The sequence below is a fragment of the Ruegeria sp. CDSC042 genome, assembly GCF_059610745.1.
Map to the genome: position 1 here is coordinate 54212 of NZ_JBXWOF010000012.1, position 57671 is coordinate 111882.

The window sequence follows — 57671 nt, forward strand, 5'->3', positions numbered from 1 at the left end:
ATAAGATTACCGAAATCATCAACCACAGTATAGCGGTCTACCCATGTTTCGCCGGTACAAGGGTCAATCACGATTTCGGCAACATGTGCCCCGTTGGGATAGCTACGGTCGTCCAGCGTGATGCTTGCCTGATGCTGCAACAAATCAACGCGCCCGTCGGCACGGGCCATATCCGCGGCCTCGGTCAAAGTGGGCGTCAGGTTTGATCCCGGCGCGCGGAAGGTTTCAAAATCAAAGCGCACGTCGCTTTCCTCCACCCCCATCTTATCTGCGAGATAGGGCGTGAATGCGGCAACCATGACGTCGATCGTGGCAAGCGTCGCTGTACTTTGCACCGTAACTGATCGCGATCCCCCGGTTCCCCCACCATTCGGAAGCTGGTCGCTGTCACCTTGAACTACGATGATACAATCCAGGGGAACCCCGGTTTGGTCAGACAGGAACTGAGCATAGACCGTTTCGTGCCCCTGCCCGTTGGATTGGGTTCCGACAAAAAGTTTCAAGGTGCCATCCTCAACGAACTCGATCTTTGCGTTCTCGGAAGGGTCGCCCAAAATACTTTCGATATAGTAACAAATCCCCTGCCCCCGGAACAAACCGCGTTCAGCATCGGCGATCTTGCGGGCGGCAAATCCGCTGGACTGTATTTGGCTTTGGGACAGAACCATGTCGAAATCGCCGACATCATACGTTTCGCCGGTCGCGGTCTTGTAAGGAAATGCCTCAGGCCGGATGAAATTCTTGCGCCTCAACTCCCAGGGATCTACGCCCAGTTCTCGAGCGGCGCGGTCGATAGCGCGTTCAAGGACATATATGGCCTCGGGTCGCCCTGCGCCGCGATAGGCGTCAACCTGCGTTGTATTGGTAAAGAACCCCTCGACCCGCAGATAGGTGGTTTGTACATCATAGGCGCCCATCAACACTTTGCTGAAAAGATTGGTTTGTATCGCCTGGCCGAAATGGCTGTTATAGGCCCCGAGATTTACCTTGCTGTGCACCCGATAGGCGGTGATCCGGTGATCGCTGTCAAATGCCAGCTCGGCCAGCGAAGACAGGTCGCGGCCATGGTGATCGGACAACATTGCCTCGGAACGGTCAGACATCCAGTGAACAGGCTGGCCCAACTTCATCGCAGCTACGGCCACACAGAAATATTCGGGATAGGGCATGACCTTCATGCCGAACCCGCCACCGACATCCGGGGTCGTGACGCGGATATCTTCGGGGTTGAGTCGCAACTTTTGCGCCAGCTGACCACGCATGGCCCAAACCCCCTGCCCGCCATAGGAAAAGTGCAACCGCCCATCAACCCAATGCGCCTGACAGCCCCGCGGTTCAATCGACGTGATGATCACTCGATTGTCTTCCACATTCAGTGCAACGGTATGAGCCGCCTGCTGAAACGCAGCAATAGTTGCCGCCTCATCGCCCAGCGCCCAGTCAAATGCCCGATTATCCGGAGTTTCCGCGTGCAGCGTTTCTCCGCCCGCACACACGTCCAGTTTTACGGGCAAGTCTGAGGTTTCGACCCAGATCAGCTCGGCCGCATCGCGGGCCTGTAAGGCGGTGTCGGCAATGACTACAGCGACGGGTTCTCCGACAAACCGTATGCGATCCGCGGCCAGCATATGCCGGTCCGGCGCAACGGCTTTCGAACCGTCTCGGTTATTCAGGATGGCCGCATTCATACACGTGTCGATCCCGGCGGCCTTCAGGTCGTCCAGCGTCATGATGAGCCGCACCCCTTCGGCCGCGTGCGCGTCATCCAGATCCAGCGCCCCAATCACCCCATGTGCCACCTGGGATCGCACGAATACCGCATGCAAAGCCCCGTGCGGCAGGACATCGTCCATAAAATGCCCCTGCCCGGTCAGAAACCGCTGGTCCTCGGTCCGTTTGACGGGCTGGCTTTTGCCAAACTTTTCCACCGCGCGCTCCTGTCTCTGCCTCTAGGCGACATTAGGCTGCGATGCATCATTGTCCATAGCCCCGGCGCTTGGCCCTTTCCCTTTTGCTATCCTTTCGATATTGCAAGCGCTAACCCGAATTTGTTGACGCAGGACGCATCCAATGGCGATGGAAAAGACATTCAACGCGGCCGAGGCCGAGGCCCGCATTTACGAGGCCTGGGAACAGGCCGGAGCCTTCAAGGCGGGCGCGAACAGATCGCGCGATGAAAGCTTTACCATCATGATCCCGCCGCCCAACGTGACGGGGGCGCTGCATGTGGGACACGCGTTCAATAACACGCTGCAGGATATCCTGACCCGCTGGCACCGGATGCGCGGCTTCGACACGCTTTGGCAACCCGGTCAGGACCACGCAGGCATCGCCACGCAGATGCAGGTTGAAAAGATGCTGGCGGCGCAGGGCAACGAAGGGCGGCGTGAACTCGGGCGCGAGAAGTTCCTCGAGAAAGTCTGGGAATGGAAGGGTGAATACGGCGGCACGATCATTGAACAGCTCAAGCGTCTTGGCGCCAGCTGCGATTGGTCGCGCAACGCGTTTACCATGGCAGGTGCACCGGGTGACCCGCGCACAGGGCATGAGAATTCTGCAAATTTCCACGATGCCGTCATCAAGGTCTTCGTAGAAATGTACGAAAAGGGCCTGATCTATCGCGGCAAGCGTCTGGTCAACTGGGACCCGCATTTTGAGACCGCAATCTCGGATCTTGAGGTCGAGAATATCGAAGTCGCGGGCCATATGTGGCACTTCAAGTACCCGCTGGCGGGTGGTGAGACCTATACGTACGTCGAAAAGGATGAGGACGGGAATATCGTGCTTGAGGAACAGCGCGACTATATCTCAATCGCCACCACGCGGCCTGAAACCATGCTGGGCGATGGCGCGGTTGCGGTTCACCCATCAGATGAACGTTACGCGCCAATCATCGGCAAACTCTGCGAGATCCCGGTTGGGCCAAAGGAACATCGCCGTCAGATTCCGATCATTACTGATGACTATCCCGATCCCGATTTCGGCTCGGGCGCGGTGAAGATCACCGGCGCGCATGATTTCAACGACAACATGGTCGCCAAGCGTGGCGGTATTCCGATGTACCGTCTGATGGACACGCGTGGCGCAATGCGGGCCGATGGCGCGCCTTACGCCGAGGAAGCGGGCAAAGCGCAGGAATACGCACGCGGCAAAGCATTCACCGAGAATGAGATCGACGCAATCAACCTGATCCCCGATCACCTGCGGGGACTGGACCGGTTCGAGGCGCGCGCCAAGGTGGTCGAAGAGATCACCGCCGACGGGCTGGCCGTCATGACCCGCGCCGACAACCCTGTTCTGGGCACCAAGCTGGGTGAAGATGACGACCCGGCTGCACTCGTCCCGCTGGTCGAGAGCAAACCGATCATGCAGCCCTTTGGCGACCGCTCGAAGGTCGTGATCGAACCGATGTTCACTGACCAGTGGTTCGTGGATGCCGAAAAAGTCGTCGGCCCCGCGCTGGACGCGGTCAAGGACGGCACGGTCAAGATCATCCCGGAATCGGGCGAGAAGACCTATTACCACTGGCTGGAAAACATCGAGCCCTGGTGCATCTCGCGCCAGTTGTGGTGGGGGCATCAGATTCCGGTTTGGTATGGTCTCGACCTGTCGGCCGAAAACTTCAAAGATGACGAAAACGACGGCAACCTTGATCTGGTCGAATTGGGTCGTTTGCTGAACGAAGGTGGTATGTTGCATCGTGGCAATGTCATGGAATGCGCGTCGAGTCTGGAGGCAGTGACTGAAAAATTCCTGGACGATAATGCAAACATTCCCAGCCCGCTAAGCCACGCAACTGTAATCGAAGTTGCCGATAAGCAAGAAGCGATCCATCAATTCGCCGAAAGCCTTGCTCAGTATGCAGTTGAACAAGACCCGACGAAGCTGGTTTATCCGGTTTGGCGTGACCCCGACGTTCTCGACACCTGGTTTTCCTCCGGCCTCTGGCCCATCGGCACGCTGGGCTGGCCCGAGCAGACCGAGGAGCTGGAACGCTACTTCCCCACGGACGTTCTGATCACCGGCTTTGACATCCTGTTCTTCTGGGTCGCCCGGATGATGATGATGCAACTGGCGGTGGTCGATCAGATCCCGTTCCACACCGTCTACCTGCACCAGCTCGTCCGCGACGAGAAGGGCAAGAAGATGTCCAAGACCACCGGCAACGTCATCGACCCGCTGGAGATCGTGGACGAATTCGGCGCCGACGCGCTGCGCTTTACCAATGCCTCGATGGCGGCGATTGGCGGCGTGTTGAAACTGTCTCGCGAACGCATCACCGGCTATCGCAACTTTGGTACAAAACTTTGGAACGCTGTTCGCTTTTCCGAGATGAACGAGGTCTTCACCGACGCCGTACCGCAACTAGACGTCGCCGATCTGAAACCCAAGGCCGCCGTAAACCGTTGGATCATAGGCGAAACTGCCCGCGTACGGGCCGAGGTCGACGCCGCACTGGAAAGCTATCGTTTCAACGATGCGGCCAACGGGCTTTACGCCTTTGTCTGGGGTAAGGTCTGCGACTGGTACGTTGAACTCTCCAAACCGCTGCTGCAGGGTGACGATGCCGAAGCACAGGCCGAGACCCGCGCTACCATGCGCTGGGTTCTGGACCAGTGCATGGTCTTGCTGCACCCGATCATGCCCTTCGTTACCGAGGAACTGTGGGGCCTGACAGGCACGCGCGCCAAGATGGTCGTACACGCCGACTGGCCGACTTACGGCACCGAACTGGTCGACCCAGAGGCGGATCGCGAAATGAACTGGGTGATTTCCGTGATCGAGAACACCCGCTCGGCGCGTGCACAGATGCGGGTTCCGGCGGGCCTTTATGTACCGATGCTGGTGACAGAGATTGACGCGCATGGCCAAGCTGCGTGGGACCGTAACGAGGCGCTGATCAAGCGGCTGGCACGGATCGACAGCCTGACCAAAGTGGACGCATTTCCCAAGGGGACGATCTCGATTGCCGCGCCGGGTGCGACGTTCGGCTTGCCGCTGGCAGATATCATCGATATCGGCGCCGAAAAGGAACGACTTGAGAAGGCCAAGGGCAAACTTGCCAAGGAATTGGGTGGTTTGCGCGGTCGTCTGAACAATCCGAAATTTGTGGCCTCGGCCCCGGAAGAGGTTGTTGCCGAAGCCAAAGCCAACCTCGCCGCCCGTGAAGAGGAAGAGGTGAAACTGAACGAGGCGCTGGCACGTCTGGCCGAAATCGCCTGATCTTCGTCTGCTCCAAACCGTTCAAGATACCAGACCCCGCCACGCCCGCGTTGGCGGGGTTTTCGTTCCCCGGCCCGGATTTCGCCCTGTTCACCTCCGCTTACGATTGCTAGCAAGTGCGGGTTGATAACGCTGAGGGCAGGATGACACGCGCATTTCCACCAATGCAGACCATCTCAACCGGATTGGTTGTGGCCATCGTCGGCTTTTTCAGCTCATTCCCCATTGTATTGCAGGGGCTGGATGCGATGGGTGCGTCACCGGAGGAGGCCGCATCGGGCCTGATGACCGCCGCCATCGCCATGGGGCTGGCCGCCATCGTGCTGAGCTTGCGCTACAAGTTGCCGATCAGTGTCGCCTGGTCCACGCCGGGTGTCGCGCTGTTGGCTGTATCCGCTACACCTGTCGAGGGATTCTCAGGAGCTATCGGTGCGTTCCTGTGCGCTGGCGCTTTGACTGTTGTGGCTGGGTTGTGGAAGCCGCTGGGAAGGTTGGCAGCTGCAATCCCGACCACGTTAGCGCAGGCAATGCTTGCCGGGGTTCTGATGCCGCTATGTATCCTCCCGTTCAAAGCGGCCGTCGAGATTCCGTCGCAGGCGCTACCCGTAATCCTGACATGGTTCATCGCGGGGCGGTTCAACCGGCTGTTTGCGGTTCCCGCGGCAGTGATCGCAGCAGCCGTTGTTGTCATCCTGAACGCCGGGGATACAACGATCATGCCCAAGCGTCTGGTTGCGGCACCGATCTGGGCCATGCCTACATTCTCGCTGGCCTCGGCCATAGGGATCGGAATGCCGCTGTTCATCGTCACCATGGCGACACAGAACATCCCCGGCATCGCGGTGATGCGCAGCTTTGGCTTTTCGCCCGTGCCGGGCAAACTGTTCTCGGCCGTCGGAGGGGCCAGCCTGTTGTCCGCCCCGTTCGGAGCCCCCGCCACCTGCCTTGCCGCCATCACCGCCGCGATGTGCTCAAATCAGGACAGTCATCCCGATCCTGCGCTGCGCTATTGGTCGGCCATCATGGGTGGCGTATTCTATTGCCTGTTTGGTATTTTTGCCGTGGCCATCACCGGATTTGCCGCCCATGCCGATCCGTTGCTGATGGGGACGCTGGCCGGGGTCGCACTGATCGGTGTGCTGGCAAATGCGATCCACGCTGCGCTGGAGGTTGTGGCCGAGCGTGAGGCGGCGATCCTGACTTTTGCTATCACTGCGTCCGGTATCACAGTCTTCGGGCTGGGGGCCGCGGTCTGGGGTTTGCTGGCTGGTGGCGTTGCCTATCTGGTGACTAACCGGCTGCGATAGCCGCTTTGCCTTGAGGCCACAGCCAAAGTAAAACCGGCCTAAATTTGGATCATTGGGAACTCTGGCGGAACGCCGGATCAAGAAAGCACAGACCGAGGTCCATCCCAAAGAATTCGTTTCAAGTAACGCTGGAAAAGATGCGCAAAGCCTACACCCCACTGCCTGACACGCAGGTCCGCGATGCGCATCGGGATTCATGTGGTGACTACTTGAACTTCGGCTTACGACCCTGCATCTGCGCCATGACAACCTCCATCTGATCGGGTTTGCCGATCAGTTCCACCTGTTCGGCAGATTCGGCCAGCAGAACGTCGGTTCGCGAACGGGTTTCGGCCACGTCGATCAGGCGCTTGGCTGCACGGATGGCTGAAGGGCTTTGGCCTGCGATGTCTTCAGCCAGAGCCAGTGCCTCGATCAGAGGATCGTCCGAGAGTTTCGTGACCAGTCCCCAATCAGCCGCCTGCGGCGCGCCTATTGGACGTGCAGTATACGTCAGCAAGCGCAGCACGTCCGAGCGCACAAGCTCGGGCAGCAGAACCATGCCGCCCATGTCGGGAATGATACCCCATTTCATCTCCATCACCGCCAATTTCGCCTCGGGGTGGGCAATGCGGATATCCGCGCCTAGTGCGATTTGCAGTCCGCCACCATAGGCCACACCCTGAATGGCACAGATGACTGGAACGGGGACACGGCGCCAGATCAAGGCAAGCTCCTGCATTTCGTTGGCGTCGTCATGGCTGCGGTTCATCAGCCATTCGGTTGGGTCGTTGTGGGCCATGCTGGCGAAACTGGCCATGTCGAGACCGGCGCAGAAGCTTTTACCCTCACCCGACAGCACCACGGCGCGGGCGTCGGAGACCGCCACCTCTTGCCCGGCAGACAGGATCGCCTTGATCATGGCTTCGTCCAGCGCGTTCATCTTGTCGCCACGGGTTAGCGTGACATGGGCGATATGGTCTTTGTATTCGATGGAAACGCGAGACATTGGTCCCTCCGGAAATCAGTGTTGCGTCAACCATGCCAGCAAGATGAGGACAGTGCCACCACGACGTCAGGGCAAATCAGCGACGGGCATCCGGCCATACCACGGCGAATCCAGCGTCATGACATAGAACAGGTCACCAACGACCTGACCCGCCGTGGTGATGCCCAGCCGCCCGCCGGGGTCCTGCAAGGTTTGCAGGATTGTGCCATCCCCGTCGAATTGGACGATCATGCCGCGATGAATCGGCGCCGGTCGCACCAAGGGACCCAGCCGCCAGATCACCTTGCGCAAAAAGGGATAGGGCATCAAAGCTTCACTCGGCACCCGTGGGCTGGCGAAGGCCATCCAATAAGTGCCGTCGCCCTGCGCCGTGAGGTTATCGGGGTATCCCGGCAGGTTTTCCATCAACACCTCGCGCTGCCCAGCACTCGGCCCAGTTAGCCAGAGCTTGTGCACCCGCGCACGACCAGTTTCGGCGATCAGCAGAAAATCCGTCTGCGGGGAAAGCGCTACACCATTGGTATAGACAAAGCCCTCGGCCACCTTTTTTGTTGTGCCATCAGGGGAATAGCGGGCCACGTATCCCGTATCCGACTGCTCCCAGATGGTCAGGACCGAGGTGGCTTTGGTACCGCCCATGGTTTCGGGATCGAACCGATCAGACGAGTTCGAGAAATAGACCGTACCGTCCGGAGCCACGTCCAACTGATTGGCATAGACCACCGGAGACCCGCCAATCTCGGACACAAGGGATACCAGCGTGCCGGGCCCGGTCCAGCGCATCAGCCCCCGGTAGCTATCTGCGATATATAGCGCGCCGTCCGGCCCAGCTTGCAGACCCAAAGGGCGCCCACCCAGGTCGTCGATCTTGACCGGGCTGTCGCCGTTGATCCGATAAAGCGCGCCGGACATGGATGTCGTGTAGATCGTGCCATCCGGCATGATCGCGATGTCTTCCGGGCCTTCCTCGCCATCCGGCAAAGAGATCAGTTCGAGGCTGTCCAAAGCGTTGTTCTCGGCAAACGCGCCGGTAAAGCCCGGAGCTTCGGGCGGCTCCCAGGCCACTGGGTCCACGTCAACAGGCCAAAATATCAAATAGGCAAGCCCCACTAAAGCCAGACCAATCACGATGCGCATGTACACTCCTTTGTTTCTATTGGTGCCAGACTGTGGATACTGTGCAGGCAAAGCAAGGTTGCCTGTCGGATGACCTTGCGTTTATCTGTCTGCATGACCAATCCACGCTATACCCCGCTTGCCCAATCTCTTCCTGCTTCTGTGCCTTTTGTCGGCCCTGAAACACAGGAACGACAGCGCGGTGCACCATTTGTGGCCCGGCTGGGTGCGAATGAGAATGTCTTTGGCCCTTCGCCACGCGCTATCGAGGCCATGCGGAGGGCAACTGGCGATATCTGGATGTATGGCGATCCGGAAAACCACAACCTGCGCCACGCCCTGGCTGAATACCACGCCGTCTCACCCGAAAATATCGTGGTTGGCGAAGGCATTGATGGGTTGCTGGGCTATCTGGTGCGCTTGCTGGTTGGGCAAGGAGATACGGTTGTGACCTCGGACGGGGCCTATCCGACCTTCAACTATCACGTCGCCGGGTTTGGCGGGGTGATACACACGGTTCCCTATCGCGACGATCACGAAGACCCTCAAGCACTCTTTACCAAGGCCGCTGAGGTCGAGGCTAAGCTGGTCTATCTGGCCAATCCTGACAACCCTATGGGCAGCTGGCATTCGGGCACTGATATCGTGGCTGTATTGGATGCGCTGCCCGATGGCTGTCTGCTGGTTCTGGACGAGGCATATGTGGAATGCGCCCCCGACGGGACTGCAGCGCCGGTTGCCGCAGATGACCCGCGTGTGATCCGGATGCGCACGTTTTCCAAAGTATACGGAATGGCCGGCGCGCGTGTCGGCTATGCCATTGGGGCGCCAGACCTGATCGCGGCGTTCAACAAGGTGCGCAACCATTTCGGTATGAACAAGGCTGCACAAGCAGGCGCGTTGGCTGCGTTGCAGGATGAGGTTTGGCTGTTACAAATCCGTGCCCGCATCTCAGATGCGCGCGAGAGGATCAACGCGATAGCGTTGGAGAACGGGCTGCACCCTTTACCCTCAGCCACCAATTTCGTGGCCATTGATTGCGGTCAGGATGGGGTGTTTGCCAAGGCTGTTCTGGAGTCGCTGGTGGCGCAGGGGGTTTTCGTTCGGATGCCCTTTGCCGCGCCTCAGAACAGGTGCATTCGAGTGAGCTGCGGCGATGCCTCCAATCTAGGGGCTTTTGCCGCCTCTTTGCCAAAAGCGCTTGCTGACGCCCGGGCGCTGAACGTCTGAAGCTCTCGCTTATGGCCATCGGGACGGGGGGGCTGTCTGCCCCCATCGCGCCGTTTGCGCGATTCCCCCCGAAAGTATTTTGAGTCAGGTGAATATACAGATTAGCACTGAGATCGGGAGCTGGTCTCAGGTCACAAGCGCGGTGGCGGCGGCTTCTAACGCACCCGTGCCGCGCGGAATATCAAGGGCGGCCATGGCAGTTTCCACGCCGCCAAGCATCGCCATGACCATCTGTGCATTGATGTGACCCATATGGCCCAGGCGAAAACAGGCGTCCCAATCTTCCATCCCGAGGCCTATTCCCAAAGTCAGGCCCAGCGATTGTTCGGTATAGGACCGCAATGGGGTTCCGAGCCCTCCACTCAGGCGCAGCGCGGTGACCGCATGACTTCGGTCGGCGCGGTCGGCTACATTCAACGACAGCGCACCGCCCTGTGCCCAGATTTCGCAGGCGGTCCAGATTGCCTGAGCGAGGCGTTGATGGCGCGCCCAGACATTTTCGATCCCTTCCGCGTGGATCAGGTCGAGCGCGGCCCGCAGCCCATAGAGATGATGGGTCGGTGCGGTACCATCGAAGTATTGGTAGAATAGCTCGGGATTGGCTCGTGGCTGCCAGTCCCAATACCGGGAAACACGCGGCATTGCGGCCCGTTTTGCCTGCGCCTTGTCGTTGAAAAATACAAACCCCACGCCCGGTGGGGTCATCAGCCCTTTTTGACAGGCGGTAACAGTCACATCGATACCCCAGGCATCCATCTCGAATTGCTCACATCCCAGCGAGGCGATGCAGTCCGCCATCACCAGCGCCGGGTGATCCAGATCATCCAGCAACGCGCGCAGCGCCGGGAGGTTGTTGCGAATTGAGCTCGAGGTATCCACGTGAACTGCAAGTATAGCCTTGATATCATGCGATGAATCAGCACGTAGCACCTCGGCAATGTGATCGAAATCCCAGACCGAGCTGGTTCCGAAATCAATCACATCCACCTTGGCGCCGATCCCTTCGGCCATTTCGGCCCATCCATGGGTAAACCGCCCCGATGCGGGGGCAAGCACTGTCTCACCTGGCGCGATGGTGTTCGACAGTGCCGCCTCCCACGTGCCATGGCCGTTGGCAATGTAGATGGCCACGTTATGGGCCGTGCGGGCAACGCGACGCAGATCGCGGATCAGATCGGGCATCATCTCGATCAATTCGCCGTCGTAGATATTAGGTGACGGTCGGTGCATCGCCTGCAGCACTGCGTCAGGCATGACCGAGGGGCCTGGAATAGCCAGATACTCGCGCCCACGCGCGAGGGAGATTGGATGTGTCATGGGATCAACCTGTTTGAATTGGCCCTACCCTAACGTGGCCAATTTCGGCGTCAATCCATCAGCTTGGCGGCATCCCGGGCAAGCGTTTCGATCCCGGACCAGTTGCCTTCTGCGACCATCTGTTTGGGTGCAACCCAGCTGCCGCCCGCACAGATCACGTTGGACAGAGACAGGTAATCTCGGGCATTTGAAGGCGATACACCGCCCGTTGGACAGAAGGTGATTTGCGGCAAGGGCGCGCCGATAGCCTTGAGCGCAGGCGCCCCGCCCGAGGCCTCGGCCGGGAAGAATTTCAGCATGTCATAGCCTTTTTCCAGCAGGGCCATCGCCTCGGTGGCGGTTGCGGCGCCGGGCAGCAGAGGCAGGTCTTGGGCATCGCATGCGGCGATCAGGGCGTCAGTGGCACCGGGCGAGACGCCAAACTGCGCGCCAGCCTCTTTCGCGGCGCGCACGTCATCAGGCGTGATCAATGTACCCGCCCCGACGACGCCACCGGGAACCTGCGCCATCGCCCGGATCGCATCGAGCGCTGCCGGGGTGCGCAAGGTGACTTCGAGCGCAGGAAGACCGCCCGCGACCAGAGCTTCGGCCAGAGGTCGTGCGCTGGCGGCGTCGTCAATTACAAGAACCGGGACAATCGGGGCAAGGGCACAGATTTCACGGGTGCGTTGTGTCTTGGACATAGGTCTTACACTCCGAAGATGCTGGCGCCGGTATCCGCGGTGCCGACAGCGTTGCGAAACGCGCCGAACAGATCGCGCCCGACACCATGTTGGTTGGCAGAAAGGTCAGCCGTGGCCGGAGTGCGATCTAGCACACCTGGGGTGAGAATTTCGAGCGCGCCGTTTACGGCGTCCACGCGCAGAATGTCGCCATCCTGCAAATAGGCGATCGCGCCGCCATCCAGAGCCTCGGGGCAGATATGAATGGCAGCGGGAACCTTGCCGGATGCGCCGGACATACGGCCATCGGTCACCAGCGCCACCTTTTGCCCCCGGCCCTGAAGGATCGACAGCATCGGCGTCAATGAATGCAATTCGGGCATGCCATTCGCCTTGGGTCCCTGAAAGCGCACAACGACGATGACGTCATCCGTGAACTCTCCGGCTTTGAACGCCGCCTTGACCGCATCCTGAGTTTGGAACACCCGCACCGGGGCCTCGACCACCTGATGCTCGGGGGCAACCGCCGAAACCTTCATCACTCCGGTACCCAGATTGCCGCTGAGCCGCGAGAGACCTCCTGTAGGTTGGAACGGGTCTTTGGCGGGGCGCAATATCTTGTCATTCAGGCTTTGGCCTGCGCCGTCCTCCCAGGTCAGGTCGCCGTCTTTCAGCTTGGGTTCTTTGGTATAATTGTGCAACCCCTGCCCCGCGACGGTCAGCGTGTCGGGGTGCAGCAACCCGTCTTCGAGCAGCGTGCCAATGCAATAGCCCAGCCCGCCCGCGGCGTGGAAATGGTTCACATCGGCCAGTCCGTTGGGATAGACTCGCGCGACCAGTGGCACCACGGCGGAGATTTCGGAAAAATCCTGCCAATCCAGCACGATACCGCCCGCGCGCGCCATCGCGATCAGGTGGATCAGCAGGTTTGTCGACCCGCCAGTGGCCATCAGACCGACGATGCCGTTCACAAAGGCACGTTCGTCAAGTATCTGGCAGACCGGCGCATAGTTGTTGCCCAGCGCACTGAGCGACAGAGCACGGCGCGCACCTTCTTCAGTCAGCGCATCGCGCAGCGGTGTGTTTGGATTGACAAAGCTGGATCCCGGAAGGTGCAGGCCCATGAACTCCATCAGCATCTGGTTGGTATTAGCGGTGCCATAAAAGGTGCAGGTGCCGGGGCCATGATAGGCGGCCATCTCGGCGGCCATGAGCTCGGCGCGGTTAATCTCTCCGGCGGCGAATTTCTGGCGGATCTTGGCCTTTTCGTCATTTGGCAAACCGCTGGTCATCGGGCCTGCGGGCAGAAATACAGCTGGCAGATGGCCGAACGCCTGCGCGCCGATCACAAGGCCGGGCACGATCTTGTCGCAGACCCCCAGAAACACGGCAGCGTCATAAGTGTTGTGGCTCAGCGCCACCCCTGTGGCCAGCGCGATCACGTCACGTGAGAACAGCGACAGTTCCATCCCCGCCTCGCCCTGCGTGACGCCGTCACACATTGCCGGTACGCCACCTGCCACCTGTGCGGTTCCACCTGCGGCGCGGATCGCATCGCGGATCAGGCCGGGATAGCGCTCGAACGGCTGATGGGCCGACAGCATGTCGTTATAGGCAGTAACAATGCCCAAATTGCCCGCCGTGCCAGCGGCCATCGATTGTTGGTCATCGCCTGCGCCGGCATAGGCGTGGGCCTGACCGCTGCAGGACAGATGCGCCCGCGCCGGGCCTTTGGACCGGGCCTGTTCCATCCGCTCAAGATGCGGGCCGCGCAAATCGGCGCTGCGCGCTATAATCCGTTGCGTGACGTCGGTGATAACTGAATTAACCATGTCTAACCTCCGATCTGACGCCAGCGGCGCCCGTCGCGATGCATCAGCATCAGAGCTTCTTCGGGCCCGGAACTGCCCTGATCATATTTCGATGGCCGGTCGCCCCGGTTTTCCCAACCCTGAATAATAGGGTCAACCCAAGCCCAGGCGGCTTCGGCCTCGTCGCCACGCATGAACAGGGTCTGGTCGCCGCGGATCACATCCATCACCAGCCGTTCATAAGCGTCCTGAGCCCGCGCATCTGCGCCCAGCGCCTCGGCAAAACTCATATCCAGCGACACATCCGACAGCCGGAATCCGCCCGGACCGGGATCTTTGATGGTGGTGCGCAGGGTGATCCCTTCGTCCGGTTGCAGACGGATCACCAGCACATTTCCATGCAATGGCCCTACATTGGGGAAGATAGTGTGTGGAGGATCCCTGAAGTAGACGGCGATTTCCGACTCGCGCGCACGCAAACGTTTTCCGGTGCGCAGATAAAAAGGCACCCCAGCCCAACGCCAGTTACCCAAATGAACCTTTAGCGCAATATAGCTTTCTGTCCGGCTTGCAGGGTTGCCGACATGGTCCAGATACCCGTCACCGCCCTCGCCCGTGCGGTATTGACCGCGGGCGATATCCGCAGGCATCACCGGCTCAAGCGCCTCGATCACTTTGACCTTTTCATCGCGAACCGCGTTGGGAGAGAACTTGGACGGCGGCTCCATCGCTGTCAGGCACAGCAGCTGTACCAAGTGGTTCTGGATCATATCCCGCATTGCACCCGACTGATCGTAATAGGCCCCACGCCCCTCGACGCCGACGGTTTCAGCCACGGTGATCTGGACGTGGTCGACATGTGTTGCGTTCCACAACGGCTCGAACAGGGAATTGGCAAAGCGCAGGGCCATCAGGTTCTGCACGGTCTCTTTGCCCAAATAGTGGTCGATCCTATAGATCTGATGTTCTTCGAAACAGGCGCGCAGCCCTTCGTTCAGCGCCTTGGCCGAGGCCAGATCATGACCAAACGGCTTTTCCACAACGATACGACTGTCAGGCGTTGCAAGATCGTGATCGTTCAGCCGTTTCGCAATGCCCGAGAACAAGCTTGGGCCGACAGAAAGGTAAAACGCTCGCACAACGTCTGGGCGCAATGACTTGGCCAGATTGTCCCAGCCCGCATCACCCAAGGCATCAACCTGTACATATTCCACGCGTGACAGAAAGCGGTCCAGAACGTCTTTTTTGAATTCCGGCGCGAACTCTTTCATCGAGGCGCGTATCTGATCCCGAAACGCGTCGCTATCAATGGCGGATCGGGCAGACCCGATAATCCGGGCTTCGTCTGGCATCTGGCCGACTTCGAAACGATGACACAAACCCGGCAGGATTTTTCGCTGCGCCAGATCACCGGTCGCGCCAAACAGCACCAGATCGAACGGGTTAACGGGAATTACGCGTGAAACCATCGTCGGGCTCCTTCAATCCTCTGCTGAACCACAATAGCACTTAAAGCTGACAGCGCCGGTGAATTGGAAATGTTATCGCTAACATTCCCCATTTCCTTAGGCAAAGCGAGTAAAGAAAGCAAGGGTGGATTTGACGCACTACCCCTGGCTGCGTAACCATTCCATCACAGCTGGTCGCACGGATTGCTCTCCGCGATGACGAGCGTCCGATATGATCTTGCGCACTGCTTGCAGATCTGCCCGCAACAATACGCTTTTGACCGGCCCAATCGACGCCGGGCGCATCGACAACGTCCGGATTCCCATCGCGGCCAGACACAGCGCCTCGACCGGGCGTCCTGCGTCTTCACCGCAGAAGCTGAGCGGCGTATCCGAGATGTTGCAGCGTTCTACGATCCGTTCGATAAAAGTCAGGAAACTGACATTCAGCGAGTCATAGCGGCGGCGGACCAACTCGTTTTCACGGTCGGCAGCAAAGAAGAACTGTTTCAGATCATTGCCACCAATTGAAATGAAATCGACTTCGTCAAAAAACTTCTGCGGTGCAAAAGCGAGTGAGGGTGTTTCCAACATCGCTCCGACTTCAATACTTTCAGGCAGGGCATGGCCCAGACGTTTCTCGCGGTCGATGGTCTTATTCACTTCCCATCGCGCTTCATAATACTCTTCGGCTTGTGCCACGAATGGGAACATGACTGTCAACGGACGACCATTGGCGGCCCGGATCAGAGCCTGCAGCTGCATCCGCATCACGCCGCGCTTATCCAGGCCAACCCGAATTGCGCGCCAGCCTAAGGCCGGGTTCGGCTCCTCGATATGTTTCATGTAGGGCAGAACTTTGTCGGACCCGATATCCAGCGTGCGAAATACCACGCGCTTTTTATCGGCCGCATCCAGAACCCGCTGATATTGCGTCACAAGCTCGGAACGCTTGGGCATCTTATTCCGGATCAGGAACTGCAGCTCGGTACGAAACAGGCCCACGCCTTCGGCACCGGAATTGTTCAGCGAAGGCAGGTCCGCCATCAGACCCGCGTTCATCACCAGATTGATCCGCTCTCCATCCCGCGTCACCGTTGGCGTTTCGCGGATCGAGGCATAGCGTTCCTGCGCCTTGGCCTGCATCGCGACCTTATCACGGAACGCGCTGACCACGGTATCTTCTGGTCTGAGCTGCACAGTGCCCTGATCGCCATCAACCAGAATATGGTCTCCGTTCAGGGCCTCGGTCGTAATGCGCCCAACATGGACCACCAGTGGTATGGCCAAAGCACGGGCAACAATGGTGGCATGGCTTCCGACCGAGCCCTCTTCGAGCACGATGCCTTTCAAGGACCGGCCATATTCCAGCAGGTCACCTGGACCGATATTCCGGGCAACCAGGATTGGGTCCGGTGGCAGGTCGGCACTGTTTGTCTGCCCCTGCCCGGTCAAAATGCGCAGCAGACGGTTGCTGAGATCGTCCAAATCCGCCAATCGCTCGCGCAGATAGGGGTCGGAGACTTGGCTCATGCGCGCGCGCGCCTGGGATTGTTCCTTTTCCACCGCAGCTTCGGCGCTAAGCCCAAGTGCAATGTCCTCTTCCATCCGGCGCATCCAACCTTTGGAGTTGGCGAACATGCGATAGGCTTCCAGAACCTGTAGCTGTTCCTTGTCGCCGTTCTTGGATATCTCGAGCATCTTGTCGACACCGACGCGCAATTCTTCGACCGCCTCGGTCAGACGCTCCTGTTCGCGGTGCGGGTCATCGGCAATCGGGTTGGTAACAACAACGCGCGGTTCGTGCAGCCAGACATGGCCTTCGGCCGAGCCCTCTTGTGCAGGGCCGCCTGTAAACTGAACCGGTTGCTGGTGGCGTGGCGACAGGGCCGCGCCCTCGCCAACGAATGCTCCCAGTTCAGCCATTTCGGCCAGAACCATTGCAACCACTTCCAGCGCATAAACTTCATCCGCAGAATATTCGCGCGCGTTGCGGGACTGAACAACCAGAACGCCAAGCTTTTCACCCAGCCGCTGAATCGGCACACCCAGAAAAGACGAGAAACGCTCCTCGCCCGTTTCCGGCATATAGCGAAAGCCCTTGGCTGACGGCGCATCGGGCGTATTCACGATTTTGCCGGATTTCGCGACGCGCCCCACCAGTCCTTCGCCCATGCGCATACGGGTCTTATGAACGGCCTCGGGCGACAGGCCTTCGGTCGCACAAAGTTCCAGGGTTTCTTCGTCGCGGAACAGATAGATCGAGCAGACCTCGGCCCGGATACTGTCTGCGATCAGGTGAGTGATCCGGTCAAGACGTTCCTGACCGGCAGCTTCGCTCGCCATCTCTTCACGCAGCCGCACCAGCAGCTTACGGGATTCTGTTTCAGTGCCGTCTGCCATAGCCCAACCAGTCTAAGGTTTCAGGCGTGACCCTTGGCTGAATTGCTCAGGCCGCCTTGTCCAATTCAAAGGCATCATGCAGTGCCTGAACCGCAAGTTCCATGTATTTCCTGTCCACCAAGACGGAAATTTTTATCTCAGAGGTTGTAATGACCTTGATGTTGATACCCTCATCCGAGAGTATCTTGAACATTTTGGCCGCAACACCCGATTGCGAACGCATTCCAATCCCGACCACAGAAACCTTGCAGACATCATTATCTGCGACCAGGTCGGCATAGTTCAGCTCTCCTCGGTCTTTCACAGCCAACAGCGCCTTTTCGGCGCGCGTCACCTGATCCGTGGGGCAAGAAAAGGTCATATCCGTGCGCCCTTCGTCCGAGATGTTCTGAACGATCATATCCACATTCACGCCCGCGTCGCTAAGCGCCGTGAAGATGATCGAGGCGATACCGGGGCGGTCCGCCACGGAAACGACGGTCATCTTGGCCTCGTCACGAGAATAGGCCACACCGGCCACAACATTGGATTCCATGATATCCTCCTCGTCGCAGACCAGCGTACCGGCCTCGTCGGATTGTTCTTCAAAACTTGAGAGAACGCGCAATTTCACTTTATATCGCATCGCCAGCTCAACCGAGCGGGTTTGCAGCACCTTAGCCCCAAGCGAGGCCAGTTCCAGCATTTCTTCGAATGAGATCCGATCCAGCTTACGCGCTTTTTGGCAGATGCGCGGGTCGGTCGTGTAAACGCCGTCTACATCGGTATAGATGTCGCAGCGCTCGGCCCCGAATGCAGCAGCAAAGGCCACGGCAGTGGTATCCGACCCGCCACGGCCCAGTGTCGTGATACGGCCTTCGGGGCTGAGACCCTGGAAACCCGCGACAACGGCCACTTTCATACCCTCGCCGAATTTCTGGTTCAGGTTGTCGGTCGGGATATCCTCGATCCGGGCCTGGCTGTGGGCGCTGGTGGTCAGCAACGGCACCTGCCAGCCCTGCCAACTGCGGGCTGGTATGTCCATCTCTTGCAATGTCAGCGCCATAAGGCCGGCGGTGACGTTTTCCCCCGAAGACACCACGGCGTCATATTCGCGCGCATCAAACAGTGGCGAGGTTTCGTTGACCCAGCCCACCAGCTCGTTGGTCTTGCCCGACATGGCCGAGACGATGACGATCACGTCATAACCCTTGGCCACCTCAACGCCGATGCGCTTTGCAGCACGGCGGATACGGTCCAGATTTGCGACGGATGTGCCGCCGAATTTCATCACGAGTACGGGCATGGGGGCTGATGTCTCCGCGCCTTGGAATTCAGATCCCGTGCGTCTTATGCGAGGGGGGCCGCAAGAGCAAGAGTGCAATACCGCATCAGTCGGGGCCTAGCATCGCTTTACAACCGCGTATGACGGTGTAAGCCTGACGCATCAAATTCACTACGAGGTATTCAATGCACCGTCTTGCCCTTGTCCTTGCCCTATTTTCCACACCTGCGGCGGCGCAAGTCGCCTCGCTGACCGGCACCGACGGTCAAAACGCCTTGGGGAAGGTGCCCTGTGCGACCAGCCCAGGCGAGGCGATGCGCACTTGCAACGCCGAAATGCGGCGCCGTGACGACGGCAGCTCTACGCTTGCGGTTGCGATGGGAAATGGCGAAGTCCGCAACATCTATTTCACCGATGGCATCCCGGATTCAACAAATTCGGCAGCTAAGATCACCTATGAAAACCGAGGCGATGTTATGGTGATTTTCGTTGATCCCGGTGAGGTATATGAGATCCCTAAAGTCGCTCTTGCCCGTCAGTAAGGGTGCGACTGGCCTTCATAGGTTTCAAAGCACCCAGTACTTTCAAGTGACAGAGTATCGAAACGGTTGATCAGGCCCTGAACAGCCTTATCAACCGTGATATCAGCCCCGGTCCCACCCATATCCGTCTGAACCCAGCCGGGATGGTAAATGCCTACTGAAATGCCGTCGCCGCGCAGGCCCACAGCCAGATTGCGCCCCAGATTCAGAACAGCAGCCTTGGACGAGCGGTAGATATAGCTGCCACCAGGCGCCCGCGTGTGCGAGGCCATCTGCGAGGATAAAATCGCAATCTTGCCCTGTGCCGCGCGCAGATTGGGCAACAAGGCCTGAACTGTCAGAAAGACCCCGGTCACATTGGCAGCGAAACTCTGCGCCCACATTTCGGCGGGGTAGCCATCGATGGTTTGGGATTTATCCAGATATACACCGGCATTGCAGACCAGCAGATCAACAGGGCGCATTGCCAGCTTTTCCGCCATCGCTTGATGTTGTTTCGGGTCTGTTACATCCAGCGCCACCTCCGCGCTGCCATCCCGAGCCGTGCCCGTTACGTCGCATCCTTGCGCACGATACCTGTCCGCCAGAACCTTTCCGATCCCCCGCCCAGCACCGGTGATAACAACATGCATCGGCTAGTTCGTCTTGCGCGAAGGTACGAAAGGCAGCGGCGCAACAGGTACGCCGTCATCGATCAATGCCCTGGCTTCTTCTGGCTTGGCCTCGCCATAGATCGCACGTTCCGGCGCGTCGCCCAAATGAATCTTACGGGCCTCTTTGGCAAAATCCTTGCCAACGTAATCCGAGTTGTCCTCGACTTTGCGCCGCAGCTCGGAAAGGGCTTTCTCGACATCAACGCTTGGCGTTGCCATGTTGACGACCTCATCCCGAGATGCCGGGACCGTGGTACGAGATTCGACCGTACGTCCGGGGCGGACACGCGGGGTCATGATTGCTTTTTCAACTTGCGGATCACCGCACACAGCGCATGTCACCATGCCCGCGGCGGCAAGTTTGTCGTAAGCGGCGGCTGATTGAAACCAACTGTCAAAGCTGTGACCGCTATTACATTTCAACGCATATTGAATCATGTTCTGTCCAAATGTCGGATGCCAAATAGATACCAACCACTATTGCAATGGCAAGCCCCTGAGGGGGACATCAGTGATACAAATGCTCTACATTGCGTAACAATGATGCAAGATCGGGCGAATTAACCCGAGAGGCGGCATGTCCCAGCGAAAACCACCTGCGCTTGCGCTCTTGCCATTCAGGGTATCGCGCGGCCAGGGATTTGACCACCAGCGGATAGACATCGACCAGATAAACCGCTGATCCTTTCTTGTGCCGCCGCTTGTAGTGCAGGAACTGCCCAAAGGCATTTGGGGTACATGTACCGGTCACACCAGCCTCTTCCCAGGCCTCTTGACTGGCCGCACCGGAGGGCGAAAGGCCATCAATCAAATTCCCCTTGGGTATGATCCAGCGACCGGAACCACGCGTCGTAATAAGCAACACCTCTGGCGTGCCGCTTTGGACACGATAGCACAGTGCCGCCGATTGCCGTACGACTCGTACAGTGCCCGCTTGATGCAGGTTGAGTTGCCTTTGCTCGATCACGTCCTGCTGCCTCTTCAGGGAACGTTGTATATGCCCGCCCGATGCGCTTTTGCGCTTATTTAGCGGGCCCGCATCTGAAGAATGCCATATGAAGTGTTATTTTTCAATCCCTTGCATCCGCGCCTCAAGTTTGCGGACCAGAACCTCATGCGGGATATCGGCATCTACCGACAGCCGCCTGAGGCCAAAGTGGACGCGGGCAATCTGTTGGTAATAGCGGGTATAGACGTAATTCGTCCCGCCACCGGCAATGGCGCCCAACACAGGCACGGATTGCGCAGCCAGTTTTTGCCCCAAAACCACCGCCAGTTTCGGGGCAACGGCAGATATCAGCTTTTGCAAAGCTGGGCCTGTCAGGGTCAGACGCGCCGAAAAGAAACCCAGATCCGCGCCGTCATCGAAAGACATCGGACCAGCGGCTGACAATACCCGGACACAGTCGAATTTGACACCAACCTCTGAAGGGTCAAACCCTTCGCGCGCCGCAGCGCCCTGAATTGAACGCAGCAGCATGGTCGTGGTTGCCGGTAACTCCATCAATGCGGTCGGAACGCCACCGATACCGCCTGCAGCTCCCATGGCTGTCGTCAGGGCCGTATTGACCCATGGCAACTGATCGGGCACCGCCCTACGCGACCCTTCAGCCGCGTTCATCGCAATCCAAAGCGCCTTTTCTGTCGCCCCGGTTAGGGCTTCGCGCACAGATGGCGGCAGCTGTTCAAGCAATGACTCTGCCGAGCCACCGACACTGTTCAACAACTTGACGCCCGGCCCTCCGGCGGATTGGTAATATCCGGCCAAACGGTCCAGTTCCGCTTCGGCATTGAGTTTTCCGACAAGAACCAAGTCCTGCATAAGTACCCTCCTGCCCCTAGAACATCGGCACTTACCGCAGCGGTTTCAATAGCTCAGCGGCTCCAGCGAGTTACCAGACCAGTTATTCCGTCCCATCCGCCGGGTATCAGGTCTACGCCCAGAACCCGATCCGGGTTGGTTGGCGGGGGCATCTCGACCCCGGTCAGACGGGTGAATCCAAACCGAGCATAATAGGGTGCATCCCCGACCAACATGACCCTGTCCCAACCCTTGGTTCGCCCGGCCCGCAATCCTTCGTGGATCAAAAATCCACCCAGTCCTTCACCTTGATGGGTCGGGTGGACGGCCACAGGGCCCAAAAGTAGCGCGTCCTGATCGCCAACATGCACGGGCCAGAATCTTATTGCACCGGCCAGGATATCCTGCCCGTCCCGCACCACTTGTGACAAGCCTGACATTGGCGGAACATCATCGCGCAGGCGATACGAAGACAGCGCTTCGCGCCCGGGCGCGAAGCACAAATCGTACAAAGCCTCGACTTCCCACCAATCGTCCGGCTCCTCCGGCCTGATCACAAATTGCTGCACCCTGCCCTCTTTTCCTAGCTGGAATTCGCCCTAGCACTTCGTTACGCCTTGGGCAAACGCTTGGAGACCTTATGTTCTATCGCCCAGAAGACGGCCACGGCCTGCCACACAATCCGTTCAACGCCATTATCACCCCGCGCCCGATCGGCTGGATATCAACCCGTGGCGCGGATGGGACCAACAACCTCGCGCCCTATTCGTTCTTTAATGGTGTGGCCTACACACCCCCGCAGGTCATGTTTGCCTCGACCGGAACCAAGGCCGATCAGGACGGTGGAAAGGACAGCATCGCCAATATCGAGGCAACAGGCGTATTCTGCGTGAACGTTGTCGCCCACGCCCACCGCGACGCAATGAACGCCAGTTCAGCCGCGCTGCCCAAACATGTCGACGAGTTCAAACACGCCGGCCTTACCGCAATCGAATGCGAGACCATCCCCTGCGCCCGTGTCGAAGGTGCCCCAGCCGCATTGGAATGCAAGCTCACGCAGATCGTGACCCTGCCCGGAAAGGCGAACCGGGTTGTGTTCGGCGAAGTGACAGGAGTGCATCTGCACGACGACCATATGCGGGATGGCAAATTCGATGTGACGTCTTTCAAACCACTGGCACGGCTTGGCTACCGGGATTATTCGGTCGCGTCCGAGCTGTTCAGCCTTTCAAGACCGGATGACTAATGCCTTTACCTGACGCATCGCGCCGATACCCAATCACATTGCCTGACGGCTCGGACCACCCGGGTACGGTCTTCCTGTCTCAGGCTATCGACCACCCCAGAATAGAAGCCGGTGAATATAGCTATGCGTCGGATTTCGACGCACCAGAGGATTGGGCGCAACGCCTTGCCCCTTATCTATTCCCGTTTTCCCGCGAAAAACTTGTCTTGGGTAGATTCTGTCAAATCGCCCACGGCGTCCGGTTCATCACTTCATCGGCCAATCACGCCATGAGCGGGGCGACATGCTATCCTTTTCCCGTTTTCGATCCCGAAAAGCTGTTGGAATATCAACCTGACAGGCGCGATACCGTGATCGGAAATGACGTTTGGATCGCATACGGTGCCTTGATCATGCCTGGCGCTAAAATCGGAGATGGCGCCATTATCGGTGCAGGATCCGTCGTGCGCGGAACAGTACCGCCTTATGCAATCGTGACAGGCAATCCTGCAGAGGTACGACGGTATCGGTTTGAGGCCGGTACAATCGACCGGCTGCTTGCTTTGAAGTGGTGGGATTGGCCAACTGATCTGATTACCGAAGCCGAAAGTGCTCTGCTGTCCGGAAACGTCGATATGCTGGAGCGTTTAGCCCCCTAAAAAAGGCGGCCCATTTGGCCGCCTTTCACAATCAGTGCCCACCCAGAATGCCGGTGCGAACAGAATAATCGACCGCCAGCGCGTAATCGGGGTCATCATCGCTGTCGACCATCAAATGGCCTGCCTTGTTCAGCAGTTTGTGACAGTCACGACTGAGGTGGCGGAGCATGACGCGCTTTCCTGCGGCTTCATATTTCGAAGCGATGTTCTCGATGGCCTGCAATGCCGACTGATCCACCACACGGCTTTCGGCAAAATCGACAATCACGGTTTCCGGGTCGTTTGAAACGTCGAATATCTCAACAAATCCCTCGGACGAACCAAAGAACAGTGGCCCTTGAATCTCGTAGACCTTTGCGCCTTTTTCCGTCAGTGAATCGCGGGTGATTGCATGGATACGCTTGGCGTTATTCCAAGCATAAGCCAGAGCCGAGACGATCACACCAACAACAACCGCTACCGCCAGGTCCTCCATCACGGTCACGACAGTCACCAGCACGATGACAAACGCGTCCATCAAAGGCACTTTGCGCATGATCTTGAACGAGTTCCAGGCGAAGGTCCCGATCACCACCATGAACATCACCCCGACCAGAGCGGCCAATGGAATCTGCTCAATCAGCGGGGAGGCGAACAGGATGAATACCAACAGGAACAGCGCCGCTGCGATACCGGCAATGCGCGTGCGCCCACCTGATTTCACGTTGATCATGGACTGACCTATCATGGCACAGCCGCCCATGCCTCCGAAAAAGCCAGTGGCCACATTGGCAAACCCTTGGGCGATACATTCTTGCGAGGCACCACCACGTTTGCCGGTGATTTCGCCAACAAGGTTCAGCGTCAGAAGCGACTCGATCAGGCCGATCGCTGCCAATATGACGGCGTATGGCAGGATGATCTCAAACGTCTCCCAGTTCAGCGGCACCATCGGGATGTGGAACGGCGGCAAGCCACCTTCGATCGAGGCAAGATCGCCCACCCGTGGGACGTCCAGTCCGAAACCAATCACCAATGCTGCGACGACCATGATCCCTGCCAAAGGCGCCGGGACAATGCGTGTAATGCGCGGCACGATAAGGATCACCGCCATAGTCAGGCCGACCAGACCCAACATGGTAAAAAGCTGAATACCGGAAAGCCATTCGCCACCGCTCATGCCATGGCCCGTGTTTTCCATGCTGCCGGGAACTTTGAACTGGCCCATCTGGGCCAGAAAAATCACGATGGCCAATCCGTTCACAAACCCCAGCATCACTGGATGTGGTACCAGCCTGATAAAACGCCCCCAGTGCATCGCCCCTGCGATCAGCTGCAGTATTCCCATCAAAACCACTGTAGCGAAGAGGTATTCGACCCCATGTTCTGCCACCAAGGCAACCATCACCACGGCCAGGGCCCCGGTTGCGCCCGAAATCATACCCGGACGGCCACCAATCAGTGCAGTGATCAGCCCCACCATGAACGCAGCATACAAACCAACCAGAGGATGCACGCCCGCGACAAACGCAAAGGCCACCGCCTCAGGGACCAAAGCAAGTGCAACCGTCAGGCCGGACAGCAGCTCGATCCGAAGGCGCGAGACGGTCAGGCCCTCATCCGGAACCCAACGAAGATCAGGTTTGGCGATACGATTGGCAAAGCTTGCCAGCATAGCTCGGGGCATAGGGCGTCCTGTTGGTTTATGGGTTCGCGCGAAAAAGGGACTTCTATCTGTGAACCGGTTTTTGAGCCACCGCATCAGGCGGGAGGCTGATATGCGCAGCACGCATAGCACATATCTCGCGAATAGGTGAATTGATGTCGGTTCGTTGCCGTCACACCTTGGCTTGACGCTCTGCCTGGCTCGGATAGCAACGACCCGAATCCCTGCGAAAAAAGTGATAGAACCACCGGGCGATCACCCTTGTCAAACCATGCAGCGCAGCGCACAAATCGCTGAACAGGCACCAAAATCGGAGAAAACCAGTGACCCAGACCAAGATTGCCGTCATCGGCGGATCAGGCATTTACGACATCGACGGATTGGAGAATGCGCAATGGGTCTCGGTTGAAACGCCTTGGGGTAAGCCTTCGGACCAAATACTGACCGGCGCGCTGAACGGGATCGAGATGGCGTTCCTGCCTCGTCACGGGCGTGGCCACATTCATTCGCCGACGGACGTGCCCTATCGCGCCAATATTGACGCGCTGAAACGTCTGGGGATCACGGATGTGATCTCGATCTCGGCCTGCGGATCATTCCGCGAGCATATGGCACCCGGAGATTTTGTTGTCGTCGACCAGTTCATCGATCGCACCTTTGCGCGGGACAAAAGCTTTTTTGGCTCTGGCTGCGTGGCCCATGTCAGCGTCGCCCACCCGACCTGCCCGCGTTTGTCAGATGCTTGTGAGACTGCTGGCAAGGCCGCCGGCATCACCGTTCATCGCGACGGCACTTATCTGGCGATGGAGGGGCCGCAGTTCTCGACACTGGCGGAATCCAAAATGTACCGCGAGCATTGGGGCTGCGATGTGATCGGAATGACCAACATGCCCGAAGCGAAACTCGCCCGAGAGGCCGAGCTTTGTTATGCCTCGATCGCGATGGTCACCGACTATGACAGTTGGCACCCGGACCATGGCGAGGTCGACGTGACCGCCATTATCGCCACCCTGACCGGGAACGCCGAAAAAGGCCGGGCGCTGGTCAAGGGCTTGCCAGAGTTGCTGGGGGCAGAGCGCCTGCCCTGCCCGCACGGGTGTGACCGGGCGCTGGAATACGCGATCCTGACCGCGCCAGAAAAACGTGATCCGGCGCTGCTGGCGAAACTGGACGCAGTCGCGGGGCGGGTGCTCTAGCGATTGGTATCAACCCTATTCCGGTCGGCCGCATCAGTACTTAACCGAAAGGCAGCCTTTTAAGTTCGGTACGGGCGGCAGGGAACGAAGAGGATAGGAATGAAACGGCTCGAGGCCCTGGACGCCGCACGCTTTCTGGCATTTTGCGGCATGGTGCTGGTGAACTTTCGCATCGCGGCGCAGGTCAAACCGACAGATGACTGGGCATCGGCGCTTGTCGATGCACTGGAAGGTCGTGCTGCTGCATTGTTTGTCATTCTGGCCGGGATCGGTATTGGCCTGTCCAGCCCTTCTGCTGGAATTCTGTTACGACGGGCTGCATTTCTGTTCGTACTTGGCCTGATCAACATGACCATGTTTGAGGCCGATATCCTGCATTTCTATGCATTGTATTTTGTTGTCGGCGCGGCATTTCTGTCCTCGTCCATCTTTGGTTTGTGGCTTGGCGCGTGCAGTGTCGTTGTCCTGGCCGTTCTCGCCAATCTTATCTTTGACTATGATCAGGGATGGGACTGGCTTTCACTGACCCATACCGACCTGTGGACGATACCGGGCTTTGTACGAAACTTGCTGTTCAATGGTTGGCACCCCGTTCTACCTTGGGCAGCGTTCTTGCTGATCGGTATGGCGATTGGGCGATCGCAACTACAGACGGTCTGTGTTCAGCACCGGTTGATCATGTGGGGATTTAGCGCAGCGGTTCTGGCCCTGTTTCCGCAAAAGCTGACAACCGATCCTGACTTGGCCGCCTATCTGGGCACTCAATCCATCCCTCCGGGGCCGTTTTACATTTTGGCCGGGGCTGGAACCGCCTGCGTGGTGATCGGCCTGTTGCTAAAGCTCTGGCCGCGGATTCAGGAGTTGGGCGTCGCACCGGCGCTGACTGCTCCGGGGCGGCAGGCCTTGACGCTGTATCTGGCGCATATCGTAATCGGGATGGGCATTCTGGAAGAGGCCGGCCTGCTGGACGGATCGCTCAGCGCGCCACAGATCGTTGGCTACGCCTTGGGTTTCTGCGTGCTGTCCTCAGGATTTGCGCTGCTATGGTTCCTGCGCTTCAGACGCGGACCACTTGAGGCGTTGATGCACCGCGTGACCCGGCCCTCAGGGGCTTGACCTTTGCCCGTCACCAAAGCTTGATACCTGCGTATCTTAATCGGAGATCACATGCCCTTTGACATCTGGCTGGCTTTTATGGCTGCATCCACCGCTTTGCTACTGATCCCCGGCCCCACTGTTCTGCTGGTGCTCAGCTATGCGCTGTCCAAAGGCCGCAGCGTTGCCGTAGCCTCAGCCACCGGAGTGGCGGTTGGCGATTTGGTGGCCATGACGGCCTCATTGCTGGGATTGGGGGCATTGGTTCTGGCCTCAGCTACGTTGTTTTCCGTATTGAAGTGGATCGGCGCGGCCTATCTGGTGTGGCTGGGTATCAAGTTACTCCGCAGCGCCCCTTCGGCGGGGCTGCAAGCGGTTGAACCCGGCGCAGATATCACTGCGCGAGGCGTCTTTGGTCACGCGGCCGCTGTAACCGCCCTGAACCCCAAATCGATTGCGTTCTTTATCGCCTTCGTGCCGCAATTCCTGCGCCCTACCGAACCTTTGGGCCCTCAATTCGCGATCCTGATAGGCACCTTCGTCGGGCTGGCCTGGTTGAACGCATTGGCCTATGCCCTTTTGGCAGATCGACTGCGCCATATGATCGGCCGCGCAAGCACCATTCGCGCATTGACGCGTTTCGGGGGACTGACCCTGATCGGTATGGGGATCGCCACATCAATTCTGCGTCGCCCGGCCTGAGGGCCTATTCTGCAGTGTGATCATTCATAAATCCGCGAATAAACCGCCTGATTTCTCGCGCCGCCGACGTGTCGAGTTCCCTGCACAGCTCTACAAAAGCATCGCGCTCGCCACGATCCAGCCGCAGAACCAGCTGGCTGTCCTTTTTGGCTGAAACCTTACGATCTGTCCCTGACATGCACTTTGTCTCCAAAAGACTTCAGAAGGAATGAAACGTATATACTAAGTATATAGAAAACATATGATGGGCAGCTAACAACCTTGCGGAATCTTTGCAAGTAGCCTGTGTTCAATTCAGGTAATTCTTTTTCGGAACCAACGCATTGGCTAAAAAAGACGGCGTCTTGGGAAACCTATCTGGTTTTTTCGGTGAGATAGGCAATCGCACGTTCTAGGAAGATTACAAGCCAGCACATTCATTCTGTTCTTGCATGACCGTTCCCGATGGGCCAAACAACCCAGCGTGTTTTGACGCCAGAAGGGGTTGGTCATGTCAAGAAACAAGTCGGTCAAGGATTACATCCGAACCATCGTCGATTTTCCGCACGAAGGGATCATGTTTCGGGATGTCACCACCTTGTTTGCGGACCCGCGCGGGTTTCGCATGGCGATTGACCAGATGTTGCACCCCTATGCTGGCGAACAGATCGACAAGGTCGTGGGGCTTGAGGCGCGCGGTTTCATTTTGGGCGGCGCCATCGCTCATCAGCTGAGCGTCGGTTTCGTCCCCATCCGCAAAAAGGGCAAGCTGCCCGGCACAACAATCAGCCAGGATTACACGCTGGAATACGGCGAGGCTATCGTCGAGATTCACGATGATGCCATCCAACCGGGTGAGAAAATTCTCGTCGTGGATGACCTGCTGGCCACCGGAGGCACCGCCGCCGCCGGGATCAAACTGATCGAACGGCTGGGCGGCGAGATCGTGTCATGTTCCTTCATCATCGATCTGCCTGAACTGGGCGGGCGCAAGGTTCTGGAAGAGATGGGCATGGATGTTCATGTCCTGTGCGAATTCGAAGGACTCTGATCGATCCCACAGTTACAGCCGCAGGACCGCGCCGGGGTTCATGATCCCTTTGGGGTCCAACGCCGATTTGATCGCCCGCATCGCGCTCAGTTTGACCGGATCGCCATATCGCTCCAGATCTTCGGTCTTCAATCGCCCGATACCGTGCTCTGCGCTGACGGATCCCTGAAACTCATGCACAAGGTCATGAACGGCCCTTTTTACCTTCGCACTTTCGGCGTCATACTCTGACCGGGAATGCCCGTTTGGCGGAAACACATTGTAATGTAGGTTCCCGTCGCCCAGATGCCCGAAGCAGTTCACCCGATACGGACCAAGCGCGGCCACAACATCTGCACCACGCCGGATAAATTCTGGGATGGCCGAGATCGGCACCGAGATATCGTGGCTTGAGACCGACCCGATCAGCCGGTTTGCATCCGGAATACGCTCGCGCACGGCCCACATGTCCTGCCGCTGCGCCTCGCTTTGTGCAATCACCGCATCGGTGACCAGCCCACGTGCGTCAGCGGCCTCGTACAGCATCTCAAACGCGGTTTCAGGTGATTGGCCCATCGACAAGCCAATCTCGATCAGTACAGACCATTCGGGCGGCTCGGCAAAGGCCTGCCGCGTGTCTGGCAGAACCTCACTCAGGAACAAAAGCCCCTGTTGGTGAATCAGTTCAAATGCGCTGACGCTGTCCCCCATGAGGTCCCGCGCCAGCGCCAGCAAATCAACCGCCGCTTCGGCAGAGGTGACCTGAACCATGGCCGTTCCAACCGCCTCAGGGCAGGGAAACAGCTTGAGTGCCGCCGCAGTGATGATCCCTAGCGTCCCTTCGGCTCCGATCAAAAGATTGCGCAGATCATACCCGGTATTGTCCTTTCGCAACCGGCTGAGCCCATGCCAGATTTCGCCGCTTGGTAGAACCGCCTCTAGGCCCAGACACAGGTCACGGGCGTTTCCATAGCGCAACACGTTAACCCCCCCTGCATTTGTCGACAGGTTCCCTCCGATCCTACATGACCCCTGTGAGGCAAGGGAAAGTGGAAATAACCGGTTCGCGCCTTCGGCAGCCGCCTGTACATCTGCAAGGATCACACCACCTTCTGTAATCATCACATTCTCTGTCGGATAGACAGCCCGGATCGCTGTCATCCGCTCTAGCGAGATCAGCAAAGGCGCAGGCCCGTCCGACGTCACCTGACCGCCAACAACACCGGTGCCGCCCCCATATGGCACCACCGGGACCGATGCCTCGGCAGCCAATCGGATCAGAACCGCTACCTCTTCGGCCGTTCTGGGCACCGCAAGCACCCCCGCCTGCCCGGAAATCCGACGGCGCGGCTCCTCGAGATATCGCGCGGTGACCGGTCGCAGCACTTCATCCGGCAAGGCGGCGCGAATTGATTGGGCGAATTGATCGTCTGCGGGATTCAGGGTCATGCCCATTCCTTGCCCAAGGCAACGGGTCCCGACAAGCCCTATTCCAACTCGATCAGGTATTGCGGCTCTAACACAACCACCGTTGGCCGGTCCGGAAGTGAGCGCAGGGATACGGTGATTTCCGACACGCCATCGCGTTCAACAGGGAAATCCCCCCTGATATCCGCCAGAAACCGATCCAGCGAATAGTCCGAAAACCAATGCATCGGAATGATGACCGAACTCTTCAACCGTTTCAGAACTGTAATCATTTCGGGCAGCGGCATGGTCGTCCCACCATCCACCGCTGCCATAACAACATCCAACCGTCCAAGGGCCGCAAATTGCGCGTCCGACGGAATGTGGTGCAGATGACCCAGATGCCCAATGCACAACCCGGCAACCTCAAACACAAAGATCGAATTGCCACGTTCTTCGACCCCGCCATAGACGGACCGGATATCGGTCGAGACATTGCGCACCAACATCTCTTCCAGATCCAGATGATGTTCGATCCCCTCCCCGAACACGCCCCACCCTTCCAGCACATGCGGAATGGCAGGATCGGGATGCGCGGTCCAATGCGTGCCATGGGCGTGGTTCATCGTCACCACATCGGGAATCAAACTGGCCCCGCCGATGAAGCCGGTGAAATCTGTCACGGCGTTCAACCCGCCCGGTGTCTGGATCAGAAAAGAAGCATGCGCGACATAGCTGATCCGGACGGAATACTCCGGCACCGGATCTTGCCACCCCGCTTTATGCAGGTATTCGATCCCTGGTGCCGCATCCGCAATGGCGATGCAATGGCTTGGCCGCCGCTCCTGTGCCACAGCCCCGCCCGAGATCACCAAGAATGCCAAAACCACCCAGCGCATGACGTGATTGTAGCGCAGAGCAACGTTGAGTCACGACTGCAAAGTTAAATTGAACTTTCCGCGGGTTGAAGTGCCTTAAACCACGATGCACTTACGCAGCTTGAACGGGCGTGAGACCTTCGCCGCACGCAAGGCCGGTGCCAATGCGTCGCTCACAAAAAACGCGTCTCGCATTTGTGTGTCGATCCAGTTGTCGGGCCCATCCAACGCAGACACGCTCACGGCGATGTCCTTGTCTTGCATTGCGCCGGGCGGCTGCCAGATATCATAATTTGGGTAAGGCTTTGTGATGCGCGGTGATTGATCAGTCAGCACTGCTGTTTTTTGCGCCCCAAAGTTCAAGCAGAAATACTCGCCCTCAACCGGTGTGGTGCGATCGTGTTGAAACAGTTTGACTGGATAGAGATTTCCGTCACCAAGGTCGAATTGACGCAGAACAGACGCACAAGCGGAAGACACGGTCCAAGTCCCTCCAGCATTAAATAGGTCGGGCTGTTTCTTTTCCTTTTTGTCCTTGTATTCCGCGTACATTTCCTTGGGAAAGCGATTTTCCGGCAAGGGCTCACCAATGTTGTTCCGCTTCATAGAATCGACAGCAAGTTCGTTGTCTTTGAGATAGTTATCTTGATCAAACCCTTTGATACTAGAGGTGCTTACCATCGCACGGCTGATCCAAATCATTGGCTGTTTCGCCCGCGCCATGGTCCTACCCGGCTTCGGTCTTCCCGCGCCGGTCTGAGCGCAGGCAGGCATATAACACATGCGTTCGCCAGCGCCCGTCGATCTGCAGATAGGACTGCGCCACGCCTTCGTATTTAAAGCCCGAGCTTTCCAGCAACCTACGCGAAGGTTTGTTTTCGGGCAAACACGCCGCCTCGATCCGACTCAGGTCCAACCGCGTGAAGGCATGATGGACCACCGCGCCAATAGCTTCGCGCATATAGCCGTTGCGGGCAAAAGCCTGACCGGTCCAATAGCCCAGGGTCCCAGCCTGTGCCGGGCCACGGCGCACATTGTCCAGCGTGATCGCACCAACCAGCAGATCATCAGAGCGCCGGAACAGGAACAACGGAATCGCCGTCCCGCTCGCAACAGATCGCTGCGCCCAGTAGACCCGGTTGGTAAAGGACTTCCGGCTCAGATGATCCGAAGCCCAGATCGGCTCCCACTGGGTCAGAAAATCTCTGGACGAGCGCCGCAGCGCTGCCCAGTCATTAAAGTCGGAGTGCACGGGCGGGCGCAAGCTGAGCCGCTCGGTTTCAAGTTTCAGCTTGCGTCTGCCCAGAAGCATCACGCCGCGCGCCTCTCCTGCAAGTCCGCGAGTGTGGGTGCACCTGATACCGGACCATACAGCGCCAGCGCCGCTGGCGCTTGTGCTGCTATCTGTTCGGCAAAGCTGCGGACATCTTCGGTGCTGACCGCGTCAATCTTGGCGACTGTATCCTCAAGCGACGGCACCCGTCCCCAGATCTGCACCAGACGCGCCAGACGCTCGGCCCGGTTCGAGGGGCTTTCCAGCCCCATCAGCATTCCGGCCTTCATTTGCGCACGAGCACGGGCGACCTCTTCGGGGCTCATATCCTCGGCGGCACGCTTCATTTCGTCAATGGTGATCGTCGCCAACTCACCGATCTGATCCGCAGATGTGCCCGCGTAGATCGTGGTAGTGCCCGTGTCGGCATAGGCGCCGGCCTGGGCAAAGATCGTATAGCAAAGCCCGCGTGTTTCCCGAACTTCCTGAAACAAGCGCGAAGACATACCCCCGCCCAGCGCGGTCGAATAAATCTGCGCGGTATAGATCGCGTCGTCGCGATAGCCGGGGCTTTCCAGCGCCAAAGCGAAATGAGCTTGCTCCAGTTCTTTCTCCTGCCGCGCCTCACCACCGGTAAATCGGGCCACTTCAGGGATCAAACCCTTTCGTGGTTGCAGGTGACCAAACATCTCTTCGGCCGTTTTCATCAGTGCATCGTGATCCACCGCACCAGCAGCGGATAGGATCATCTGTTCAGGGCCATAATGCTCGGCCACGAAACCCGACAGATCCTCGCGCGAGAATGCGCTGACGCGTTCAGTGGGGCCAAGTATGGTCCGGCCCAAGGGCTGATCGTGATAGCTTTGCTCTTGCAGCCAGTCAAAGATTACATCGTCGGGCGTGTCATAGGCCTGACCGATTTCCTGTAGGATCACACCGCGTTCGACCTCAATCTCGCGCGGATCGAAGATCGGGTTCAGGACGATGTCACCGATGACATCCATCGCCAGCGCCACATCGTCTTTTAGAACGCGCGCGTAATAGGCCGTCACCTCGCGCGAAGTATAGGCGTTGATATACCCGCCCACATCCTCGATCGCTTCTGCAATTTGCAGCGCGGATCGCCGTTTGGTTCCCTTGAACGCCATATGCTCAAGGAAATGGGCTATGCCATTCTGTTCGATCCGCTCATTGCGCGCACCGGCGGTTACCCAGATGCCTATGGCCGCAGATTGCAGCCCCGGCATATGTTCACTGACGATACGGAAGCCGTTCTTCAGTTGGTCTTGTCTGACAGTCACTCGGCGATATGCCCTTTGATATGATCCTCAAGGGCGCCCAGATCATTGGCGATGCGGGTCACCCGTTCTGGACGTTCATACAGATCAGACATGCGAGAGGGAAGAGGCGGATGTACGCCACTCGCCTTCTCGACCGCAGCCGGGAACTTGGCCGGGTGTGCGGTCGCCAAAGTGATCATCGGGACGTTCGCGTCGCGGTGCTCCTCGGCAACTTTGATACCCACGGCAGTATGGGGGCAGACCAGTTCGGTGCTGTGGGCCAGCGTGGCTGTGATCGTCGCCAGTGTTTCCTCTTCGGACACGCGGCCCGAGTCGAAGCTTTCGCGCAACGCTTCCATCGCGCCTTGGCTGACATTGAAGCCGCCCGTCATCAGCTCGTCCATCAGCTGAGCCACAGAATTGCCATCCTCGTCATAGGCATAATACAGCGCCCGTTCAAAGTTCGAGCTGACCTGAATATCCATCGAAGGGCTGATCGAAGGGATCGTGTCTCCCTTGAAATACCCTTCGCCTGCCAGACACCGATGCAGAATGTCATTCTGGTTGGTCGCCACTACCAACCGGTCAATCGGCAAGCCCATGCGTTTGGCCAGATAGCCCGCAAAGATGTCCCCGAAATTACCCGTAGGCACGGTAAAGCTGACCTTGCGATGTGGCGCGCCAAGGCTGACCGCGGCTGAGAAGTAATAGACGATCTGTGCCAGCACGCGGGCAAAGTTGATCGAGTTCACCCCCGCCAGTTTCACACCGTCACGGAAGTCGAAATCATTGAACATATCTTTCAGCGCGGCCTGACAGTCGTCAAAGTCCCCGTCGACGGCCAGAGCATGCACATTGCTGTCCGAAGGTGTGGTCATCTGACGACGCTGCACCTCGGAAACGCGGCCATGCGGATACAGGATAAACACGTCTACCGCATCCAGCCCCCGGAACGCCTCAATCGCGGCAGAACCGGTATCACCGCTGGTCGCGCCCACGATAGTCACCCGATCCCCGCGACGCTTTAGCGCTACCTGGAACAACTGACCGATTAGCTGCATGGCGAAGTCTTTGAAGGCCAGTGTCGGGCCGTGAAACAACTCCAGCAGGAAGTGGTTCTCGTTCAACTGCTTCAACGGTGCGCGGGCGTCATGGCCGAACCCTTTATAGGCGCGGGCAATGATCTGTTTGAACTCATCTTCCCCAAATGATCCGCTGACATAGGGCCACATCACACGAAAGGCGATCTCCTCATAGGACAGGCCGGCCAAAGCAGCGATGTCATCCTGGCTCATCACCGGGATCTCGGCGGGCAGATACAGGCCGCCGTCGCGGGCCAGCCCGGTCAGCATCGCCTCTTCAAAACTCAGTTCGGGCGCCTGCCCGCGGGTTGAGACATATTTCATTGCGCTTCACTTTCTGATGGGGCGCGACCGCGCCACAGGAAATAACCAGTCATCGCAGCCCAGACCAAAGCCAGGCCAAACCATGTGATCGCGTATCCCAGATGATCATTCGGGATGCCCGCAGTGTCCACTGGCAGAGGGGTCACATTCGGATCGGTTTGGGACCGTGCGATCAGCAGAACCGGGTCGGTTCCCAGAGCTGCGGCAAGAGCGGGAACATCGCGGGCAAACCAGATATTAGCAGACAAATCGGGTTCGGGCGTATAGCCGTCGATCTCATCCGGCCAGTGCAGATTGCCCGTCAGTTCGATCTGCCCGGTATGTCTTTCAACCTGTTTGGCAGTGGTTGGGATAAAACCGCGATCGACCAGAATAGTCCGGTCGCCAGTATCGAAAGCTTGGATAACTCGATAGCCAGCGCCTACTTGTTTCACCGAAACCAGAACATGGATTTCACCCGGCTGCATCTCACCCTGGACGAAAACCGGTAAGTACTTGTCCCGTGTCTCGGAAGGCTGCTGCGGCAGGGAAACAGGTTCGGCGGAGATCCGGTCGTTAATCTCGGCCAACACGTCTTGTTTCCACCCAAGCCGCTGTACCTGCCAGACGCCCAGCGACACAAGTACGCCCAGACCGGCGAGCCCGAAGATCAGCAGGAAAGTTATGCGGCGCATGGCGGGGTCAAACCTTGTTGCAGAAACCGGCGTCTTGTTAAGGGCGGTGTGAACTGAATTGCAACCACCCATTTGTATCGGGTGCAATCTTGCACCCTGATAGAGAAAAAGCCGCCCGTGGGGGCGGCTTTTGCAATTTTGTTACCGGTCCGGCGTCAGATCAAAGGGGCTTGTCCCCAGATATAGACTGCGAAGAACAGGAACAGCCAGACAACGTCAACAAAGTGCCAGTACCAGGCCGCGGCCTCGAAACCGACGTGCTTTTCCGGCGTGAAATCACCCTTCAGCGCCCGGATCAAACAGACCGACAAGAAGATGGTGCCGATAATCACGTGGAAGCCGTGAAAGCCGGTTGCCATGAAGAAGTTCGAATAGAACTGATCACCACCGAATTTCCAGCCCTCATGGGCCAGCAATTCGTAGTACTCAAAGCCCTGCAGAGCGGTAAAGGCGATGCCCAAAACGATACCAATAGCGAGGCCGTTGATCAGCGCCTTGCGGTCATTGTCATGCACCAGCGCGTGGTGTGCCCAGGTGATGGCACAGCCCGAAAGCAGCAAGACCAGCGTGTTGATCAGCGGCAAGTGGAACGGGTCAACCGCGTGGATATCCGGCTGGATGTACTCGGTGCCCGCATAGTCGTACATCGGGTACATGCGGTGTTTGAAGAACGACCAGAACCAGGCGAAGAAGAACATCACCTCGGACATAACGAACAGGATGAACCCATAGCGCAAGCCAATGCGCACGACCGGCGTGTGATCGCCTACACGGCTTTCGGCCACCACTTCGGACCACCAGGCGAACATGGTGTAAAGAACCGCAACAAGACCGGCCCAGAACATGTAGGAGGTGACGCCGTGCATCCAGAGGACGGCCCCGAACAACATTACAAAGCCGCCCGCGGCGCCGATCAGTGGCCAGATCGAAGGGGTCAGAATGTGGTAATCATGATTTTTTGCGTGTGCCATCAGCGTCCCTCACCTACAGGCGTTAGTTCTTGTTTGTATCAGCCTGAACATCAAGGGCGGCATAGCCCTCGGGCAGGTCAATTTCGTAGAATGTATACGACAGAGTGATCGTATGCACATATTTGGCTTCCAGATCCTCGACCATTTCGGGATCGACGAAAAAGCTCACCGGCATCTGAACCCGTTCTCCGGGTTGCAACACCTGTTCTTCAAAACAGAAACAGGCGATCTTCTGGAAATACCCACCGGCCGAATAAGGCGCAACGTTGTAAGACGCCTGACCGGCAATCGGGCGGTCCGTAGGGTTATATGCCTCATAGAAGGCCAGGCCCGTTTCACCGATGCGGATTTCCATCTGGCGCTCGACCGGCTTAAATTCCCAGGCCATGTCTTTCGCCTTTGAGGCGTCAAAGCGAACGGTAACAGTGCGCTCAAGGATGTCCTCTGGCGCGGCTTCAGCCACTCCGGTTGTGCCGCCATACCCGGTGACCCGGCAAAACCAGTCGTAAAACGGTACCGAAGCCCAGGCGAGACTGCCCATCAGAACAACAACGCCGACAGTTTGCACGACGGTTTTTTGCGGCCCCGTGAGCGCCATCAGTTCTGCACCTCTTGCATGGCCCTGTTAAAATCGGTCCCTGAGACTTTGACGATCGTCAGCCCAAAGATCAGCACGATGAATGCAGCAAGCGTCAGGCCAACGCCCAGATTTCGGCTGAACCGACGTTGATGCAACTCATGGCTTTTGCGCAGGCTCATGCCCAGCCTCCCAGCCCGTAAGGCTTCAGCAGTGCTTCGGCAAGGATCGCGCCGAAATGCAGGAAAAGATACAGCAGCGAGAGCTTGAAAAAGCCACGCTCAACTTTGAAGTTGTCAGCCTCGGAATCATCTTCGGTCCGACGCGAGATTGCCCATGCTCCGCGCAGGAACAACGCGTTCAGTACAATAGCGACGGTCAGATAGATCGGGCCGCCGATTGCCGAAAAGCCGGTTCCAATCGCAAGCACTGCCAGCAGAACGGTGTAGACCAGAATATGCCAGCGCGTCGCCCGCCGACCATGGGTTACCGTCAACATCGGCACACCCGCATCGTCGTAATCCGACCGCATAAACAGGGCCAGCGCCCAGAAATGCGGCGGCGTCCACATGAAGGTGAGGGCAAACATCAGCCAAGGTTCGACGGACATGGATCCGGTTGCAGCGACCCAGCCGATGACCGGCGGGAAAGCCCCAGCTGCGCCGCCAATCACGATGTTCTGTGGCGTCGAGCGCTTGAGCCACATCGTGTAGACAACGACATAGAAGAAGATGGTGAAGCCCAGAAAGGCTCCTGCGAACCAGTTGGTTGCAAGACCCAACATGATCACCGACAGGCCGGACAGTGCCAGGCCCAAGGCCATCGCTTCGCCCTCTTGTACCTTGCCCGACGGTATTGGGCGACCTTTGGTGCGATTCATAACGCGGTCGATATCTGCATCCCACCACATGTTCAGCGCGCCGGATGCGCCACCTCCGATGGCAATGAACAATATCGCGCAGAACCCAACGAACGGATGTACCGGTACCGGCGCTGCCAGCAGACCAACAAGCGCCGTGAATACAACCAGCGACATCACGCGCGGCTTCAGCAGGGCGAAGTAATCGCCAAAGCTGGCCTCATTCGCATACGCTTGGGCGGTCGTTTGGCTTGCATTGATGCTTGCGTCGCTCATCTCGGGTCCTTTTGGGGCGAAGGCTGTGCGATCTCTCGCACAGCCTGCATCTTGTAGCAGGCGGGACGCATCCCGCCCTTACTGAAATCAGTTCGAAGCGACCTGATAATTCTGCGGCAGGCCCGCATACTCGTCGATCGCACCTTTCAGCCACGCGTCATACGCCTCTTGGCTGACAACTTTGACAGTGATCGGCATATAGGCATGGTCTTTGCCGCACAGTTCCGAACACTGGCCGAAATAGATGCCTTCCTTTTCGGCCTCAAACCACAGCTCAGCCAGGCGTCCGGGTACACCGTCCTGCTTCACACCGAAGGACGGAATGGTCCAGGAATGGATCACGTCGGACGCAGTCACTTGCATCACGATGACCTTGCCAACCGGGACAACAACCGCTGTGTCGGTGGCCAGCAGCCACTCATCGTCGCTATACCCTGCGTCTGCCAGCTTGGCCCGCATCGCGTCATCCAGGACAAACGCCGTCACGTCCGCATCGGCGGGGCGGGTACCTTCGTCCAACGTGGCCGGATGGCCAAGCAGATAGCTGTCGAATGCAAAATCGTGATCGACATACTCATATGTCCAATACCACTGGTTGCCGACAACCTTGATAACGACATCACCTTCGGGAATTTCCTGCTGCTTGAACAGAACCGGCAGAGAGAAAGCACCGATGAATACTAGAATCAGAATCGGACCCAACGTCCAGACGATCTCGACCGGAGTATAGTGCGAGAATCGCGCTGGGGTCGGGTTGACGCGTTGGTTATAACGCATGATGCAGTAAACCAGCAGGCCCGCAACGAATATGCAGATCGCGGTGATAATCACCAGAATCATATTATCCAGGCGATGAATCCCCTCGGCAAGGCTTGTGGCTGCAGGCTGGAATCCTATGCCGCCGTCAACCGGCTGACCAATAATCTCAAGCTCCTGAGCCATGGCGGGAAGGCTGGAGAGGGCTGTCATAAGCCCCGAAAGCTTTAAAGCGTTCTTCATTTTCTGTCCTGATCGTTTGATCTTTGCGTCCCTGGCGAAAAGGTGTGAATCGGCCACACCTCACCCGTTGTCTTTGGCCGCGTTAAAAACCATATTCCTGCGGGTAGATAAAGCAAAATGCTTGCGTCAAACAGACGCTATTTTTGATCTGGATCAAACTCGAAAGGTCCCAAGAGATGCCCAACGACCCGTTTCGCCCGTTTGAAAGCGCTCTTCCACATGACGAAGCGCTTGCGGTACTGCAATCCGCCACCGCCGGGGCCGAGGACGGAGAACTGTACGTTGAACGCCGGAAATCCGAGTCTCTGGTCTTTGATGACGGGCGCTTGCGGACCGCTTCTTATGACGCGTCCGAAGGTTTCGGCCTGCGCGCCGTGCAGGGCGAAGTGGCAGGCTATGCGCATTCAACGGACGTCTCGATTCCTGCCCTGAAACGGGCCGCCGAGACCGCGCGGCTGGCGGTCGGTGATGGTGGCGGAACGCTAGTTGATGCCCCCCGGGCCACCAACAAGCGCCTTTATACAGACGAAGACCCGATCGAATCTGCCAGCTTCCCCGTCAAAATCGAAACATTGCGCGAGATTGACGCCTTTGCCCGTGATCTTGATCCGCGTGTAGTACAGGTCAGCGCCACTATTGCTGCTGCGGTGCAGGAGGTTGAGATTCTACGCCCTGACGGCATTCTGGTCCGCGATGTCCGCCCCATGACCCGGTTGAATATCTCGGTCATCGTAGAACAGAACGGCCGTCGTGAGAGCGGCTCGACCGGTGGAGGTGGCCGGATCGGCCTGGACGGGCTGATCGATCCAACCGACTGGCAGGATAAAGCCCGCGAGGCCCTTCGCATCGCCATGGTCAACCTCGAGGCTGTTCCCGCCCCTGCGGGCGTGATGGAGGTCGCACTGGGCCCTGGCTGGCCCGGCATCTTGCTGCACGAAGCGATTGGCCACGGCCTTGAAGGGGATTTCAATCGCAAGGGCAGTTCCGCCTTTGCCGGGCTGATGGGTCAACAGATCGCGTCCAAAGGTGTTACGGTCGTTGATGACGGCACAATCGCAGACCGGCGCGGGTCAATCAGCGTCGATGATGAGGGCACACCCAGTTCGCGCACTGTGCTGATCGAAGACGGCATCCTGACCGGATATATGCAGGATCGCCAAAACGCCCGTCTGATGGGTGTTGCACCAACCGGGAATGGGCGGCGTCAAAGCTATGCCCATAAACCAATGCCACGGATGACAAATACAATCATGCTGGGTGGCGATGCCGATCCCGCCGCTTTGGTAGCCGATATAAAGGATGGCATCTGGGCGGTTGGCTTTGGCGGCGGCCAGGTGGATATCACCAATGGCAAGTTTGTGTTTTCCTGCACCGAGGCATACCGGGTTGAAAACGGCAAAATCGGCGCGCCGGTCAAAGGGGCAACATTGATTGGCGATGGCCCCTCTGCCCTCAAACGCGTTCGCGGGTTGGGCAACGACATGGCCTTGGATCCGGGAATGGGCACGTGTGGCAAGGATGGCCAATGGGTGCCCGTGGGCGTCGGTCAACCTACGGTCCTGATGGATGGGCTGACGATTGGAGGATCGGCGGCCTAAGTAGAATCGGTCACTGCTTCCAAAGCGCAGGGTTAACGCCCCGCTTTGGATATGCATTGATACTTTGCGGAGAGGCGTTTTCCGACTTCCGACTCGGCTGTATTTTTTGCCGTTGTTTTTCAACAACCTACGCAACTGAGACAACTGAGACTCGAAATATATCCGGAAAATTTGACGGGATTCACACGCTGTTAACCCTGGCAGCCGTAAACCAGTTCTGCAATCAGACGGAGCAACGGATGACCGAAGAGCAGCTTTCTTCCAATCACCCCACACTCCCACCCACCACGGAAGAGGATCGGTTTTCCTGGCTTCGTCTGTTGCGTTCTCGCAAAGTGGGCCCGGCGACGTTTCGGCGGCTGCTTCGCGAACATGGCTCGGCGCAGAATGCGCTGGCCGCGCTGCCGGAAATGGCACGCGCCGCCGGAATAGAAGGGTATGAAATCTGCCCGCCCGGCGTGATTGAGGCGGAACTCAAGGCCGCAAAAGCTGCCAATGCGCGGCTTTTGTGCCTAGGGTCCGCCGATTTCCCATCCGCTTTACATGATCTGAATGATGCTCCGCCAATGTTGTGGGCAATCGGCGACCTCTGTCTTTTACAGCGCCCCTCGGTCGCTATGGTCGGTGCCCGCAACTGCTCATCTTTGGGCGCGCGAATGGCGCGCGGATTGGCGACTGATCTGGGAAAACAGGGTTATGTGATCGTTTCTGGCCTGGCCCGCGGGATTGATACCGCGGCGCACCTAGCCACGGTTGAAACAGGCACCATCGCCGTTATGGCGGGAGGGGTCGACGTGGTTTACCCTGCTGAAAATACCGATCTTGCCGCTGAAATCGCAGGTTCCGGGCTGCGCGTCTCGGAGCAACCCATGGGCGTCACGCCACAGGCGCGCCATTTCCCGCGTCGCAACCGGATCATCTCGGGCCTGGCAAAGGCCGTTATTGTGGTCGAAGCCGCCGCCAAATCCGGCAGCCTGATTACAGCGCGCGACGCCTTGGACCAGGGGCGCGATGTTCTGGCTGTGCCCGGACACCCGTTTGACGCACGCGCGGCTGGCTGCAACCTGCTGATCCGCGACGGTGCTACTTTGATAAGGTCTGCAGAAGATGTGATCGAAGCGCTACCGCAGCAAGCGATCCTATTCGAACCCCAGCAAATGCTCCAAAAGAATTTACCCCGCACACCATGCTCAACCAATGACCTGGAACGCCTAATTCTGACCCGGCTCGGCCCCTCTCCTATCGCCGAAGACCAGTTGATCCGCGATGTTGAGGCAACGGCGGGTGAAATTGCCCCGGTTTTGGTCGATCTGGAACTGGACGGACGTATTCAACGCCAACCCGGGGGTCTTCTGTCATTGACCGCCTGAGTGTTGGATATCCAATCTTACACATGTATCCCATTGAAATCGCGTATAAATCCTTGCCTTCAAAGGAACGCATTGACAATTCGCTCTTGCCCTACACATCTTGCACACTCATAGAAGGCGCCAATTCCGTCGAGCGAGGTTTCCCCTTAAATGCCTGTAGTTGTTGTAGAATCCCCTGCCAAGGCCAAAACAATCAATAAATATCTTGGCCCGGACTACACGGTTCTGGCGTCTTACGGCCATGTTCGAGATCTGCCGCCCAAAGATGGCTCGGTCGATACCGAGGATGAGTTTGCGATGAAATGGGAGGTCGGGAACGACAGCCGCAAACATGTCAAAGCCATCGCCGACGCGCTGAAAGAAGACAACGCCCTGATCCTCGCCACCGACCCCGATCGTGAGGGTGAAGCGATCAGTTGGCATTTGCAGGAAGCACTGACCAAACGCCGGTCGATCAAAAAGGATACGCCTGTCAGCCGGGTGACCTTCAACGCCATCACTAAGGACGCAGTGACCGAGGCAATGCGAAACCCCCGTCAGGTGGACATGCCACTTGTCGAGGCCTATCTGGCCCGCCGTGCGCTGGATTATCTTGTGGGGTTCAACCTGTCGCCCGTCTTGTGGCGCAAACTGCCTGGTGCAAAATCCGCAGGCCGCGTGCAGTCTGTCTGCCTGCGCCTGATCGTCGAGAGAGAGATGGAAATCGAGGCGTTCAAACCGGTGGAATACTGGTCGGTGCGCGCCCTGTTCGAAACACCCCGTGGTCAGACCTATGAGGCACGCCTGGTCACACTGGCCGGTAAAAAGCTGGACAAGCACGATCTGTCCAACTCAACCCAGGCCGAACTGGCGGTGCAGGCGATCACCAGCCGCGCGCTCAGTGTCACTTCGGTCGAGGCGAAACCCGCCGCTCGAAATCCCAGCGCACCCTTCATGACCTCGACCCTGCAGCAAGAGGCCAGCCGCAAGTTCGGCATGGGTGCGCGTCACGCGATGCAAGTGGCACAGCGCTTGTATGAGGCCGGCTACATTACCTATATGCGAACCGATGGCATCGACATGGCCCCCGAGGCCGTGGCGGCTACGCGCGAGACCATCGCCGACCGCTATGGCGCGGAATATGTGCCGGACAGCCCTCGCATCTATAAGAACAAGGCAAAGAACGCGCAGGAAGCCCACGAATGCATCCGGCCTACGGATATGACCCGCGATGCCAAAGCGCTGAAGGTAACGGACGACGATCAGCGCAAGCTCTATGACCTGATCTGGAAACGCACCATTGCCTGCCAGATGGCCGCTGCCCGGCTGGAACGCACAACTGTCGAAATCGGAAGCGAAGATGGGCAGGTTGGCCTGCGCGCGACCGGTCAGGTGGTGATGTTTGACGGGTTCATGCGTGTCTATGAAGAAGGCCGCGATGATGTCGCCGATGAGGATGACAAACGCCTGCCCCAGATCATGCAGGGCGACCCTGCACGGTTCTCTAAAACCACGTTGCGGGATCAGTTCACCAAAGCGACAAGCGATGGCACGGACCGGGCCGCGAAAGAGGCCATTCTGTCAGACAATGAATCAGTTCTGGCGCTGCAACATCACACTCAACCGCCGCCGCGCTATACCGAGGCGACGCTGGTCAAGCGGATGGAAGAGCTGGGGATCGGGCGACCGTCGACCTATGCCTCGATTGTCACAACGATTCAGGACCGGGAATATGTACGCAAGGACAAGAACCGGCTGATCCCCGAAGAAAAGGGACGGATCGTCACGATTTTTCTGCTAAACTTCTTCCGTCAGTATGTCGGTTATGAATTCACCGCCAATCTGGAAGAACAGCTGGACGATGTGAGTGCAGGTGATCGGGACTATAAGGATCTGCTGAGCAAATTCTGGCGCGACTTCTCGGCCGCGATTGGCGAGACATCGGAACTGCGCATTTCCGAAGTGCTGGACAAACTGGACGAAGCACTGGCACCGCAGCTCTATCCGCCACGCGAGGATGGATCTGACCCGCGTGTCTGTCCGAAATGCGGCGCGGGCCAGTTGCACCTGAAAACTTCACGCACTGGCGGGTTCGTCGGCTGCGGCAACTATCCCGAATGCACCTATACCCGTCCTATCGCCGGTGAAGGTGCCGAGGGTGAAGAGCGCCTGCTGGGTGAAGATTCAGGTGATGATATCTGGCTGAAGACCGGTCGGTTCGGACCTTATGTTCAACGTGGAGAGCCAACGCCCGAGAACAAGAAACCTCCGCGCGCCTCGCTGCCACGTGGCTGGAGCAAGGATGATATGGATCTGGACAAGGCGCTGACATTGCTATCCCTGCCCCGCCAGATTGGTGAGCACCCCGAGGGCGGTATGATCAGCTCGAATTTCGGGCGGTTCGGACCATATCTGATGCACCAGCTGACGGATGAGGCCAAACCGGTTTATGCAAACCTCAAAGACCCCAATGACGTGTTCGAGATCGGCATGAACCGCGCGGTCGAATTGCTTGCTGAAAAGCGCTCCAATCCGGGACGCGGACGCCGGGCTGCGGCCAAAGCGCTGAAAGAACTGGGGGAACATCCCGATGGTGGCGCAATGCAGGTCCTGGATGGGCGCTATGGTCCATATGTGAAGTGGGAAAAGGTCAACGCGACCATTCCTAAGGACATCAAACCCGAGGACGTAACGCAGGAAATGGCCATCGAACTGGTCAATGAGCGCGCGGCCCTGAAAGGGACCAAGAAAAAGGCGGCGCCCAAGAAAAAAGCCGCCAAGAAGACAACCAAGAAGGCCGGTTAGGTAGAAATACCACCCTTCGCCCGGTTTCATTGACTTCCCCGTGACGTGACGGCACAACCTGCCCAACACCATCTCATTGGGGGAGTTTTCCATGAAGAAAATCTATGCCAATGCCAACGAAGCGCTCGATGGCGTGCTTTCGGATGGCATGTTGATCGCCGCTGGCGGGTTTGGCCTGTGCGGGATTCCCGAGCTGCTGCTTGAGGCAATCAAGACCTCGGGTGCCAAAGACCTGACCTTTGCCTCGAACAATGCGGGCGTGGACGATTTCGGTATCGGTATCCTGCTGCAAACGAAGCAGGTCAAAAAGATGATCAGTTCATATGTGGGCGAAAACGCCGAATTCATGCGTCAGTACCTCAGCGGTGAGCTTGAACTGGAATTCAACCCTCAAGGCACCCTGGCCGAACGGATGCGCGCAGGTGGTGCCGGGATCCCGGGTTTCTACACAAAAACGGGCGTAGGCACCGTTATCGCCGATGGCAAAGAACACAAGGACTTCAACGGCGAGACCTATATTCTCGAAGAAGGTATTTTTGCAGATCTGGCGATTATCAAGGCGTGGAAAGCCGACGACACCGGCAATCTGGTGTTCCGCAAGACCGCCCGAAACTTCAACGTGCCCGCCGCCACTTGCGGCAAGATCTGTGTGGTCGAAGTTGAAGAGATCGTGCCCCGTGGCTCTCTGGACCCTGACATGATCCACCTACCTGGAATTTACGTGCATCGCATCATTCAGGGCAATCACGAAAAGCGCATCGAACAGCGCACCACCCGCAAGAAGGAGGACGCATAATGCCCTGGGACCGCAATCAGATGGCCGCCCGCGCAGCGCAAGAGCTCGAAGACGGCATGTATGTAAACCTCGGCATCGGTATCCCGACGCTGGTGGCAAATTATGTTGGCGACAAGGATATCACCCTGCAATCCGAAAACGGAATGCTTGGTATGGGTCCCTTTCCTTTCGAGGGCGACGAAGACCCGGACCTGATCAACGCAGGCAAGCAGACGATCACCGAACTTTCTCGGACTGCTTATTTCGACAGCGCTACGTCTTTCGCCATGATCCGGGGCGGCAAAATCGCTGCGGCAATCCTGGGTGCTATGGAAGTGGATGAAAAAGGCGATCTGGCCAACTGGATGATTCCCGGCAAGCTGGTCAAAGGCATGGGCGGCGCGATGGATTTGGTTGCAGGCGTCGGACGTGTGATCGTGGTTATGGATCACACCAACAAACACGGTGAATCGAAAGTGCTGAAAGAGTGCACCCTGCCGCTGACCGGCAAGGGTGTTGTGGATCGCATCATCACCAATTTTGGAGTTCTGGATGTGGTCGATGGCGGCCTGAAGATCGTAGAGCTCGCAGATGGTGTCAGCGAAGATGAGATGCGCGCCGCGACACAGGCGACGATTGTCGACTGATCAATTCACCTAATGGCAAGGCCCACTTCAGTGTGGGCCTTGGTCAATTAAGAGCCTGAAACACGCACCCGTCAGAAATCAACTCGGGCGGTGTCGAACACAGCGCTCGCGCCACCTGAAAAGCCGCGAGAACCTTGGGCACATAATCCCGTGTTTCCGCATAAGGCGGTACACCACCATGTTTGCGAACCGCACCCTCGCCCGCATTATATCCGGCCAGGACCAGGATCGGGTCGTTTCCAAACTCTTCCATCAGCCAGTTCAGGTATTTCACTCCGCCCGAGATGTTCTGCCCCGGGTGAAGGCTGTCCTCGACCCCAAATCGTTTCGCGGTCGCGGGCATAAGCTGCATCAGCCCCTGCGCTCCGGCCGAACTTTCCGCCTTCTCCCGGCCCGCCGATTCAACCGAGATGACGGCCAGCACCAACGCAGGCGACACATTTGTCCCTACGGTCGAGCGTAAAATGTCGATCCCCTGCCGTTGAGCAATATTCTGAAGCGTCTGCAATCGGGGCGAGGCTACGTTTATGGCGGCAAGCGCATTTATCGAGTCCTGCAAACGACCCGAACTGGCCTCATCTATCCCGGGCGAGATCTTGTCCCAGAACGCTTTATATGACCCGACGGGTTTGTTTTGCGGCGTAATTCCCGGAAGCCCCGGAGGCGTAACACGTGTCCTCGCGATAATCTCAGGAACTACGATCTCAGCCCCTGTGCTGGGCGCCGAAGGTGCTGAGGCATGTTCTGTAGGCGATATCTGAACGGTAATGCGCGGACGTTGGCCGGGTTTAGGTGCTTTGATCCGTTTATATACGCCACGCGGTTCGACTTCGTTGGCGGGGACAGACACAGGTGCGGACACCACTGCCAGCGCCAAGCCGGCGCAAGTTATTGCGTTCCGGAGATTCATTTGCCTGCCTCACGTTCTCTTTTGCGTCAATTTGAACCCCGAATCTGTCTGTAAGGCCAGAAAAACAATGTGAATTGGGGCAATTTCGCCTCATTTGGCGCCATTTTGCATCGGGTTTTATCGGTACTCGTACGGAGGGAATATTTTTATTACTTTAATTTCAATCAGTTAAACGGAAAGCTACCAAAAAGTTAAGCTGAGGCACAAAAATTTGGGGTTTGGCCCAATTCCTGCCACGCCCAACAGGCAAACATAATGCCATACCGAGACGATCGGGAGCGGACTGAGAGACGAAGCTCTGGAAGACGCCGAGGTTCATTAGACTTATTAGATCCTTTAGGAGGGACGTAACATGATCAAGTTCATCAAGAACTTCACCACTGACGAAGACGGCGCCGTAACAGTAGACTGGGTCGTTCTGACCGCAGCTGTTGTTGGCCTGGCCGCTGTTGCTTGGACACAGGTTAGCGACGGTGTCGACGATCTGGCTGGCGACATTGACACCGCCCTGACGGGTGTTGTTGTTACTGCACCTAACGCGGGCCCAACAACCCCGTAATTATTTAGATAGAATTTTGAAGGGGGCTGCGCTCGTCAGATCGCGGCCCCCTTTTTTATAGAAAAAAGACGAGGTCCTGCGATGAAGGGTATTTCAAAATTCTTATCCGGGGAACATGGCGCAATCACCGTTGATTGGGTGGTGCTTACTGCTGCGCTGGTCGGCCTTGGACTTGTCACCGTATTCAATTTGACGGGCGGGGTACAACACGTCGATACCGAGACGGGTAACGCACTTCGCGGTATAGAGGTCTATTCTGCGAATCAGGAACAGGCATCGGAATCAGATTGATCAATCTGGCACTAAGGACACGGGCGTCAAAAAAATACTTCATTGTCCCCCTTTTCGACACAATTCTCCTGTAACCAATAGTCAGTTGAAGTCGTATTCCCTATGACGACTGACATCGCATACAAATAAATGAGGGAACGCGCATGCGTGCAGTATTTGGACTTGTCCTGATTGTTGGGGTGGCTCTGGCAGGAGGAGCTGTTTATATGGCGCGGGACTATATTTCTCAGTATCAGGCGGAATTGGCCAGAGAACGTTTGGCGGCTCAGGAAGCATTGGCAAATGTTAAGTCCGTCCCGACGGTGGACGTTCTGGTTTCGAACCGTGCTCTTAAGTATGGTGAGCGTCTGGCCGCTGAAGATGTGCGGATCGTGAAATGGCCTGAGGATGCAATTCCCGAAGGAAGCTTCCTTGAAATGGCCGTCCTGTTTCCAGAGGATGCAAGTGGCGACCGCTTCGTTCTGAGGACCATGGAAAAAGACGAAGCCCTGATGGAGGTCAAAGTAACCAAACCAGGCGAGGCAGCGGGTCTGACATCACGAATCGCGAAAGGTAAGCGCGCATTTGCAATCAGCGTGGACGTTGCCTCGGGCGTATCCGGCTTCCTTCGCCCTGGTGACAGTATCGATGTTTATTGGACCGGTTCATATGGTGGCGGAATCGACGGGTCGCGCGGCGAAATCACCCGCCTGATTCAAACCAGCATTGAGTTGATCGCTGTTGACCAGAGCGCCGGGTCCGATCTGACCGGAGCCACGATCGCGCGCACCGTTACGGTCGCTGCTACTCCGGAACAAATCGCGGCACTGGCTCAGGCTCAGAACACCGGCCGCCTGTCTTTGGCGCTGGTTGGCGTGCAAGACGACACAATCGCAAGCGCGGTCGAAGTTGACCAAAGAAAACTTCTGGGCATTAAAGATGTCGTCCCCGTGGCACCCAAAATCGCGGAAGAGGTCTGTACGGTCAAGACACGCCGCGGTGCCGAGATCGTCGACACGGGAATAGTAACACCCTGCACAAATTAACAGAAAATCAGTGCGTTACATGACCGGGGCCGCGCGAATTGCGCGGCCCTAATTTGTTCGCATGTTGCGCATTGTCCACATAAGGAAAATTCCAGAAACCATTGATTATTGCAATAAATTCTCAATTCGCGCAGTGTTATCAGACATAAGGCAGTAGCCGCAAAAAACGAGGCGTGATCGGAGAGGCAGGTCACATGAAAAGAAGTTCCTGGATAAGCGCAGCCCTATTGGGCTTGGCGCTCGTAGTTGGCCCAGTCGGCAATGCTGCCTGGGCTGAAACACTTCGCGTGGTAAAGAAGGGTACAGCGGAAACGCTTGATGTGCCAATGAACCGCGCAATAGTTGTAGAAAGTGAGCAACCGTTTGCCGAACTCAGCATCGCCAATGCAGGCATCGCTGATATTTCGTCGCTTTCGGATCGTACTATCTATGTTTTGGGTAAGGCTCCTGGCCTGACGACCCTGACATTGTTCGACGGTGCAGGTAATCTACTTGCTAATGTTCGGGTCCGTGTGGCACCGGATGTTACCGAGTTTAAAGAACGTCTGCGCCAGATTTTGCCAACCGAGCCTATCGAAGTTCGCACCGCCAATGACGGTATCGTTCTTTCTGGCACAATTTCTAGCGCTGCCAAGTTGGCGCGGGCATTGGAGCTGGCAGAGCGCTATGCACCGGAGCGCGTATCGAACCTCATGTCGGTTGGCGGCGTTCAGCAGGTCATGCTGAAAGTGCGCTTTGCCGAGATGAATCGGTCGGTAGCTAAAAGCCTGACTGCATCGCTTGGTTTCGGCGGCAGTGACGTGAATGGTGGTATCAACACGCTGAACAATGCTGGCGCTCTGGCAAATGCCCTGACCAACAACACCATTCCGGCGGTACAGACGAATACCGGCGCAATTCTGTTCGGCTTTGGCGCAGGCTCCACACAGGTTCGTCTGCTGCTGGAGGCACTCGAGTCCAAAGGACTGGCGCGCAGCCTAGCAGAGCCTAACCTATCCGCACTTTCGGGTCAGGAAGCGACGTTCCTTGCAGGTGGTGAAGTTCCTATTCCGGTACCGCAGGACGACGGCGTAATTGCGATTGAATACAAAGCCTTCGGTGTTGAAATCGACTTTATCCCCCGCGTTGTGGATGGTGATCTGATCAACCTTGAAATGGCTGCTGCCGTGTCAGCTATCGATGGTTCGTCGAACTTCACCATTCAAGGTGATAATGTTCCATCTTTCATCACACGCCAGACCAGCACAACGGTTGAGCTGCGCGATGGTGAAAGCTTTGCGATCGCTGGCTTGATCCAGGATGATTTCACCGACCTGAACAGCCAGATTCCTTGGTTGGGTGACGTCCCGGTTCTTGGCGCCCTCTTCCGCAGCGCGGAATATCAGCGTCAGCAAAGTGAACTGGTGATCATCATCACAGCCCACCTTGTGTCGCCGACTCGTGGCGAGGCACTGGCTCTGCCTACGGATCGGGTCAAACCGCCCAGCGAATTTGATCTATTCGTCAATGGCAAAGTCGGTCGGACTGAACGTCTGGGTGCCGGTGCAGCTTCGGAAGTCGCGAATCAGGACTTCGGTAGCTCGTACGGCTACGTCCTGGATTGATTAGGAGGATAGGACCAATGCAGAAGTGGATCATCACACTGGGTCTTTCGGTCGCTGTCGCCGCATGTACGCGTGAGGCCGGATACGAAGCCGATCAGGGCGCGTTCGGGAATGCGACACTGAACAACATTCAAGTAATGAATGGCGAACTGACATATGCCCAGATCCTGGGCCAACGGTTCGCAGCCGAAGTGCCGACCCAGATCAACTTTGATTTCAACAGCGCTCAACTGGACGAAACAGCTCAGCGAGTACTCTTGCGTCAGGCGAACTGGATCAAACAGTTCCCCGAGGCACGGTTCCGGGTCTATGGCCATACGGATGCTGTTGGATCAACGGCATATAACCAAAGCCTGGGCCAGCGGCGCGCAAATGCGGCTGTTGCGTTCCTTACGCGGCAGGGTATCTCTCGCTCGCGGTTGGAGGCGGTTGTTTCATTCGGTAAGTCACGACCTCTTGTGGCTACGCCGGATCGAGACCGTCGCAACAGGCGCACCGTGACCGAAGTATCAGGCTTCGTTGATCGTGCACCCCAGCTACTCGATGGCAAATACGCCGCTATCGTCAATCGTGAGTACGTGGAAAGCGCGGTTTATGAATCCCAGCTGCGCCGCGAAACCGCTATTGGCGATACAAGCGAACAATAAACTGTGATTGGGCGGCATCGTCGCCCAATTCCCTACAATTGGTTCTTTTGCGCCTAATTCTTGCCTAAGTTCCAAGCCACATTTTCAACAATTGGGTGACCTGCGTCCGAAAATGGCCGCAATAGGGTGACAGCAAGCCAATCCTGTCCTCTGGGCCAGGATGGTTCGCCTACCCTTCGACGAGGATTGTGTTAATGACAAGCGCCACGCCGCAAAACGAAGAGACCGCAATTCTGGCCTGCACGATCAGTCGTGATGTCCAGAATTTCGATCTGCTTATAGAAGATATGGAAGGCGCTTTGGGTGAGCGTTGGGGCGATCTCGGCTTTGCCGAAGCCCTGACATTTTTCAACCAACCCGAGGCGAATTCACTGCAATTTGTCGCGTTGGCCATTGATGGCGAGGATGAAGACAACCTGTCACTGATGGGTGAAATCATCACACAGGCAAAAGACAAAAAAATCAAAATAGTTCTGATCGCCGAGGACGTGACCCCGGCTTCGCTGCATCAGTTGTTGCGCAAGGGCGCGGACGAATTCGTCCCCTACCCTCTTCCAGAAGGTGAATTGCAAGAAGCAATCGACCGGATGAACAAACCCGAACCCGTCGCCGTTGCCCCCGGATCAGATGCCGCACGTGCAGCTGGCGACTCTAAAGAGGGTGCTTTGTTTGTGATTCAGGGACTTGCCGGTGGGGTCGGGTCGACGACTATGGCCGTCAACCTAGCTTGGGAACTGGCAACGGTCTCTGACAAAGAGGCCCCTTCGGTTTGTTTGATTGACTTGGACCTGCAATACGGAACGGTTTCGACCTATCTGGATCTTCCCCGTCGAGAAACTGTATTCGAGATGCTGTCTGATACGGCGGCAATGGATGATGACGTCTTCAACCAGGCGCTTCAGTCCTATGAGGACAAGCTGCAGGTGCTAACTGCGCCTTCGGATATGGTGCCTTTGGATCTGATTACGCAAGAAGATATCGAACGGGTGATCGAAAAGGCGCGAAAGCACTTCGATTATGTGATCGTCGACATGCCAACGACATTGGTTCACTGGTCGGAAACTGTACTGCAGGCCGCCCATGTTTACTTTGCCCTGATAGAACTGGACATGCGATCGGCTCAGAACGCATTGCGCCTCAAGCGCGCTTTACAGGCCGAGGAACTACCCTTCAATAAGTTGCGTTTCGCTCTCAATCGCGCCCCGAAATTTACCGATCTGAATGGTAAGGGCCGGGTCAAGCGCATGGGTGAAAGCCTGGGTATCTCTATTGATCTTCAACTGCCGGATGGCGGCAAACCGGTGATGCAAAGCGGTGATCACGGTCTGCCATTGGCCAACGCTGCGGCCAAGAACCCACTGCGCAAGGAAATCGCAAAGCTTGCGAAGTCGCTGCACAGCCTGGGCAGCAGTAGCGCCGAAGCCGCATAACACAATCCCACAGGGAGAGCCGCCGTGTTTTCAAGATACAAAAAACCCGAAGCACAACCGGTCCAGGCACCGGCTAAATCGCCCGAGGCCACACCTGCACCTGCAGCGGAGCAAGCATCAACCGCTACTGCAGTTGCCCGGCGACCCACCCCCAAAAAGGCGGCCGAGGTTGTAGGGGCGGACAAGGAACGCAAGCGCAAAGAGCGTCTGGGCGAAATCAAGATCGAACTCCACCGCGAGCTTCTTGAAAACCTGAACCTTGCGGCCCTTGAGAAAGCTGGAGAATCCGAGCTACGCTCGGAAATCAGTGCGATTGCCAGTGAGGTTCTGGAATCCCGCAACATCGTTCTGAACCGCGACGACCGGCAGCAGCTGAACAAGGAACTGTATGATGAAGTAACCGGTCTTGGCCCTCTCGAGACCTTGCTTCAGGACGACTCTGTCAGCGATATTCTGGTCAACGGCCCGCAGCAAATTTTCGTTGAACGGTTCGGTAAGCTAGAAATCAGCGACGTTACCTTTAAAGACGAAAAGCACCTGATGCGGATCATCGACAAGATCGTATCCGCCGTGGGCCGCCGTGTTGACGAATCCAACCCATATGTGGACGCCCGTCTGGCGGATGGCTCGCGTTTCAACGCCATGGTGCCACCGATTGCCGTTGACGGCTCGCTGGTATCCATTCGTAAGTTCAAAAAAGATAAGCTGGCCATTGATGACCTGGTGAATTTTGGTGCCTTCACCGAAGAAATGGCCGCCTATCTACAGGCTGCTGTATCTACACGCCTGAATGTGATCGTATCGGGCGGTACCGGTTCCGGTAAAACAACCACGCTAAACGCATTGTCCAGCTTTATCGACGACGCCGAGCGTATTCTGACCATCGAGGATACAGCGGAACTCCAGCTGCAACAGTCTCATGTTGGCCGGATGGAAAGCCGCCCGCCTAACGTCGAAGGCAAGGGTGAAGTCAGCCCCCGCGATTGTCTGAAAAACGCCCTTCGTATGCGTCCCGACCGTATCATCGTGGGTGAGACACGGGGCTCGGAAGTTATCGACATGCTACAGGCCATGAACACTGGCCATGATGGCTCGATGACAACGATCCACGCGAACTCGGCCCGAGACGGGATTTCGCGTCTTGAAAACATGATCGCGATGGCCGGGATCGAAATGCCGATCAAGGCCGTCCGTAGCCAGATCTCCAGTGCTGTGAACCTGATCGTTCAGGCAAGCCGCCTGCAGGACGGCTCGCGGCGCATGACTTCGATCACCGAAATCACTGGTATGGAAGGCGATGTGATTTCCATGCAGGAAATCTTTCGTTTTCAACGCGTTGGGTTAACACCCGACAACAAGATCATTGGCCATTTTACCGCGACAGGCGTTCGCAGCCACTACTCCGAACGCTTCCGTCTGTGGGGCTATGATCTGCCCCCTTCGATTTACGAACCAACGACTATGTAGGAGATCTTGAAATGCAACTGCCTATGGAGGCACTGATCTACGTCGCGATCTTCGTAGGCGTACTTGCGTTGGTTGAAGGAATCTATCTGGTTGCCTTCGGAAAATCCATCAGTCTGAACAGCCGCGTGAACCGCCGTCTGGACATGCTGGATAAAGGCGTCGGGCGCGAACAAGTTCTGGAACAGCTGCGCAAGGAAATGCAGCAGCATATGAAGTCCCAGAGCATTCCGCTCTATTCCCTGTTGGCGGACAAGGCTCAGAAGGCCGCCATCGCCTTCACACCCCGTCAGTTGATCCTGATTATGGTGTTGGTGACAGGCTTTGCCTTTATGGGGCTCAGTATTGCAACGGGAACGGAAACCATAATGCGGGCCGCTATTTCGGTCGCAATCGGTGTTGGCGGTGTCTATGCGTGGGTAAACAACAAGGCCAAAAAGCGTATGGCAATGCTGGAAGAACAGTTGCCAGATGCTGTGGAATTGATGGTTCGGTCGCTTCGCGTCGGGAACCCTTTTGTGTCCACCATTCAAATCGTCGCAAATGAAGTCCAGGATCCACTCGCCACTGAATTCGGGGTTATCGCTGATGAATGTGCCTATGGCCGTGACGTCGGTGAATCTCTCAAAGATCTCGCACAACGACTTGATATGCAGGATCTACGGTTTTTGGCAGTGGCCGTCGGCATCCAACAGCAATCCGGTGGTAACCTGGCCGAAATTTTGGCCGGTCTGGCCAAGGTGATCCGGGCCCGTTTTCGACTTTTCCGGCGCGTCAACGCCATCACAGCCGAGGCAAAATGGTCAGGAAAATTCCTATCTGGATTTCCACTGTTCTGCCTGGGATTCATTTTGGTGAACGACCCCGGGTACTATGACGAAGTTATGGATCACCCATGGTTCATTCCTGCCTGTTTCTTTGTCGGCATCATGCTGACACTGAACCTGATCGTCATGCGCATTCTAACCGACATCAAGGTCTGAGGACACCACCATGGAAATCCTGACCCGAATAAACGACTTTCTAACCGAGCTCCTTGGCCCCTTCGGTCCACTGATCGTGGTTGGTGTACTTGGACTGTTCATGATCTTGATCACAGTCCCCTTGATCCTGAGCCAGCCAGAAGATCCCCTGAAGAAACTGCAGCGTTCTAATGCAGCCCCTCGACAGGATAAGAAGGTCAAAAAGGACAAGCTCAGAACCAGCGGGCGAAACGAGCAGCTTGAGAAATTTGCCAACTTCCTTGAGCCACAGAATAAGGAAGAACTGTCTGCCATGCAGCTGAAACTGCGGCAGGCGGGGTACCAATCAAAGGACGCAGTTCGGTTCTTCCACTTCGCTCAATTTTCCTTGGGCATCATCGGAATTGTGATTGGTGTTTTGCTAGTCACTGTCCTTTCCGACGGTCAGGAATTTACCGCGCAGCAGATGATAATACGAGTTCTTGTCCCTTCGGCCGCCGGGTATTTTCTGCCGCGCTATTGGATCACCCGAAGGGTCGCAGAACGGCAAGAAGCGATCACCGCAGGCTTTCCCGATACTCTTGACCTGATGCTGGTCTGTGTCGAAGCTGGCCAGTCGCTGGACCAGGCCATCGTTCGCGTAGCACGCGAAATGAAAGCCTCCTACCCTGAGATTTCGCTTGAATTTGAAGTCGTCGCCCACGAATTGAAGGCCGGTAAGGACAAGGATACGGTTCTTCGCGATTTTGGTACGCGCTGTGGCGTTCAGGATGTTAACTCATTTGTGACGGTGATGATCCAATCGGCAACATTCGGTACATCCATCGCCGAAGCCTTGCGGGTTTACGCTGGCGAGATGCGAGATAAGCGCGTGATGCGCGCCGAAGAGGCCGCTAACAAGTTGCCAACCAAAATGACACTCGCCACTATGATGCTGACGGTGCCACCGTTGCTGGTCATTCTGGTTGGACCCTCGGCCAAAGGCATCGCTGAATTCGGCGGAGGCTAATAGCCTATGAAATTGAAACCCAGGTGCATCCAAACGGGGATACGCCGCGTGTTACAGGCCACCGTGGTTCTTGCCACGGTGGCTTCTTGCACGGAAACGGGGTCCTCCGGGGATCTGGATGCACCTGGCATTGATCGTAAAGCCCCGGCCGAGGATCAGATTGCAGTCGGCAACCGGCTGATGGCTTCGGGTGAATACGAGCTTGCGTTGGATGCCTTTATCCGCGCAGCGCTCAATCAGGGAATGACAACGCAGATCCTGACCTCGATGGGGACGGCAAATCTGGGCCTTCGGAGGCTTGGACAGGCGGAAACACTGCTGCGCCGTGCGGTTGAAGATGACCCCGAATGGTCTGTCGCCTGGAACAATCTGGGTGTGTTGCTGATGGAAATCGGAGAATATCCCGAGGCCGCTCAGGTCTTTCGCCGGGCCTATGCTCTCGATAATGGCGAAAGTGACGCAATCCGGGACAATCTGCGGTTAGCTCTCGCAAAAATGGAAAATACTGATAATAATACCCCTCAAGAACAAGAATACACACTGGAGCAGCAAGGCGACGGGCAATTCATGCTGCGCAAGCTCCCGTAACATAGGCAAGAGCAGTAAGGGACGCAAAAATGCGCCAACAATTCTTGATTCCGTCTATCGCAATCTGCGGGCTGATCCTCTCAGCCTGTGAAAAAGAGTCCGAAGAAGAAAA

Annotated in this window: 55 protein-coding genes (2 of these 55 running past the window's edge); 26 read left to right on the top strand and 29 right to left on the bottom strand. The window is 57.3% G+C overall.

Going from position 1 to position 57671, the window contains the following annotated elements; translation table 11 throughout:
* On the bottom strand, window positions 1-1928 hold the 5' portion of the coding sequence (locus AC2FHX_RS19120) for a xanthine dehydrogenase family protein molybdopterin-binding subunit (RefSeq protein WP_496703354.1). 364 nt of this gene lie to the left of the window's left edge; 1928 of the gene's 2292 nt are visible here — the first part of the coding sequence; it begins with the start codon at window positions 1926-1928; the stop codon falls past the left edge of the window.
* Window positions 1929-2070: 142 nt separating this feature from the next.
* Between AC2FHX_RS19120 and AC2FHX_RS19125 the strand changes: the two genes are divergently transcribed.
* The gene (locus AC2FHX_RS19125; RefSeq protein WP_496703353.1) at window positions 2071-5223 is read left to right on the top strand and encodes a valine--tRNA ligase; all 3153 of its coding nucleotides are present in this window, start codon (window positions 2071-2073) and stop codon (window positions 5221-5223) included.
* A 143-nt stretch (window positions 5224-5366) separates the two neighbouring features.
* Complete coding sequence (locus AC2FHX_RS19130; protein WP_496703351.1) at window positions 5367-6530, top strand: benzoate/H(+) symporter BenE family transporter; 1164 nt, start codon at window positions 5367-5369, stop codon at window positions 6528-6530.
* 205 nt (window positions 6531-6735) lie between these two features.
* Here the strand turns inward: AC2FHX_RS19130 and AC2FHX_RS19135 are convergent, their stop codons facing one another.
* Both AC2FHX_RS19135 and AC2FHX_RS19140 read right to left on the bottom strand, forming a co-directional pair.
* Window positions 6736-7518 (bottom strand): crotonase/enoyl-CoA hydratase family protein, encoded by a 783-nt coding sequence (locus AC2FHX_RS19135; RefSeq protein WP_496703349.1) that lies wholly within the window; start codon window positions 7516-7518, stop codon window positions 6736-6738.
* Window positions 7519-7584: 66 nt separating this feature from the next.
* Window positions 7585-8655, bottom strand: coding sequence for an SMP-30/gluconolactonase/LRE family protein (locus tag AC2FHX_RS19140; RefSeq protein ID WP_496703347.1), 1071 nt, complete (start codon window positions 8653-8655; stop codon window positions 7585-7587).
* A 93-nt stretch (window positions 8656-8748) separates the two neighbouring features.
* On the opposite strand from AC2FHX_RS19140, the gene AC2FHX_RS19145 reads away from it, so the two are divergent.
* Window positions 8749-9864: a pyridoxal phosphate-dependent aminotransferase gene (locus AC2FHX_RS19145; protein ID WP_496703345.1), complete on the top strand. Its 1116-nt coding sequence runs from the start codon at window positions 8749-8751 to the stop codon at window positions 9862-9864.
* A gap of 126 nt (window positions 9865-9990) precedes the next feature.
* Here AC2FHX_RS19145 and AC2FHX_RS19150 read toward each other — a convergent pair whose 3' ends face one another.
* The 6 genes from AC2FHX_RS19150 to AC2FHX_RS19175 form a co-directional block, all read right to left on the bottom strand.
* Window positions 9991-11181 carry a pyridoxal-phosphate-dependent aminotransferase family protein gene (locus AC2FHX_RS19150; RefSeq protein WP_496703343.1) on the bottom strand — a complete coding sequence of 397 codons (1191 nt, stop codon included), beginning with the start codon at window positions 11179-11181 and terminating at the stop codon, window positions 9991-9993.
* Window positions 11182-11231: 50 nt separating this feature from the next.
* Window positions 11232-11864, bottom strand: coding sequence for a bifunctional 4-hydroxy-2-oxoglutarate aldolase/2-dehydro-3-deoxy-phosphogluconate aldolase (locus AC2FHX_RS19155; protein WP_496703341.1), 633 nt, complete (start codon window positions 11862-11864; stop codon window positions 11232-11234).
* A gap of 5 nt (window positions 11865-11869) precedes the next feature.
* Window positions 11870-13675 carry a phosphogluconate dehydratase gene (gene edd, locus AC2FHX_RS19160; RefSeq protein WP_282022124.1) on the bottom strand — a complete coding sequence of 602 codons (1806 nt, stop codon included), beginning with the start codon at window positions 13673-13675 and terminating at the stop codon, window positions 11870-11872.
* 2 nt (window positions 13676-13677) lie between these two features.
* Window positions 13678-15123, bottom strand: a complete 1446-nt coding sequence (gene zwf, locus AC2FHX_RS19165) for a glucose-6-phosphate dehydrogenase (RefSeq protein WP_496703339.1) — start codon at window positions 15121-15123, stop codon at window positions 13678-13680.
* Between the two features lie 138 nt (window positions 15124-15261).
* On the bottom strand, window positions 15262-17505 hold the full coding sequence (ptsP, locus tag AC2FHX_RS19170; RefSeq protein WP_496703337.1) for a phosphoenolpyruvate--protein phosphotransferase: 2244 nt from the start codon (window positions 17503-17505) through the stop codon (window positions 15262-15264).
* 46 nt (window positions 17506-17551) lie between these two features.
* Entirely contained in the window at window positions 17552-18790 is a 1239-nt protein-coding gene (locus AC2FHX_RS19175; RefSeq protein WP_496703335.1) for an aspartate kinase, read from the bottom strand.
* Between the two features lie 164 nt (window positions 18791-18954).
* On the opposite strand from AC2FHX_RS19175, the gene AC2FHX_RS19180 reads away from it, so the two are divergent.
* The gene (locus tag AC2FHX_RS19180; RefSeq protein ID WP_142638033.1) at window positions 18955-19311 is read left to right on the top strand and encodes a hypothetical protein; all 357 of its coding nucleotides are present in this window, start codon (window positions 18955-18957) and stop codon (window positions 19309-19311) included.
* On the opposite strand, the gene AC2FHX_RS19185 is transcribed toward AC2FHX_RS19180, so the two are convergent.
* From AC2FHX_RS19185 to AC2FHX_RS19205, 5 genes are all read right to left on the bottom strand, one after another.
* On the bottom strand, window positions 19305-19943 hold the full coding sequence (locus tag AC2FHX_RS19185) for an SDR family NAD(P)-dependent oxidoreductase (protein WP_496703333.1): 639 nt from the start codon (window positions 19941-19943) through the stop codon (window positions 19305-19307). The genes AC2FHX_RS19180 and AC2FHX_RS19185 overlap by 7 nt on opposite strands.
* Window positions 19944-19946: 3 nt before the next feature.
* Window positions 19947-20402 (bottom strand): DUF1178 family protein, encoded by a 456-nt coding sequence (locus AC2FHX_RS19190; protein ID WP_271950473.1) that lies wholly within the window; start codon window positions 20400-20402, stop codon window positions 19947-19949.
* A 70-nt stretch (window positions 20403-20472) separates the two neighbouring features.
* Window positions 20473-20931: an NUDIX hydrolase gene (locus AC2FHX_RS19195; protein WP_496703331.1), complete on the bottom strand. Its 459-nt coding sequence runs from the start codon at window positions 20929-20931 to the stop codon at window positions 20473-20475.
* A 96-nt stretch (window positions 20932-21027) separates the two neighbouring features.
* Window positions 21028-21786: an EcsC family protein gene (locus AC2FHX_RS19200; protein ID WP_496703329.1), complete on the bottom strand. Its 759-nt coding sequence runs from the start codon at window positions 21784-21786 to the stop codon at window positions 21028-21030.
* Between the two features lie 53 nt (window positions 21787-21839).
* Window positions 21840-22334, bottom strand: coding sequence for a GNAT family N-acetyltransferase (locus AC2FHX_RS19205; protein WP_271950478.1), 495 nt, complete (start codon window positions 22332-22334; stop codon window positions 21840-21842).
* 71 nt (window positions 22335-22405) lie between these two features.
* Between AC2FHX_RS19205 and AC2FHX_RS19210 the strand changes: the two genes are divergently transcribed.
* On the top strand, window positions 22406-23011 hold the full coding sequence (locus tag AC2FHX_RS19210; protein WP_496703327.1) for a flavin reductase family protein: 606 nt from the start codon (window positions 22406-22408) through the stop codon (window positions 23009-23011).
* On the top strand, window positions 23011-23649 hold the full coding sequence (locus tag AC2FHX_RS19215) for a CatB-related O-acetyltransferase (RefSeq protein WP_271950482.1): 639 nt from the start codon (window positions 23011-23013) through the stop codon (window positions 23647-23649). The genes AC2FHX_RS19210 and AC2FHX_RS19215 overlap by 1 nt, the downstream gene beginning before the upstream one ends.
* 31 nt (window positions 23650-23680) lie before the next feature.
* Here AC2FHX_RS19215 and AC2FHX_RS19220 read toward each other — a convergent pair whose 3' ends face one another.
* Entirely contained in the window at window positions 23681-25315 is a 1635-nt protein-coding gene (locus AC2FHX_RS19220) for a SulP family inorganic anion transporter (protein WP_142638018.1), read from the bottom strand.
* Window positions 25316-25617: 302 nt separating this feature from the next.
* On the opposite strand from AC2FHX_RS19220, the gene AC2FHX_RS19225 reads away from it, so the two are divergent.
* The 3 genes from AC2FHX_RS19225 (at window position 25618) to AC2FHX_RS19235 (ending at window position 28287) form a co-directional block, all read left to right on the top strand.
* Window positions 25618-26490, top strand: coding sequence for an S-methyl-5'-thioadenosine phosphorylase (locus AC2FHX_RS19225; protein WP_496694268.1), 873 nt, complete (start codon window positions 25618-25620; stop codon window positions 26488-26490).
* 99 nt (window positions 26491-26589) lie between these two features.
* Entirely contained in the window at window positions 26590-27606 is a 1017-nt protein-coding gene (locus AC2FHX_RS19230) for a DUF418 domain-containing protein (protein ID WP_496703325.1), read from the top strand.
* A gap of 51 nt (window positions 27607-27657) precedes the next feature.
* Window positions 27658-28287, top strand: coding sequence for a LysE family translocator (locus AC2FHX_RS19235; RefSeq protein WP_496703323.1), 630 nt, complete (start codon window positions 27658-27660; stop codon window positions 28285-28287).
* A 4-nt stretch (window positions 28288-28291) separates the two neighbouring features.
* Here AC2FHX_RS19235 and AC2FHX_RS19240 read toward each other — a convergent pair whose 3' ends face one another.
* Window positions 28292-28465, bottom strand: a complete 174-nt coding sequence (locus AC2FHX_RS19240) for a hypothetical protein (RefSeq protein WP_281995766.1) — start codon at window positions 28463-28465, stop codon at window positions 28292-28294.
* A 312-nt stretch (window positions 28466-28777) separates the two neighbouring features.
* On the opposite strand from AC2FHX_RS19240, the gene AC2FHX_RS19245 reads away from it, so the two are divergent.
* Window positions 28778-29317 carry an adenine phosphoribosyltransferase gene (locus tag AC2FHX_RS19245; RefSeq protein ID WP_142638010.1) on the top strand — a complete coding sequence of 180 codons (540 nt, stop codon included), beginning with the start codon at window positions 28778-28780 and terminating at the stop codon, window positions 29315-29317.
* A 12-nt stretch (window positions 29318-29329) separates the two neighbouring features.
* Here AC2FHX_RS19245 and AC2FHX_RS19250 read toward each other — a convergent pair whose 3' ends face one another.
* From AC2FHX_RS19250 to coxB, 12 genes are all read right to left on the bottom strand, one after another.
* On the bottom strand, window positions 29330-30745 hold the full coding sequence (locus AC2FHX_RS19250; RefSeq protein WP_496703321.1) for an FAD-binding oxidoreductase: 1416 nt from the start codon (window positions 30743-30745) through the stop codon (window positions 29330-29332).
* 38 nt (window positions 30746-30783) lie between these two features.
* Window positions 30784-31602 (bottom strand): MBL fold metallo-hydrolase, encoded by an 819-nt coding sequence (locus tag AC2FHX_RS19255; protein ID WP_496692885.1) that lies wholly within the window; start codon window positions 31600-31602, stop codon window positions 30784-30786.
* Window positions 31603-31677: 75 nt separating this feature from the next.
* Window positions 31678-32304: a hypothetical protein gene (locus tag AC2FHX_RS19260; RefSeq protein WP_496703319.1), complete on the bottom strand. Its 627-nt coding sequence runs from the start codon at window positions 32302-32304 to the stop codon at window positions 31678-31680.
* A gap of 4 nt (window positions 32305-32308) precedes the next feature.
* Window positions 32309-32893 (bottom strand): GNAT family N-acetyltransferase, encoded by a 585-nt coding sequence (locus AC2FHX_RS19265; RefSeq protein ID WP_142638004.1) that lies wholly within the window; start codon window positions 32891-32893, stop codon window positions 32309-32311.
* Entirely contained in the window at window positions 32893-34155 is a 1263-nt protein-coding gene (locus tag AC2FHX_RS19270; RefSeq protein WP_142638002.1) for a M16 family metallopeptidase, read from the bottom strand. The genes AC2FHX_RS19265 and AC2FHX_RS19270 overlap by 1 nt, the downstream gene beginning before the upstream one ends.
* Window positions 34152-35540, bottom strand: coding sequence for a threonine synthase (gene thrC, locus AC2FHX_RS19275; RefSeq protein ID WP_496703317.1), 1389 nt, complete (start codon window positions 35538-35540; stop codon window positions 34152-34154). Before thrC ends, AC2FHX_RS19270 begins: the two co-directional genes overlap by 4 nt.
* Window positions 35537-36214, bottom strand: a complete 678-nt coding sequence (locus AC2FHX_RS19280) for an SURF1 family protein (protein WP_142637998.1) — start codon at window positions 36212-36214, stop codon at window positions 35537-35539. Before AC2FHX_RS19280 ends, thrC begins: the two co-directional genes overlap by 4 nt.
* A gap of 155 nt (window positions 36215-36369) precedes the next feature.
* A complete protein-coding gene (locus AC2FHX_RS19285; protein ID WP_142637996.1) occupies window positions 36370-37185 on the bottom strand; it encodes a cytochrome c oxidase subunit 3 in 816 nt (271 codons plus the stop codon).
* Between the two features lie 22 nt (window positions 37186-37207).
* Window positions 37208-37783 carry a cytochrome c oxidase assembly protein gene (locus AC2FHX_RS19290; protein WP_142637994.1) on the bottom strand — a complete coding sequence of 192 codons (576 nt, stop codon included), beginning with the start codon at window positions 37781-37783 and terminating at the stop codon, window positions 37208-37210.
* Window positions 37783-37944: a cytochrome c oxidase system small membrane protein gene (locus AC2FHX_RS19295; protein WP_185956706.1), complete on the bottom strand. Its 162-nt coding sequence runs from the start codon at window positions 37942-37944 to the stop codon at window positions 37783-37785. The genes AC2FHX_RS19290 and AC2FHX_RS19295 overlap by 1 nt, the downstream gene beginning before the upstream one ends.
* Window positions 37941-38897 (bottom strand): heme o synthase, encoded by a 957-nt coding sequence (cyoE, locus tag AC2FHX_RS19300; RefSeq protein ID WP_496694276.1) that lies wholly within the window; start codon window positions 38895-38897, stop codon window positions 37941-37943. The genes AC2FHX_RS19295 and cyoE overlap by 4 nt, the downstream gene beginning before the upstream one ends.
* An 87-nt stretch (window positions 38898-38984) precedes the next feature.
* The gene (gene coxB, locus AC2FHX_RS19305; protein WP_142637990.1) at window positions 38985-39896 is read right to left on the bottom strand and encodes a cytochrome c oxidase subunit II; all 912 of its coding nucleotides are present in this window, start codon (window positions 39894-39896) and stop codon (window positions 38985-38987) included.
* 176 nt (window positions 39897-40072) lie between these two features.
* On the opposite strand from coxB, the gene tldD reads away from it, so the two are divergent.
* From tldD to AC2FHX_RS19330, 5 genes are all read left to right on the top strand, one after another.
* Window positions 40073-41494: a metalloprotease TldD gene (gene tldD / locus AC2FHX_RS19310; RefSeq protein WP_496703314.1), complete on the top strand. Its 1422-nt coding sequence runs from the start codon at window positions 40073-40075 to the stop codon at window positions 41492-41494.
* 239 nt (window positions 41495-41733) lie between these two features.
* Complete coding sequence (gene dprA, locus AC2FHX_RS19315) at window positions 41734-42864, top strand: DNA-processing protein DprA (protein ID WP_496703312.1); 1131 nt, start codon at window positions 41734-41736, stop codon at window positions 42862-42864.
* A gap of 150 nt (window positions 42865-43014) precedes the next feature.
* Window positions 43015-45648 (top strand): type I DNA topoisomerase, encoded by a 2634-nt coding sequence (topA, locus tag AC2FHX_RS19320; protein ID WP_496703310.1) that lies wholly within the window; start codon window positions 43015-43017, stop codon window positions 45646-45648.
* A gap of 91 nt (window positions 45649-45739) precedes the next feature.
* On the top strand, window positions 45740-46444 hold the full coding sequence (locus tag AC2FHX_RS19325; RefSeq protein ID WP_142637982.1) for a CoA transferase subunit A: 705 nt from the start codon (window positions 45740-45742) through the stop codon (window positions 46442-46444).
* Window positions 46444-47070 carry a 3-oxoacid CoA-transferase subunit B gene (locus tag AC2FHX_RS19330; protein ID WP_142637980.1) on the top strand — a complete coding sequence of 209 codons (627 nt, stop codon included), beginning with the start codon at window positions 46444-46446 and terminating at the stop codon, window positions 47068-47070. Before AC2FHX_RS19325 ends, AC2FHX_RS19330 begins: the two co-directional genes overlap by 1 nt.
* A 43-nt stretch (window positions 47071-47113) precedes the next feature.
* On the opposite strand, the gene AC2FHX_RS19335 is transcribed toward AC2FHX_RS19330, so the two are convergent.
* A complete protein-coding gene (locus AC2FHX_RS19335; RefSeq protein ID WP_496703308.1) occupies window positions 47114-47980 on the bottom strand; it encodes a lytic transglycosylase domain-containing protein in 867 nt (288 codons plus the stop codon).
* A gap of 352 nt (window positions 47981-48332) precedes the next feature.
* Here AC2FHX_RS19335 and AC2FHX_RS19340 point away from each other — a divergent pair, with 352 nt between their 5' ends.
* The 11 genes from AC2FHX_RS19340 to AC2FHX_RS19390 form a co-directional block, all read left to right on the top strand.
* Window positions 48333-48539, top strand: a complete 207-nt coding sequence (locus AC2FHX_RS19340) for a hypothetical protein (protein ID WP_142637976.1) — start codon at window positions 48333-48335, stop codon at window positions 48537-48539.
* A gap of 81 nt (window positions 48540-48620) precedes the next feature.
* Window positions 48621-48830, top strand: coding sequence for a hypothetical protein (locus AC2FHX_RS19345; RefSeq protein ID WP_142637974.1), 210 nt, complete (start codon window positions 48621-48623; stop codon window positions 48828-48830).
* Between the two features lie 143 nt (window positions 48831-48973).
* Complete coding sequence (cpaB, locus tag AC2FHX_RS19350; protein WP_142637972.1) at window positions 48974-49855, top strand: Flp pilus assembly protein CpaB; 882 nt, start codon at window positions 48974-48976, stop codon at window positions 49853-49855.
* Between the two features lie 194 nt (window positions 49856-50049).
* Window positions 50050-51459, top strand: coding sequence for a type II and III secretion system protein family protein (locus tag AC2FHX_RS19355; RefSeq protein ID WP_496703305.1), 1410 nt, complete (start codon window positions 50050-50052; stop codon window positions 51457-51459).
* Between the two features lie 17 nt (window positions 51460-51476).
* Window positions 51477-52106, top strand: coding sequence for an OmpA family protein (locus AC2FHX_RS19360; protein ID WP_282027744.1), 630 nt, complete (start codon window positions 51477-51479; stop codon window positions 52104-52106).
* Window positions 52107-52300: 194 nt separating this feature from the next.
* Window positions 52301-53536 carry a CpaE/TadZ family protein gene (locus AC2FHX_RS19365; protein WP_282022129.1) on the top strand — a complete coding sequence of 412 codons (1236 nt, stop codon included), beginning with the start codon at window positions 52301-52303 and terminating at the stop codon, window positions 53534-53536.
* A gap of 24 nt (window positions 53537-53560) precedes the next feature.
* On the top strand, window positions 53561-55003 hold the full coding sequence (locus AC2FHX_RS19370; RefSeq protein WP_282022130.1) for a TadA family conjugal transfer-associated ATPase: 1443 nt from the start codon (window positions 53561-53563) through the stop codon (window positions 55001-55003).
* A gap of 11 nt (window positions 55004-55014) precedes the next feature.
* Window positions 55015-55983: a type II secretion system F family protein gene (locus AC2FHX_RS19375; protein ID WP_142637962.1), complete on the top strand. Its 969-nt coding sequence runs from the start codon at window positions 55015-55017 to the stop codon at window positions 55981-55983.
* Between the two features lie 10 nt (window positions 55984-55993).
* Window positions 55994-56971, top strand: coding sequence for a type II secretion system F family protein (locus tag AC2FHX_RS19380; protein WP_282022131.1), 978 nt, complete (start codon window positions 55994-55996; stop codon window positions 56969-56971).
* 6 nt (window positions 56972-56977) lie between these two features.
* The gene (locus AC2FHX_RS19385; RefSeq protein ID WP_185956705.1) at window positions 56978-57559 is read left to right on the top strand and encodes a tetratricopeptide repeat protein; all 582 of its coding nucleotides are present in this window, start codon (window positions 56978-56980) and stop codon (window positions 57557-57559) included.
* 29 nt (window positions 57560-57588) lie between these two features.
* On the top strand, window positions 57589-57671 hold the start of the coding sequence (locus tag AC2FHX_RS19390) for a tetratricopeptide repeat protein (protein WP_496692898.1). Its footprint extends 769 nt past the window's final position; only the first 83 of its 852 coding nucleotides appear in the window; its start codon is at window positions 57589-57591; its stop codon lies off the right edge, out of view.

Coding starts and splice junctions, on each gene's coding strand:
- AC2FHX_RS19125 (WP_496703353.1), top strand. CDS start 2,071: ATGGCGATGGAAAAGACATTCAACGCGGCCGAGGCCGAGGCCCGCATT.
- AC2FHX_RS19130 (WP_496703351.1), top strand. CDS start 5,367: ATGACACGCGCATTTCCACCAATGCAGACCATCTCAACCGGATTGGTT.
- AC2FHX_RS19135 (WP_496703349.1), bottom strand. CDS start 7,518: ATGTCTCGCGTTTCCATCGAATACAAAGACCATATCGCCCATGTCACG.
- AC2FHX_RS19140 (WP_496703347.1), bottom strand. CDS start 8,655: ATGCGCATCGTGATTGGTCTGGCTTTAGTGGGGCTTGCCTATTTGATA.
- AC2FHX_RS19145 (WP_496703345.1), top strand. CDS start 8,749: ATGACCAATCCACGCTATACCCCGCTTGCCCAATCTCTTCCTGCTTCT.
- AC2FHX_RS19150 (WP_496703343.1), bottom strand. CDS start 11,181: ATGACACATCCAATCTCCCTCGCGCGTGGGCGCGAGTATCTGGCTATT.
- AC2FHX_RS19155 (WP_496703341.1), bottom strand. CDS start 11,864: ATGTCCAAGACACAACGCACCCGTGAAATCTGTGCCCTTGCCCCGATT.
- edd (WP_282022124.1), bottom strand. CDS start 13,675: ATGGTTAATTCAGTTATCACCGACGTCACGCAACGGATTATAGCGCGC.
- zwf (WP_496703339.1), bottom strand. CDS start 15,123: ATGGTTTCACGCGTAATTCCCGTTAACCCGTTCGATCTGGTGCTGTTT.
- ptsP (WP_496703337.1), bottom strand. CDS start 17,505: ATGGCAGACGGCACTGAAACAGAATCCCGTAAGCTGCTGGTGCGGCTG.
- AC2FHX_RS19175 (WP_496703335.1), bottom strand. CDS start 18,790: ATGCCCGTACTCGTGATGAAATTCGGCGGCACATCCGTCGCAAATCTG.
- AC2FHX_RS19180 (WP_142638033.1), top strand. CDS start 18,955: ATGCACCGTCTTGCCCTTGTCCTTGCCCTATTTTCCACACCTGCGGCG.
- AC2FHX_RS19185 (WP_496703333.1), bottom strand. CDS start 19,943: ATGCATGTTGTTATCACCGGTGCTGGGCGGGGGATCGGAAAGGTTCTG.
- AC2FHX_RS19190 (WP_271950473.1), bottom strand. CDS start 20,402: ATGATTCAATATGCGTTGAAATGTAATAGCGGTCACAGCTTTGACAGT.
- AC2FHX_RS19200 (WP_496703329.1), bottom strand. CDS start 21,786: ATGCAGGACTTGGTTCTTGTCGGAAAACTCAATGCCGAAGCGGAACTG.
- AC2FHX_RS19210 (WP_496703327.1), top strand. CDS start 22,406: ATGTTCTATCGCCCAGAAGACGGCCACGGCCTGCCACACAATCCGTTC.
- AC2FHX_RS19215 (WP_271950482.1), top strand. CDS start 23,011: ATGCCTTTACCTGACGCATCGCGCCGATACCCAATCACATTGCCTGAC.
- AC2FHX_RS19220 (WP_142638018.1), bottom strand. CDS start 25,315: ATGCCCCGAGCTATGCTGGCAAGCTTTGCCAATCGTATCGCCAAACCT.
- AC2FHX_RS19230 (WP_496703325.1), top strand. CDS start 26,590: ATGAAACGGCTCGAGGCCCTGGACGCCGCACGCTTTCTGGCATTTTGC.
- AC2FHX_RS19235 (WP_496703323.1), top strand. CDS start 27,658: ATGCCCTTTGACATCTGGCTGGCTTTTATGGCTGCATCCACCGCTTTG.
- AC2FHX_RS19240 (WP_281995766.1), bottom strand. CDS start 28,465: ATGTCAGGGACAGATCGTAAGGTTTCAGCCAAAAAGGACAGCCAGCTG.
- AC2FHX_RS19245 (WP_142638010.1), top strand. CDS start 28,778: ATGTCAAGAAACAAGTCGGTCAAGGATTACATCCGAACCATCGTCGAT.
- AC2FHX_RS19250 (WP_496703321.1), bottom strand. CDS start 30,745: ATGACCCTGAATCCCGCAGACGATCAATTCGCCCAATCAATTCGCGCC.
- AC2FHX_RS19255 (WP_496692885.1), bottom strand. CDS start 31,602: ATGCGCTGGGTGGTTTTGGCATTCTTGGTGATCTCGGGCGGGGCTGTG.
- AC2FHX_RS19260 (WP_496703319.1), bottom strand. CDS start 32,304: ATGGCGCGGGCGAAACAGCCAATGATTTGGATCAGCCGTGCGATGGTA.
- AC2FHX_RS19265 (WP_142638004.1), bottom strand. CDS start 32,893: ATGCTTCTGGGCAGACGCAAGCTGAAACTTGAAACCGAGCGGCTCAGC.
- thrC (WP_496703317.1), bottom strand. CDS start 35,540: ATGAAATATGTCTCAACCCGCGGGCAGGCGCCCGAACTGAGTTTTGAA.
- AC2FHX_RS19280 (WP_142637998.1), bottom strand. CDS start 36,214: ATGCGCCGCATAACTTTCCTGCTGATCTTCGGGCTCGCCGGTCTGGGC.
- AC2FHX_RS19285 (WP_142637996.1), bottom strand. CDS start 37,185: ATGGCACACGCAAAAAATCATGATTACCACATTCTGACCCCTTCGATC.
- AC2FHX_RS19290 (WP_142637994.1), bottom strand. CDS start 37,783: ATGGCGCTCACGGGGCCGCAAAAAACCGTCGTGCAAACTGTCGGCGTT.
- AC2FHX_RS19295 (WP_185956706.1), bottom strand. CDS start 37,944: ATGAGCCTGCGCAAAAGCCATGAGTTGCATCAACGTCGGTTCAGCCGA.
- cyoE (WP_496694276.1), bottom strand. CDS start 38,897: ATGAGCGACGCAAGCATCAATGCAAGCCAAACGACCGCCCAAGCGTAT.
- coxB (WP_142637990.1), bottom strand. CDS start 39,896: ATGAAGAACGCTTTAAAGCTTTCGGGGCTTATGACAGCCCTCTCCAGC.
- tldD (WP_496703314.1), top strand. CDS start 40,073: ATGCCCAACGACCCGTTTCGCCCGTTTGAAAGCGCTCTTCCACATGAC.
- dprA (WP_496703312.1), top strand. CDS start 41,734: ATGACCGAAGAGCAGCTTTCTTCCAATCACCCCACACTCCCACCCACC.
- topA (WP_496703310.1), top strand. CDS start 43,015: ATGCCTGTAGTTGTTGTAGAATCCCCTGCCAAGGCCAAAACAATCAAT.
- AC2FHX_RS19325 (WP_142637982.1), top strand. CDS start 45,740: ATGAAGAAAATCTATGCCAATGCCAACGAAGCGCTCGATGGCGTGCTT.
- AC2FHX_RS19330 (WP_142637980.1), top strand. CDS start 46,444: ATGCCCTGGGACCGCAATCAGATGGCCGCCCGCGCAGCGCAAGAGCTC.
- AC2FHX_RS19335 (WP_496703308.1), bottom strand. CDS start 47,980: ATGAATCTCCGGAACGCAATAACTTGCGCCGGCTTGGCGCTGGCAGTG.
- AC2FHX_RS19340 (WP_142637976.1), top strand. CDS start 48,333: ATGATCAAGTTCATCAAGAACTTCACCACTGACGAAGACGGCGCCGTA.
- AC2FHX_RS19345 (WP_142637974.1), top strand. CDS start 48,621: ATGAAGGGTATTTCAAAATTCTTATCCGGGGAACATGGCGCAATCACC.
- cpaB (WP_142637972.1), top strand. CDS start 48,974: ATGCGTGCAGTATTTGGACTTGTCCTGATTGTTGGGGTGGCTCTGGCA.
- AC2FHX_RS19355 (WP_496703305.1), top strand. CDS start 50,050: ATGAAAAGAAGTTCCTGGATAAGCGCAGCCCTATTGGGCTTGGCGCTC.
- AC2FHX_RS19360 (WP_282027744.1), top strand. CDS start 51,477: ATGCAGAAGTGGATCATCACACTGGGTCTTTCGGTCGCTGTCGCCGCA.
- AC2FHX_RS19365 (WP_282022129.1), top strand. CDS start 52,301: ATGACAAGCGCCACGCCGCAAAACGAAGAGACCGCAATTCTGGCCTGC.
- AC2FHX_RS19375 (WP_142637962.1), top strand. CDS start 55,015: ATGCAACTGCCTATGGAGGCACTGATCTACGTCGCGATCTTCGTAGGC.
- AC2FHX_RS19380 (WP_282022131.1), top strand. CDS start 55,994: ATGGAAATCCTGACCCGAATAAACGACTTTCTAACCGAGCTCCTTGGC.
- AC2FHX_RS19385 (WP_185956705.1), top strand. CDS start 56,978: ATGAAATTGAAACCCAGGTGCATCCAAACGGGGATACGCCGCGTGTTA.